Source organism: Hymenobacter sedentarius (assembly GCF_001507645.1).
Classification (GTDB): domain Bacteria; phylum Bacteroidota; class Bacteroidia; order Cytophagales; family Hymenobacteraceae; genus Hymenobacter; species Hymenobacter sedentarius.
This window is the reverse complement of sequence record NZ_CP013909.1, coordinates 1,031,583-1,088,094: the sequence shown is the minus strand read 5'-3', so window position 1 is coordinate 1,088,094 and position 56,512 is coordinate 1,031,583. Positions and strand designations below refer to the sequence as shown.

General features: G+C 61.4%; 52 protein-coding genes and 1 pseudogene (2 of these 53 only partly in view). 35 read left to right on the top strand and 18 right to left on the bottom strand.

Translation table 11 applies throughout. The features are described from left to right. The 11 genes and pseudogenes from ileS to AUC43_RS04575 form a co-directional block, all read left to right on the top strand. A protein-coding gene (gene ileS, locus AUC43_RS04615) for an isoleucine--tRNA ligase (protein ID WP_068190465.1) crosses the window boundary here: on the top strand, window positions 1–375 show its end. The gene continues 3,024 nt to the left of window position 1, outside the view; the window shows 375 of its 3,399 coding nt (coding positions 3,025–3,399); the start codon falls outside the window, past its left edge; it ends in the stop codon at window positions 373–375. Between the two features lie 167 nt (window positions 376–542). Beyond that, window positions 543–1,214, top strand: coding sequence for a lipoprotein signal peptidase (locus AUC43_RS04610; RefSeq protein ID WP_068190462.1), 672 nt, complete (start codon window positions 543–545; stop codon window positions 1,212–1,214). 91 nt (window positions 1,215–1,305) lie between these two features. Next, complete coding sequence (locus tag AUC43_RS20835) at window positions 1,306–1,548, top strand: hypothetical protein (protein ID WP_157780927.1); 243 nt, start codon at window positions 1,306–1,308, stop codon at window positions 1,546–1,548. 85 nt (window positions 1,549–1,633) lie between these two features. Next, entirely contained in the window at window positions 1,634–1,795 is a 162-nt protein-coding gene (locus AUC43_RS21425; protein ID WP_082684905.1) for a GIY-YIG nuclease family protein, read from the top strand. A 15-nt stretch (window positions 1,796–1,810) separates the two neighbouring features. Beyond that, a pseudogene (locus AUC43_RS21420) lies at window positions 1,811–2,580 on the top strand (IS5 family transposase). Window positions 2,581–2,608: 28 nt separating this feature from the next. Then, on the top strand, window positions 2,609–2,743 hold the full coding sequence (locus tag AUC43_RS21690) for a GIY-YIG nuclease family protein (RefSeq protein WP_257721714.1): 135 nt from the start codon (window positions 2,609–2,611) through the stop codon (window positions 2,741–2,743). Between the two features lie 128 nt (window positions 2,744–2,871). Beyond that, a complete protein-coding gene (locus AUC43_RS04595) occupies window positions 2,872–4,776 on the top strand; it encodes an ABC transporter ATP-binding protein (RefSeq protein ID WP_068190460.1) in 1,905 nt (634 codons plus the stop codon). Between the two features lie 240 nt (window positions 4,777–5,016). After that, complete coding sequence (rnr, locus tag AUC43_RS04590; RefSeq protein WP_068190458.1) at window positions 5,017–7,494, top strand: ribonuclease R; 2,478 nt, start codon at window positions 5,017–5,019, stop codon at window positions 7,492–7,494. 216 nt (window positions 7,495–7,710) lie between these two features. Beyond that, window positions 7,711–8,682: a polyprenyl synthetase family protein gene (locus AUC43_RS04585; protein ID WP_068190456.1), complete on the top strand. Its 972-nt coding sequence runs from the start codon at window positions 7,711–7,713 to the stop codon at window positions 8,680–8,682. Between the two features lie 6 nt (window positions 8,683–8,688). Beyond that, the gene (locus tag AUC43_RS04580) at window positions 8,689–9,339 is read left to right on the top strand and encodes a rhomboid family intramembrane serine protease (RefSeq protein WP_071885816.1); all 651 of its coding nucleotides are present in this window, start codon (window positions 8,689–8,691) and stop codon (window positions 9,337–9,339) included. A 100-nt stretch (window positions 9,340–9,439) separates the two neighbouring features. Then, entirely contained in the window at window positions 9,440–9,730 is a 291-nt protein-coding gene (locus AUC43_RS04575) for a PLD nuclease N-terminal domain-containing protein (protein WP_082684904.1), read from the top strand. A gap of 97 nt (window positions 9,731–9,827) precedes the next feature. Here the strand turns inward: AUC43_RS04575 and AUC43_RS04570 are convergent, their stop codons facing one another. After that, complete coding sequence (locus tag AUC43_RS04570; RefSeq protein ID WP_068190452.1) at window positions 9,828–10,451, bottom strand: hypothetical protein; 624 nt, start codon at window positions 10,449–10,451, stop codon at window positions 9,828–9,830. Window positions 10,452–10,618: 167 nt separating this feature from the next. Between AUC43_RS04570 and AUC43_RS04565 the strand changes: the two genes are divergently transcribed. Further along, on the top strand, window positions 10,619–11,494 hold the full coding sequence (locus AUC43_RS04565) for a glycerophosphodiester phosphodiesterase family protein (protein WP_068190443.1): 876 nt from the start codon (window positions 10,619–10,621) through the stop codon (window positions 11,492–11,494). Window positions 11,495–11,756: 262 nt separating this feature from the next. After that, on the top strand, window positions 11,757–12,143 hold the full coding sequence (locus AUC43_RS20830) for a helix-turn-helix domain-containing protein (protein WP_071885815.1): 387 nt from the start codon (window positions 11,757–11,759) through the stop codon (window positions 12,141–12,143). 365 nt (window positions 12,144–12,508) lie between these two features. On the opposite strand, the gene AUC43_RS04560 is transcribed toward AUC43_RS20830, so the two are convergent. Together AUC43_RS04560 and recF are read right to left on the bottom strand one after the other, a co-directional pair. After that, window positions 12,509–12,817: a DciA family protein gene (locus AUC43_RS04560; RefSeq protein ID WP_233254106.1), complete on the bottom strand. Its 309-nt coding sequence runs from the start codon at window positions 12,815–12,817 to the stop codon at window positions 12,509–12,511. Window positions 12,818–12,890: 73 nt separating this feature from the next. Next, window positions 12,891–14,006, bottom strand: coding sequence for a DNA replication/repair protein RecF (recF, locus tag AUC43_RS04555; RefSeq protein WP_068190441.1), 1,116 nt, complete (start codon window positions 14,004–14,006; stop codon window positions 12,891–12,893). Window positions 14,007–14,209: 203 nt separating this feature from the next. Here recF and pdhA point away from each other — a divergent pair, with 203 nt between their 5' ends. The 12 genes from pdhA to recJ all read left to right on the top strand — a co-directional run bounded on the left by pdhA (window position 14,210) and on the right by recJ (window position 29,086). Beyond that, window positions 14,210–15,241, top strand: coding sequence for a pyruvate dehydrogenase (acetyl-transferring) E1 component subunit alpha (gene pdhA, locus AUC43_RS04550; RefSeq protein ID WP_068198223.1), 1,032 nt, complete (start codon window positions 14,210–14,212; stop codon window positions 15,239–15,241). Window positions 15,242–15,304: 63 nt separating this feature from the next. Next, window positions 15,305–16,072, top strand: coding sequence for a tetratricopeptide repeat protein (locus AUC43_RS04545; protein ID WP_157780926.1), 768 nt, complete (start codon window positions 15,305–15,307; stop codon window positions 16,070–16,072). A gap of 172 nt (window positions 16,073–16,244) precedes the next feature. Next, window positions 16,245–16,721, top strand: a complete 477-nt coding sequence (gene ribH, locus AUC43_RS04540; protein WP_068190439.1) for a 6,7-dimethyl-8-ribityllumazine synthase — start codon at window positions 16,245–16,247, stop codon at window positions 16,719–16,721. Window positions 16,722–16,909: 188 nt separating this feature from the next. After that, on the top strand, window positions 16,910–17,293 hold the full coding sequence (locus tag AUC43_RS04535; RefSeq protein WP_068190433.1) for a TraR/DksA family transcriptional regulator: 384 nt from the start codon (window positions 16,910–16,912) through the stop codon (window positions 17,291–17,293). Between the two features lie 192 nt (window positions 17,294–17,485). After that, complete coding sequence (locus AUC43_RS19955) at window positions 17,486–19,495, top strand: pseudouridine synthase (RefSeq protein ID WP_082684903.1); 2,010 nt, start codon at window positions 17,486–17,488, stop codon at window positions 19,493–19,495. A 150-nt stretch (window positions 19,496–19,645) separates the two neighbouring features. Continuing rightward, window positions 19,646–20,386, top strand: a complete 741-nt coding sequence (locus AUC43_RS04525) for a type III pantothenate kinase (protein ID WP_068190431.1) — start codon at window positions 19,646–19,648, stop codon at window positions 20,384–20,386. Continuing rightward, complete coding sequence (locus AUC43_RS04520; protein ID WP_157780925.1) at window positions 20,373–21,710, top strand: BamG family beta-barrel-assembly machinery protein; 1,338 nt, start codon at window positions 20,373–20,375, stop codon at window positions 21,708–21,710. Before AUC43_RS04525 ends, AUC43_RS04520 begins: the two co-directional genes overlap by 14 nt. Window positions 21,711–21,737: 27 nt before the next feature. Next, the gene (gene lptC / locus AUC43_RS04515) at window positions 21,738–22,343 is read left to right on the top strand and encodes an LPS export ABC transporter periplasmic protein LptC (RefSeq protein WP_233254105.1); all 606 of its coding nucleotides are present in this window, start codon (window positions 21,738–21,740) and stop codon (window positions 22,341–22,343) included. A gap of 68 nt (window positions 22,344–22,411) precedes the next feature. Further along, a complete protein-coding gene (locus AUC43_RS04510) occupies window positions 22,412–22,675 on the top strand; it encodes a hypothetical protein (RefSeq protein ID WP_068190423.1) in 264 nt (87 codons plus the stop codon). Between the two features lie 177 nt (window positions 22,676–22,852). Beyond that, the gene (locus tag AUC43_RS04505) at window positions 22,853–24,979 is read left to right on the top strand and encodes a peptidylprolyl isomerase (RefSeq protein ID WP_068190421.1); all 2,127 of its coding nucleotides are present in this window, start codon (window positions 22,853–22,855) and stop codon (window positions 24,977–24,979) included. A gap of 176 nt (window positions 24,980–25,155) precedes the next feature. Then, window positions 25,156–26,982: a tetratricopeptide repeat protein gene (locus AUC43_RS04500; RefSeq protein ID WP_068190414.1), complete on the top strand. Its 1,827-nt coding sequence runs from the start codon at window positions 25,156–25,158 to the stop codon at window positions 26,980–26,982. A 364-nt stretch (window positions 26,983–27,346) separates the two neighbouring features. Then, window positions 27,347–29,086 (top strand): single-stranded-DNA-specific exonuclease RecJ, encoded by a 1,740-nt coding sequence (gene recJ / locus AUC43_RS04495; protein ID WP_082684902.1) that lies wholly within the window; start codon window positions 27,347–27,349, stop codon window positions 29,084–29,086. Between the two features lie 61 nt (window positions 29,087–29,147). On the opposite strand, the gene AUC43_RS04490 is transcribed toward recJ, so the two are convergent. Further along, window positions 29,148–29,510, bottom strand: a complete 363-nt coding sequence (locus tag AUC43_RS04490; RefSeq protein ID WP_068190412.1) for a DoxX family protein — start codon at window positions 29,508–29,510, stop codon at window positions 29,148–29,150. A 221-nt stretch (window positions 29,511–29,731) separates the two neighbouring features. On the opposite strand from AUC43_RS04490, the gene AUC43_RS04485 reads away from it, so the two are divergent. Further along, window positions 29,732–30,892, top strand: coding sequence for an acyl-CoA dehydrogenase (locus AUC43_RS04485; protein ID WP_068198213.1), 1,161 nt, complete (start codon window positions 29,732–29,734; stop codon window positions 30,890–30,892). Between the two features lie 159 nt (window positions 30,893–31,051). Then, window positions 31,052–31,978 carry a helix-turn-helix domain-containing protein gene (locus AUC43_RS04480; RefSeq protein ID WP_068190402.1) on the top strand — a complete coding sequence of 309 codons (927 nt, stop codon included), beginning with the start codon at window positions 31,052–31,054 and terminating at the stop codon, window positions 31,976–31,978. Between the two features lie 83 nt (window positions 31,979–32,061). Here AUC43_RS04480 and AUC43_RS04475 read toward each other — a convergent pair whose 3' ends face one another. Continuing rightward, window positions 32,062–32,985, bottom strand: coding sequence for a hypothetical protein (locus AUC43_RS04475; protein WP_068190395.1), 924 nt, complete (start codon window positions 32,983–32,985; stop codon window positions 32,062–32,064). 368 nt (window positions 32,986–33,353) lie between these two features. Further along, window positions 33,354–33,716, bottom strand: a complete 363-nt coding sequence (locus AUC43_RS04470) for an eCIS core domain-containing protein (protein ID WP_071885814.1) — start codon at window positions 33,714–33,716, stop codon at window positions 33,354–33,356. A 334-nt stretch (window positions 33,717–34,050) separates the two neighbouring features. On the opposite strand from AUC43_RS04470, the gene AUC43_RS04465 reads away from it, so the two are divergent. The 4 genes from AUC43_RS04465 to AUC43_RS04450 all read left to right on the top strand — a co-directional run bounded on the left by AUC43_RS04465 (window position 34,051) and on the right by AUC43_RS04450 (window position 38,847). Beyond that, window positions 34,051–34,746: a C40 family peptidase gene (locus AUC43_RS04465; RefSeq protein WP_068190388.1), complete on the top strand. Its 696-nt coding sequence runs from the start codon at window positions 34,051–34,053 to the stop codon at window positions 34,744–34,746. A gap of 217 nt (window positions 34,747–34,963) precedes the next feature. Next, window positions 34,964–36,700: a DUF1800 domain-containing protein gene (locus tag AUC43_RS04460; RefSeq protein WP_068190381.1), complete on the top strand. Its 1,737-nt coding sequence runs from the start codon at window positions 34,964–34,966 to the stop codon at window positions 36,698–36,700. A gap of 103 nt (window positions 36,701–36,803) precedes the next feature. After that, complete coding sequence (locus AUC43_RS04455; protein ID WP_068190380.1) at window positions 36,804–38,378, top strand: DUF1501 domain-containing protein; 1,575 nt, start codon at window positions 36,804–36,806, stop codon at window positions 38,376–38,378. A 121-nt stretch (window positions 38,379–38,499) separates the two neighbouring features. Next, window positions 38,500–38,847 (top strand): hypothetical protein, encoded by a 348-nt coding sequence (locus tag AUC43_RS04450; protein ID WP_068190378.1) that lies wholly within the window; start codon window positions 38,500–38,502, stop codon window positions 38,845–38,847. A 103-nt stretch (window positions 38,848–38,950) separates the two neighbouring features. Here AUC43_RS04450 and AUC43_RS04445 read toward each other — a convergent pair whose 3' ends face one another. From AUC43_RS04445 to AUC43_RS04435, 3 genes are all read right to left on the bottom strand, one after another. After that, a complete protein-coding gene (locus AUC43_RS04445) occupies window positions 38,951–39,427 on the bottom strand; it encodes an energy transducer TonB (protein ID WP_157780924.1) in 477 nt (158 codons plus the stop codon). 101 nt (window positions 39,428–39,528) lie between these two features. Then, window positions 39,529–41,979 carry a penicillin acylase family protein gene (locus AUC43_RS04440; RefSeq protein ID WP_068190374.1) on the bottom strand — a complete coding sequence of 817 codons (2,451 nt, stop codon included), beginning with the start codon at window positions 41,977–41,979 and terminating at the stop codon, window positions 39,529–39,531. Window positions 41,980–42,146: 167 nt separating this feature from the next. Next, window positions 42,147–42,944: a septal ring lytic transglycosylase RlpA family protein gene (locus AUC43_RS04435; RefSeq protein ID WP_068190372.1), complete on the bottom strand. Its 798-nt coding sequence runs from the start codon at window positions 42,942–42,944 to the stop codon at window positions 42,147–42,149. A 406-nt stretch (window positions 42,945–43,350) separates the two neighbouring features. On the opposite strand from AUC43_RS04435, the gene AUC43_RS04430 reads away from it, so the two are divergent. Then, complete coding sequence (locus AUC43_RS04430; RefSeq protein ID WP_068190369.1) at window positions 43,351–44,271, top strand: DUF72 domain-containing protein; 921 nt, start codon at window positions 43,351–43,353, stop codon at window positions 44,269–44,271. A gap of 176 nt (window positions 44,272–44,447) precedes the next feature. Here AUC43_RS04430 and AUC43_RS04425 read toward each other — a convergent pair whose 3' ends face one another. From AUC43_RS04425 to AUC43_RS04410, 4 genes are all read right to left on the bottom strand, one after another. Beyond that, window positions 44,448–45,038, bottom strand: a complete 591-nt coding sequence (locus AUC43_RS04425; protein WP_068190367.1) for an arylesterase — start codon at window positions 45,036–45,038, stop codon at window positions 44,448–44,450. A gap of 62 nt (window positions 45,039–45,100) precedes the next feature. Next, complete coding sequence (locus tag AUC43_RS04420) at window positions 45,101–45,403, bottom strand: DUF4286 family protein (protein WP_068190366.1); 303 nt, start codon at window positions 45,401–45,403, stop codon at window positions 45,101–45,103. A gap of 98 nt (window positions 45,404–45,501) precedes the next feature. Beyond that, window positions 45,502–45,948: a DUF6526 family protein gene (locus tag AUC43_RS04415; protein WP_068190363.1), complete on the bottom strand. Its 447-nt coding sequence runs from the start codon at window positions 45,946–45,948 to the stop codon at window positions 45,502–45,504. A gap of 105 nt (window positions 45,949–46,053) precedes the next feature. Next, window positions 46,054–46,491 carry a hypothetical protein gene (locus tag AUC43_RS04410; RefSeq protein WP_068190361.1) on the bottom strand — a complete coding sequence of 146 codons (438 nt, stop codon included), beginning with the start codon at window positions 46,489–46,491 and terminating at the stop codon, window positions 46,054–46,056. A gap of 138 nt (window positions 46,492–46,629) precedes the next feature. Between AUC43_RS04410 and AUC43_RS04405 the strand changes: the two genes are divergently transcribed. After that, entirely contained in the window at window positions 46,630–47,091 is a 462-nt protein-coding gene (locus tag AUC43_RS04405; RefSeq protein WP_068190358.1) for a GNAT family N-acetyltransferase, read from the top strand. A gap of 19 nt (window positions 47,092–47,110) precedes the next feature. On the opposite strand, the gene AUC43_RS04400 is transcribed toward AUC43_RS04405, so the two are convergent. The 5 genes from AUC43_RS04400 to AUC43_RS04380 all read right to left on the bottom strand — a co-directional run bounded on the left by AUC43_RS04400 (window position 47,111) and on the right by AUC43_RS04380 (window position 54,956). Further along, window positions 47,111–48,349 carry an MFS transporter gene (locus AUC43_RS04400; protein WP_068190356.1) on the bottom strand — a complete coding sequence of 413 codons (1,239 nt, stop codon included), beginning with the start codon at window positions 48,347–48,349 and terminating at the stop codon, window positions 47,111–47,113. 46 nt (window positions 48,350–48,395) lie between these two features. Next, window positions 48,396–49,367 carry a cation diffusion facilitator family transporter gene (locus AUC43_RS04395; protein ID WP_068190353.1) on the bottom strand — a complete coding sequence of 324 codons (972 nt, stop codon included), beginning with the start codon at window positions 49,365–49,367 and terminating at the stop codon, window positions 48,396–48,398. 91 nt (window positions 49,368–49,458) lie between these two features. Continuing rightward, entirely contained in the window at window positions 49,459–51,912 is a 2,454-nt protein-coding gene (locus tag AUC43_RS04390) for a TonB-dependent receptor (RefSeq protein ID WP_068190352.1), read from the bottom strand. Between the two features lie 106 nt (window positions 51,913–52,018). Beyond that, a complete protein-coding gene (locus AUC43_RS04385; protein WP_071885813.1) occupies window positions 52,019–54,508 on the bottom strand; it encodes a TonB-dependent receptor in 2,490 nt (829 codons plus the stop codon). Between the two features lie 100 nt (window positions 54,509–54,608). Beyond that, on the bottom strand, window positions 54,609–54,956 hold the full coding sequence (locus AUC43_RS04380; protein ID WP_068190348.1) for a hypothetical protein: 348 nt from the start codon (window positions 54,954–54,956) through the stop codon (window positions 54,609–54,611). A gap of 137 nt (window positions 54,957–55,093) precedes the next feature. Here AUC43_RS04380 and AUC43_RS04375 point away from each other — a divergent pair, with 137 nt between their 5' ends. After that, window positions 55,094–55,603: a hypothetical protein gene (locus AUC43_RS04375; RefSeq protein ID WP_068190346.1), complete on the top strand. Its 510-nt coding sequence runs from the start codon at window positions 55,094–55,096 to the stop codon at window positions 55,601–55,603. Window positions 55,604–55,739: 136 nt separating this feature from the next. Beyond that, window positions 55,740–56,512, top strand: partial view of a molecular chaperone HtpG gene (gene htpG, locus AUC43_RS04370; protein ID WP_068190343.1) — the 5' portion only. 1,051 nt of this gene lie beyond the right edge of the window; 773 of the gene's 1,824 nt are visible here — the first part of the coding sequence; it begins with the start codon at window positions 55,740–55,742; the stop codon falls past the right edge of the window.

Here is a 56,512-nt window from a genome sequence, read left to right as displayed (position 1 = left end):
ACGCTAGCCCCGGACGATGTGGAAATCCGCACCGACGACCTGCCCGGCTGGCTCGTGGCCACCGACGGCCCCCTCACCGTGGCCCTCGACGTGACCCTGACCGACGAGCTGCGCCAGGAAGGCCTCGCCCGCGAGCTGGTGAACCGCCTGCAGAATCTGCGCAAAGACTCGGGCCTGGAAGTGCAGGACAAAATCCGCGTCACTTTGGCAGACCAGCAGCCTGAGCTCACGGCCGCCGTGGCCGCGTTTGGCGAATACATCCGCACCGAAACGCAGGCCTTGGCGCTAACGTTTGCGGCCGACGTGAACGGCGGCTCCGTGCTCGAATTTGATGACTACTCCGTGCCCGTGCATTTGGAGGTTGCAACTGCTTGATGCTGAATGACTCACCGGGGCTATAAAACCCCGGCGAGTCCTCGGTCGCACAAACACTTAATAAGCTCGTCTTTATCGGCTCAAAAGCCCAGACAGTCAGTTATAAAAGGTATAAAAAGACGGTAATAAAACAGGCCGTCGCTCTCGCCACTTTTGGCACCGTCTGAATGCACCCAACCCTCACCAATCGCCAGCAATCCGCCGCTAAATTCTTCCTGCTGGCTCTGCTCATTATTGTCATCGACCAGCTCTCGAAGTGGGCCGTGCATACCTACATGCAGCCCGGCATGGCAGGGGAAATTCCGGTATTTGGCAACTGGTTTAAGCTTCATTACACGCTGAATCCGGGCATGGCTTTCGGGGCCGAACTGCCGGCGCCCTACGGCAAGCTGGCGCTCACTGCTTTTCGCTTGGTGGCCGTGTTTGGCTTGAGCTACTACATTATTCGCCTGTGCCGCCAGCGGGCTTCGGGCGGCTACATCGCTTGCATGGCCCTGATTCTGGGCGGCGCTGTAGGCAACCTGATAGACTCGGTTTTCTACGGCATCATCTACAACAACGCCCCCTTTGCCTCGCCCACGCGTTGGTTCTACGGCCAGGTTGTTGACATGCTGTACGTGGACATCTACGAAGGCTTTTTGCCCCAAAGCTGGCCGCTGCTAGGAGGGAAGTACGTGTCGCTCTGGCCCATCTTCAACATTGCTGATTCCTCCATTTTCGTAGGCGTGGCCTTGATTCTGCTCAATCAGAGCCGTTTTTTCCATCAGCAAGAGGAGAACCAAGCTGTTGCTAGGGAACGTGCTCCCTTGGTAGCTCCTGACTCTGAGAACCTGGCTTGATTTCAACAATCCGTTCGACGCTTCAACCAGAACGTCATGCTGAGCGCAGTCGAAGCATCTCTACTGCTTCGTTGCAAATCTTATCGAACTGATGACTGATAACGAAAAGAGCCGGCTTGTTAGAGGCTTATTTTTGACAACAGGTATAATTCTAGGGCTTCTGGTCAATGATGTAAATGACGGAACAGGCGGCATTCTTTTCGCTTTATTGAGCGCAGTTCTGTTTTTCTCGGCTTCTTTTGTCGCTAGTAAATCGATTGGAAGCAAATTTCAAGCATATTCTGGGGCTTTAGTAGTTTGGCTTTTGATGTACAAGCTTTTGCAGCTTCTATAGCAACCAGTAAAGCCTACGCTTATGATTCAATGAAGCGTTAGAGATGCTTCGACTGCGCTCAGCATGATGGCCTGAAACCTCTCATATGTACGTCTACATCCTGACGAATCAAACACAAACTGTTTTGTACATCGGCGTCACTAACGACCTCACGAGACGGCTTTATGAGCACAGCAGCGGTCGAGGGGATGCAGGGAAATTCACCGGGCGGTATCAGGCTGATTTGCTAGGGAGTGTTTACAGTTAAGGTCGACCTTTGAGCATGAATAAAGACCGGAGTTTATTGACCGATGCGCAGTGGGCGAAGCTTTCGCCGTTGCTGCCGGGCCAAGAAAGTTCGCCGGGCACGACGGCCAAAGACACGCGCTTGTTCGTGGAAGCCGTGCTCTGGCGGGCCCGTTGCGGCGTCTCGTGGCGTGATTTGCCGGCCGAGCGGTTTGGGCCCTGGCACACGGTGTACGCCCGGTTTCGCCGCTGGCGGCAAGCCGGGGTATGGCCCCGGGTGCTGGCCCAAGTGCAACAGGAAGCCGGCTTGCACCGCCTGCTGGTCGATTCCACCACCGTACGGGCGCACCAGGTAGCCGCCGGCGCGAAAAAAAAGACAGCCCTTGCGGGCAGGCGCTCGGCCGCAGCCGCGGCGGCTTCACGACCAAACTCCACCTGAGTTGCGACGCGCAGGGCCGCATTTGCGCCCTGGCCCTGACCGGGGGCCACGCGGGGGATTGCCCGCAAGCGCTCGGGTTGCTGGTGCAGCACTTGCGCCCGGGGCAGGCGGTGCTGGCCGACCGGGCCTACGACGCGGGCTACGTGCGCGCCCAAATCCAGCAGGCAGGGGCCACGGCCGTGATTCCCGGCAAGAAAAACCGCACGGTCCCGTTGGCGCATGACGCTGAAAGCTACAAAGAGCGCAACCACATCGAACGGGCTATTAATGGCTTAAAACGCTTTCGGGCCGTAGCTACCCGATTCGACAAACGCGCCGCCAACTACTTTGCTACTTGCTGCTTAGTTGCAGCTTTAACCTGGCTCTAACTGTAAACACTCCCTAGTTTATTTTGAAATGTCACCCGACGCCACGCAAGCCATAGCACGGGAAAAGCAGTTGAAAGGCTGGACCCGCCGCAAGAAAGACGCGCTGATTACAGCCTTTAATCCGACTTGGCAGGCCATTGATTTAGGAACTTGGAAAGGGTGACTCCAACGAAGCGGTAGAGATGCTTCGGCTGCGCTCAGCATGACGTTCTGGTGTATTGACGTTCTTGCGTATTCAAACTGTTTAAATCGGCTCAAAGCTGCCCTAACTCCTACCTATAATCCCCTCCTGTGCCCAACCCCCTCCTCACCGTTTCTAACCTCACCATTGACTTCTCCAGCCACCGCGGCGACGTGCGGGCCGTGGACAACGTGTCATTTGAGCTGAACCGTGGCGAAACGCTGGCCATTGTGGGGGAGTCGGGCTCGGGCAAATCAGTGACTTCGCTGGCTCTGCTTGGGCTGATTCCGATGCCGCCCGGCCGCATTTCCAGCGGCAGCACCGTATTTCTTTCCGAAAAACTCGGCAATACCGACCTGCTGAAAATCTCCGAAACCGACCTGCGCCAGGTGCGCGGCAACGACATTGGGATGATTTTCCAGGAGCCGATGACCTCGCTGAACCCCGTGTATACCTGCGGCAGCCAGGTGGTGGAAGCTCTGCTGCTGCACACCGACTGCACGCCCAAGGCCGCCAAGCAGCGCACCATTGAGCTGTTTGCCGAAGCCCAACTGCCGCGGCCCGAAGCCATCTTCAACAGCTACCCGCACGAGATTTCGGGCGGCCAGAAGCAGCGCGTGATGATTGCCATGGCCATGGCCTGCCGCCCGGCCTTACTCATTGCTGACGAGCCCACGACCGCCCTCGACGTGACGGTGCAGGCCCGGATGCTACGCCTGATTGACGACCTGCGCCGTCAGCACAACACCGCCGTGCTCTTCATCACCCACGACCTCGGCGTAGTGGCCGAAATCGCCGACCGCATCTTGGTGATGTACCGGGGCAAGGTCGTGGAGCAGGGGAGGGTGCTGGATATTTTTTCAAATCCCCAACATCCGTACACAAAAGGGCTTTTGGCGTGCCGTCCGCGCCTCTCGGTGGGCAAAAAACGCCTGCCCGTGGTGGCCGATTTCATGCGGGAAGACGCCAGCGGGCAGCTTTTGGCCCAGCCCGCGCCCGTGCTTCCGCTGCCAGATGAGGCACTTGTGGAATCTTCGCCTGAAGTGGAGCAACAGCAGTTACGGGATAAAATCGAAACCGCCAAAACGTTCCCCGTGGAACATAGCCCAGTTAGGGATGTTCCACGCCCCGTTGAGCTTACTTCGGTGCCTTTCAACGAGCCCCTCGTGGCCTCAACAACCAGCTCAACCGAACCGCTTCTCCAGGTTCAAAACCTCCAGGTGTACTTCCCGCTTCGCAAGGGCTTTTTCCGGCGGGCTACCGACTACGTGCGGGCCGTGGACGATGTCAGCTTCACGCTCTACCCCGGCGAGACCATTGGGCTGGTAGGGGAGTCGGGCTGCGGCAAAACCACCCTGGGCCGGGCGCTGCTCCGCCTCACGGAACCAACGGCGGGCAGCATCCTGTTCGAAGGAACCGATTTGGCGAAGCTGTCGAGCGGTGACTTGCGCCGCCGTCGGCGCGATTTGCAGCTGGTATTCCAGGACCCGTACGCCGCCCTCAATCCCATGTTGACGGTGGGCGAGGCCATTTGGGAGCCGATGCGCGTGCACAACGTGGGCGGCACCCGCCAGCAGCAAAAGGCGAAAGTGATGGAGCTGCTGCGCACCGTGGGGCTGCGCGAGGAGCATTTCCAGCGCTACCCGCACGAGTTCAGCGGTGGGCAGCGGCAGCGCATCTGCATTGCCCGGGCGCTGGCTTTGCAGCCCAAGCTTATTGTTTGCGACGAGTCGGTTTCGGCCCTCGACGTCTCGGTGCAGGCGCAGGTCCTCAACCTGCTCAACGACCTCAAACGCGAGTTCGGCATCACCTATTTGTTCATCACGCACGACCTATCCGTGGCCCGGTTTATGAGCGACCGGCTGCTGGTCATGCACCAGGGCCGCATCGTGGAGAGCGGCCCGGCGGCGGCCATCTATGCTGCGCCGCAGCACGAATACACCCAAGGCCTGCTGGCCGCCATCCCGAAGGATAGTTTGGCGGACATCGAAGCCGCCGTGGCCAGCCGGGCGTAATTGTAGCGCGGACTTTTAGTCCGCGCCCGACCAAATACCTTGCGGCGCCACACCACAGAGTCTGCTGTGGGCAGCCCGTGTTCAAACGGCTTGTTGCGATATCCTGCGCGGACTAAAAGTCCGCGCTACAACCTAGCGGCCCCGGCCGCGTTTTACTTACCGTGCCGATTACTTCGGCCAACCATTTTTCCGCTCTCGCCGCCTGCGACCAATCAACTTTTCGGCGGCCAACTCTTTTACATGAATACCCCCGAAACTCCCCGGGCTCCCCGCGCCAAGCGCGAAAAGCCCGAACCCGCGCCCATCACGCAAGCCCAAGTGCTTAGTGCTTTTACCGACAACCCCACCAAAGTCCTTGCCTACCGGCAGCTGTCGCGCCGCCTCGGCGTCACGACCAAGGGCCAGCGCGAAGAAATCTTTGCCCACATCAAGGTGCTGCGCAAAAACGGGCTCATTACGCTGCTTCAGAACGACGAATACCGCCTGGCCGATACGGAAGCCGTGGCAGCCGCGCTGATGCCGTCTAATGCCCGCAAATCGACTAAAAAAGCCCAGCCGCCGACAAGCCCGGACGTAGAGCGTTTTGCCGCTGCCGAGTTTGGCCAGAACCCCGTGGTGCACCGCCGCCGCGGGGCTGGCTTCGACTACGTGGGCGACGACTCCCGCCCGAAGCGCGATACCAACACGGTTATCGGCACCGTGGATTTGGCCACGCCCAACTTCGCCTTTGTGGTACCCGAAGGCACCGGCAACGCCGACGACATCCGCGTCTTCACCGACCAGCTCAAGTTTGCGCTGCAGGGCGACGTGGTGCGGGTGCGCCTGCGCAGCTCCCGCGACGGCCGCCCGGTGGGCGACGTGGTAGAAGTGCTCAAGCGCGTGCGTCCCGAAATCGTGGGGCGCCTGCAGGTGCAGGGCACGCTCGGCTTCGTGAAGGCCGACAACCGCAAGGTGTACTTCGACGTGTTTGTGCCCCCGCACTTGCTGCACGACGCCCGCGACGGCGACAAGGTGCTGGTGCGCATCAACGAGTTTCCGGAAGACAGCGGCCGCCAGCCGGTGGGCGAGGTCGTCCGCAACTTCGGCGCCGCCGGCGGCAACGAAGCCGAGATTAACGCCATCATGGCCGAGTTCGGCTTGCCCTTCGAATTCCCCGAAGAAGTAGAAACCGAATCGGAAGGCATCAGCGAGTTTATCTCCGAAGAGGAAATTGCCCGCCGCCGCGACTTCCGCAACATCACCACCTTCACCATCGACCCGGCCGACGCCAAGGACTTCGACGATGCCCTGAGCATTCAGAAGCTGGAGAACGGCCACTGGGAAGTAGGCGTGCACATCGCCGACGTGACCCACTACGTGCGCCCCGGCACCGAGCTGGAGCGCGAGGGCAAGCACCGCGCCACCTCGGTGTACCTGGTGGACCGCGTGATTCCCATGCTGCCCGAGCGCCTGAGCAACGGCCTCTGCTCGCTGCGCCCGCATGAGGACAAGCTGACTTTTTCGGCTGTCTTTGAGCTGGACGAAAACGGCAAGCTCTACGAGTCGTGGTTCGGCAAAACTATCATTCACTCCGACCGCCGCTTCTCCTACGAGGAGGCCCAGGAGCGCATCGAGAGCAAAGCCGGCGACCACGCCGAGGAGATAAATGTGCTCAACGACATGGCGCATAAAATCTGCGCCCAGCGCTTCAAGCAAGGTGCCATTACCTTCGAAACCCAGGAAGTGAAGTTCCGTCTCGACGAGCAAGGCAAGCCCCTCGGCGTGTATGTGAAGGAGCGCAAGGACGCGCACAAGATGATTGAGGAGTTCATGCTGCTCGCTAACCGCAAGGTGGCCGAGTTCGTGTTCAACCTCAAAAAGACCAAGCCGCGCTTCACCATGGTGTACCGCACCCACGACGCCCCCGAACCCGAACGCCTGCAAACCTTCGCCCTCTTCGCCCAGAAGTTCGGCTACCAGCTCAAGCTCGACAACCCCAAAAAGGTGAGCACCGAGCTCAACAACCTGAGCTCGGAAGTGGTGGGCAAGCCCGAACAGAACGTGCTCCAAGGTTTGGCCATCCGGACCATGGCCAAGGCCATCTACAGCACCGAGCCGCTGGGTCACTTCGGCCTGGCCTTCGACCACTACTCGCACTTCACCTCGCCCATCCGCCGCTACCCCGACATGATGGCCCACCGCCTGCTCGAGCACTACCTGCTCGGCGGTAAGAACGTGGCCGTCGACCCCGTGGAAGAAGAGTGCAAGCACTCCTCGGCCCGCGAAAAACTAGCGGCCAACGCCGAGCGCGCCAGCATCAAGTTCAAGCAGGTGGAGTTCATGGCCGACGAAATTGGCAACACCTTCAAAGGCGTCGTATCGGGCCTCACCGAGCGGGGCATGTACATCGAAATTGAGGAGAACAAGTGCGAAGGCATGGTTCGCCTGAGCGACATTCCCGGCGACTTCTTCGAACTCGACAAGGATAACTACCGCATCGTGGGCCAGAAGACCAAGCGCATCATCCAGTTCGGCGACGTGATGGAAGTGGTGGTAAAATCCGCCAACCTGCTCGACCGCACCATTGACTTTGAACTAGTCGATAACCGCCCCGACCACGTAAAAAAGCGCGAAGCTGAGGAGCGCAAGACCCGTGGCGGCGGAGCCCCCCGCGGTTACCGTGACCATAGCAGCGGCGGCATGGCCAAAGGTGCCCACAAAGGCAACAAGCGCCGGTAGTACCTTAAAGCATCTGCCCCCACCTGTCATCCTGAACGCAGCGAAGCGGAGTGAAGGACCTTTTGGAAGCTGAACGGTTAGCAGTATTCATCTACTGCCAGCTGTTCTTCTCTCCTTAGGTCCTTCACTCCGCTTCGCTGCGTTCAGGATGACAGGCGTAGGGGCAGATGCCAATGACCAAGAAGATGCCAGCCGCCCCCGTTCTTTGCACGCAATATGACCCCTGCTGACTTCCCCGCTCAAATCACTGCTGCCCTCGCTCAGCTCAATTATGGCGAGCAGCCCGATACGCTGTACGCCCCCATCCGCTACATCATGGGCTTGGGCGGCAAGCGCATTCGGCCGCTGCTCACACTGCTCGGTGCCCACCTTTTCACCGACGAGCTGACGCCCATCCTCAAGCCCGCGCTGGCCACCGAAGTCTTCCACAACTTCACCCTGCTCCACGACGACCTCATGGACCAGGCTCCGCTGCGCCGCGGCCAGGCCACAGTGCACGAAAAGTGGAACCCGAACGTGGCCATCCTCTCCGGCGACGTAATGCTGGTACGGGCCTACGAGCTGTTTCTAGACGTGCCCGCTGAGCAACTCCCCACCATCCTGCGGCGCTTCGGCCAGACGGCCGCCGAGGTCTGCGAAGGCCAGCAGTGGGACATGAACTTCGAGACCGAGCCCCAGGTGAGCATTGCCCAATACCTGGACATGATTCGGCTGAAAACGGCCGTACTCCTGGGCTTCTGCCTGGAGCTGGGCGCCCGCCTCAGCGGTGCCACCGAAGAAGATGCCGACCACCTCCGCCAGTTCGGCACCGACATTGGGCTAGCCTTCCAACTGCGCGACGACCTGCTCGACGTGTACGGGGACGCCGCCACCTTCGGCAAGCGGGTAGGGGGCGACATCGTTTCCGACAAGAAGACCTTCCTGCTACTGACCGCCCTGGCCCAAGCCAACGATTCCCAGCAAACCATCCTGCGCCAGCTCATCGCCCAGCCCGTGACCGACGCCGACGCCAAGGTACTGGCCGTGCGCAGCATCTACGACGAGCTCGAAATTCGCCCCCAGACGGAAGCTCTCATCAATACCTACTTCCAGGACGCCCTCCAGCATTTGGAGCGCGTAGCGGCCCCCGCTGTGCGCAAGGAGCCCCTGCATCACCTCGCGCTCCAGCTCATGGACCGCGAAAACTAACCCGCCGTGTTCAATCCCATTCTGATTCTCATCGGCCTCACGGTCGCCATCTCCGCCTACGCCTGGTCGAAGGACGAACTGATGAACGCCTGGATAATGGAGCCGTACCGCATGGCCCGCTCCGGCGGGCAGTGGTACCGCCTGCTCACTTCCGGCTTTCTGCACGCCGACTGGGCCCACCTTTTGTTCAACATGTTTGCCTTCTACTCCTTCGGCCCGGTAGTGCTCCGGACGCTGGTAGAAGGGTACGGCCCAGGTCCCGGTATCGGCTTGTTTCTTCTCTTGTACCTGGGTGGCATCATTCTCTCCGACCTGCCCACGTACTTCCAGCACCGCGACAACCGGGGCTACCGCAGCCTGGGCGCCTCGGGCGGGGTGTCGTCGGTGCTGTTTGCCAGCATCCTGCTTTTTCCGGTGAACAACAACGGGGGCGGCATCATCATTTTCCCCATTCCTTTCCCCATTCAGCCTTTCGTCTTCGGTGTCCTTTACCTGGCTTACTCCTGGTACATGGGCCGGCGCCGGGCCGACAACATCAACCACGACGCCCACTTCTATGGCGCGCTCTACGGCGTGGTCCTCCTGCTGGCCCTGATGCCATTCGCGGGGCCAGCTTTCATTAGCCAGATAAGCTTGTTTATTCAATCAAAATTCTGATAATCAACAATTTATAATTGAAAGTAAATCTGGTATAATCTATTTAGCAAGCATTGCGTAAAGGGAGCATAGTTTATTCTTTCACTTTCCTTTCTTTTCCATGCACACCCTTCGCCATTTCGCTTCCCGTTTGCCTTTTGCGGCCTTAGCGCTTCCCCTGATGATGCTTGCCACCTCGTGCAGCCGCTTCGATGCTAATGGCAGCTTGAGCACCTGGGGCTACGTCCTTCTTGCGCTCGATCTTTTTGCCATGTTTGATGTGTTCCGCCAGCCCTGGACCATCGGCAAGAAGCTTCTGTGGGCCGCGGTGATTTTCTTTTTCCCCTTCATCGGCCTCATCATCTACTTCATGTTTGCCGGTCGTGGCAAGTCCAATACCGGGGTGGTATAGCCTTCCCAGCAGCCCATCTAACGGAAAAGGCCCGTCGCAAATCTGCGACGGGCCTTTTCTTTTTTTGACGTTTATCACCCCCTATCGGCGAGGGACCTTATGGGTTCAGCAGCCGCTTCTTTTCCAACTGTGCGGCGCCGCGTAGCAGCTCCCCGCTGTTCGTGATTTGCGTCATCTGCCAGTGGTCGCCTTGGCGGCGCAGCTTCACTTCTACCACCATGGTGGTATCGTACCTAGGCTGCGTCACCTCCAGCCCAACGAAGGCATTATCGCCTTCTTCGCGGGTGTACTTGATGCCTTTGAACTCACTATCCGGGCTCACAACCCTACTGGCCAATCCGGTCAATGACAGGTTCACCAAGCGCTTAGGAGCAGCTGCGGCGGCTGCCTCCAGCGAGCCCGTTTCCACATAGCGCTGCACTTCCTGATGCGCCGCACTGGCCAAGGCCGGCTTAATCATGCGCAAGGCTCCCCCCATGAGCAAGCCCCCGCCGGGTACCAGCGAAGCCAGCATAGAGCCTTGTTGGGCTACATCATCCACCAGATGGGTGGTCACACTGTTCACGTCTACGTACTTCTCGAATGTTGCCATGTCGTGGGTCTGTACGGCAGCTGCCGCGGATACCAGTGCTCCTTTGGGGCCATTCTTAAGGCTCCGGTAGAAATAGTACCCGCCAGCGCCCAGGGCCAGCAGCAATACAAGTAACAGCAGTTTTTTCATGAAGCGTAAGCAATAGTGATGAGCCGCAAAAGTACCCTAAACCTGCCGTTCAGCTTTGGCCTGCGCTACGGGGCTTCTAAGCCCTGCTCACCACCAAGCTTTCAATTGAGCCACTACCATCCGGCTCAACCTTCTTTCCCATTCACCTCTTTCGCATCTGCTGGCATATGCCTACTCTACTTTCAACGCCTCCTTTCACCGCTCGCGGCCCGGAGGTACACGGGCATCGGGGCTGTCGTGGGCTACGGCCCGAGAACACACTGGGTGCCTTTCTTCACGCATTGTCGCTGGGCGTCGACGTTATTGAGCTGGACGTTGTCATCTCCGCCGATAGGCAGGTAGTGGTATCGCACGAGCCCTGGCTCAACTCCCAGATTTGCCTCGACCCCAATGGCGAGCGCATCTGCTCAAACGATAGGGAGCAGTTCAATATATATCAAATGTCCTATGTCGAAATCCGCCGTTGTGACTGCGGCCTGCTCCGGCACCCGGGCTTTCCTGAGCAAGTTTCGTCGCCCGCATACAAACCCCTGCTAAGCGAAGCGCTTGCCACTCTGGAAGCCGCTTCACAGCAGCTAGAGCATCCACCGCTTGGCTACTCCGTTGAAATTAAAAGCAGTCCCGAGGGAGACAATATCTTTCATCCCGAGCCAGCCGAATTCCTGTCCTTGGTCCTGGCCGAGCTCAGCGCGGCGCAGGTGTTGGCACGCACTACGTTGCTCAGCTTTGACGTGCGCATTCTCCAATTGGCCCACCAACTTCAGCCCAATTTGGCTACCTGCCTTTTGGTTGAGGAGAACCTGCCGTGGTCTTCCAGCATTGACAACTTAGGGTTTACACCTACCACGTTTGGACCCGATTTTCATTCTGTCACGGAAAAGGCTGTCCGGGCTTTGCGAACAGATTTCCCCGGCCTGCGCTTGGTGCCTTGGACTGTAAATGAACCGGCGGACATGCAACGGCTCCTAGCACTTGGCGTCGACGGCATGACCACGGATTATCCCGACCGGCTGCTCTCTATTCTTTCACGGGAGGTCTGGTAGTACAAGCGGTATGCGGGCAAGGCAATATGTGGGCTAGGCAACGTCATGGCCACTTTTATGCCGGATGCCATTGTGTTACATCTGTGTTACAGTAAGGCATTGTAACACGTTGTTGATACAGTGTTTAATTGTAATTGTTACGAAATGTGTTCTTTTGTATCCTGTATTGCTACACGTAAATTGTAATTTTATTGTTCGAACATATTTGTATTATCCACCTTCTTATAACATATTTGCATAAGCGTTACGTAACACTCTAATTATGCCACATCAAGGCGAAATCCTGCAAGAAGCTATCAAAAACAGCGGTATTTCCATCACCCGTATCGTGGACGAACTGGGTATTACACGTCCTACTATTTACCGTAAATTCAAAGAAGACACTATTGATTACAACTTCGTAAAGAAGGTGGGTGAAATTATCAATCATGACTTTTCAATTGACTTTACAGCTGTACAACAATCGTCTTTACCATTTGTAACATCTGCGCCTCGTCCTGTTGTAACACCTGTTGTTACACCTCGTGTAACACAGTCGCAAAGCCCTGACGTTGACCCTTCCCGGCAGCTTTTAATACTCCAGTCTAAGTACATTGCCCTTTTGGAGGCCTACAATGAGCTATTGCTAAAAGTGTATGGGCCGAAGTGACAAAAATGTTCCACGTGAAACATTTTTGTCCGCGAAGGGGTAGGGGAGCGGCTGTAACAGAATGCTGACATGGGCCCGCTTTAATGAAAGGTCGGGCGTGATTTACAGGCAGAGGCTGGCCTTGGTTTGGGGCCAAGAGTAAGCGTAGCGCCAGACCCGATATGTCTGCTCCTCCTTACTGTTGAATGCCTAAATAGCTTGCCGATTATCAAGGCATGCGTGGCACTATAGCTCCTCCTAAGTCCCAGAAATCAACTGTCGATGTTGGGCCATAGAGACACCCTCAGCAGAGACAAACTGTGAGCTTTAGCCAGACTCAAATCCGGCGAGTATCGGTGACCGAGAAGGAGGGCTGGGAAAAGTGGCTACAGGAAAATGACTTCCGTGACGACGGTTTCTCCCACTTCGGCATTGATGAGCTCGGCAACCCGGGTCTTCGCCATAAGCAGCTCATGCTTGAGGGGGGCGGAGCTAAGACGGACAAAGAGGCGGCCTTTGTTGACGTACACCTCCTGGGTCTTCAGCGCTACGGCTTTTCCCATGACCCGCTCCCAGCTCGATACCACCGTTACCTCGTTGAGCTTGCCCTGGAGGCGGTACGCCCGAACTAATGCCTCGAGGCCTTCCTTGAGGGAGATGTCACCGAAGCGAGAAGGGGATGAGTGCTTTTTCACAAGGCAAGGCAGGCAAACAAAAAGGGCAACGCTGCTCCTGTTTTGGGGCCACAAAGGTAGCGCTTAACCGGCTCTAAACGGGCGCTACCGTACCGTCATGCACCCGAAAGCGGAGGATGGGAATAGAGACCCGAGCAAGGGCTTGGTCGGTCCGTTCCAGGTTGGTGTCGGTCAGAAAAACCTGGCCAAAAGTCTCGTCGGCTACCAGCTCAAGTAGGCGGGCAATGCGTTTGTCGTCGAGGCGGTCGAAGATGTCGTCGAGGAGAAGCAGGGGCTTGTGGTGCTGCCTGGCCGCGAGCATTTCAAATTGAGCCAGCTTAAGAGCAATGGCAAAGGACTTCTGCTGCCCTTGCGACGCGTGGCTTTTCACCGCCAGTTCGTCCATAAGAAAGACGAAGTCGTCGCGGTGCGAGCCGGTGGTACTGCGCTGCAGGGCAAAGTCGCGCCGCTCGTTGCTTCGCAGCAATTGGGCAAAGTCAGCGCCGAGTAATTGGCTCTTATAGGTTAGGGTCACAACTTCGCGGCCATCGGCAAGCTGCCGATAGTGGCGCTGAAAGATGGGCACGTACTCGGCCAGGAACGCCTCGCGGAGGGAGGTGAGCTGCTGCCCAATCGGGGCCAGCTGCTCATCCAATGCCAGCAGGTAGTCGCGGTCGAAACCGTGCGAGGGACGGTCGCCGCCTTGCTTGAGCACCGCATTGCGTTGGCGGAGCAAGGCATTGTAAGCAATGAGTAGCTCCAGAAACTCGTGGTCGAGTTGAGCCATCAAGCTATCGAAATACTTGCGGCGGTCTTCGCTGCCCTGCCGAATGAGGTCGGTGTCGTAGGGGGAGATAAGCACGGCGGGGTACCGACCGATGTGGTCGGCCATGCGTTCATAAGGCTGCTTGTTGTGGGTGAGGGTCTTTTTTTGACCTGCCCGCAGGCTAACCTGGATGGTTTCGTGTTCGGGAGCCCTTTCGGAAGAAAAATTCCCCTTAACTACAAAGAAATCAGCGCCTTGCTTTATGCAAAGGGCGTCTGATGCCGTAATAGCACTCTTGGTGAGCGACAAATAGTGAATGGCATCCAGCAAATTGGTTTTTCCACTGCCGTTATCGCCAATAAAGCAGTTGAGGCCGGGGGATAAACGCAGGGAAGCGTCGTCGTAATTTTTAAAAAAAAGCAGCTGGAGGGAGTCGAGGGTCATAAGGTTCGGTATTGCCAGCACTTTTACGTAATTTCGCCCTCCCAACGCGAAATTTTCCTTAAACTGCTATGGCGGATACGAAAGTAAAAGCTGCTTCTAATAAATCGACGGCAACCAATGGCTCAGTAGCCAAAGGAAAAGGCAAAGCCGCGTCCACCAGTATCCAACCAGACCCCGTAATGCCTGGTACCGATGCGCCCACCATGGCCGCCTCCGGGACGGACCTTTCCAGAGAAGCAAACGCTGCCGCTTCCTTCCCCAAGGAGACGTATCTGCGCTGGTACGAGCAAATGCAGCTCATGCGCAAGTTTGAGGACAAGGCCGGGCAGCTCTACGGCCAGCAAAAGATTAAAGGGTTCTGCCACCTCTACATTGGCCAGGAGGCTTGCGTAGCCGGGGCAGTATCGGCGTTGGAGGTAGGCGATAAGTACATCACGGCGTACCGTGACCACGCCCACCCCCTGGCGCTGGGTACCTCGCCCAATGCCATCATGGCCGAGCTATTTGCCAAAGCCACCGGGTGCTCAAAAGGCAAAGGCGGCTCAATGCACATGTTCGACAAAGCGGTTGGTTTCATGGGCGGCCACGGCATCGTGGGCGGGCAGGTGCCCATGGGCGCCGGCATTGCCTTTGCCGAGAAATACAACAAGACGGGCAAGCTTTGCATCTGCTACATGGGCGACGGCGCCGTGCGCCAGGGCGCCCTGCACGAGGCCTTCAACATGGCCATGCTGTGGAAGCTGCCGGTCATCTTCGTGATTGAGAACAATGGCTACGCCATGGGTACCTCGGTGGCCCGGACGTCGAACGTGACCGACCTCTACAAGATTGGCCTGAGCTACGACATGCCGTCGGAGCCGGTGAACGGCATGCGCGTGGAGGATATTCACGAAGCCGTAGCCCGCGCCGCCGAGCGCGCCCGCAAAGGCGATGGCCCCACCTTGCTGGAGTTTAAAACCTACCGCTACAAAGGTCACTCCATGAGTGACCCGGCCAAGTACCGCACCAAAGAGGAGCTGGAAGACTACCGACACCGCGACGCCATCGAAAGCGTGCGCCACACCATCCTCACGAACAACATGGCAACAGAGGCCGACCTCGAAGCCATTGATGAGCGCATCAAGGCCAAGGTGGCCGAGTCGGTAGAATTTGCCGAGACCTCGCCTTACCCCACGCCCGACGAATTGTACAAGGACGTGTACGTACAGGCCGACTACCCCTATATTCACGACTAATCAAACCGGCCCACCCGGCCATCCGGCTTGCTTGCAGGCCTTGTTGTTGAAACTCTCTCCGTAATGTCGAAGATTCCTTACACTGGCAAGAGCCAGCAGGCCCGTCAGGGGCAAACCACCCAGAACGTTCCGGCCGACCCGTTGGCGCCCGCCGAAAACCTGCCGTCTGAGAATCCGCTGCTGGAAGACCCGGACGCGTTGGCCGCCCGACTGGTAGAGTCGGAGAATTTCGTGCGCAACAACCGCAACCTGTTGTTGGGCTTGCTGGCGCTGGTGGTGCTGGCCGTGGTAGGAGCTTTTGGCTTTTACACCTGGCGCAATTCGCAGGATGCAAAGGCCCAGGCCAGCATGTTCCGCGCCGTGAACTACTGGGAGGCTGACTCGCTGAACAAAGCCGTGAAGGGCGACGGCAAAGCCCCCGGCCTGACCACTGTGGCCAATGAGTATGGCAACACCAAAGCCGGCAACCTCGCCAACTTCTACGCCGGGGTAGCAGCCCTGAAGCAAAGCAAGTACAAGGAAGCCCTCGACTATTTGGAGGACTTCAGCTCGGACGACTACCTGGTGCAGAGCCGCGCCTACGCGCTGATGGGCGATGCCCAGATGGAGATGAACAAGCCCAAGGAAGCGGCCGACCTCTACGCCAAAGCCGCCGTCCACAACGCCAACGAATACTTCTCGCCCGGCTATCTGCTGAAGGAAGCCACGGCCCGCGAAGTCGCCGGCGATACCGAAGGCGCCATCAAGGCCTATGACCGCATCATCAACGAGTACCCCACGGCCCAGGAAGTAGCCGAAGCCCGCCAGTACAAAGCCAAACTGGAGAAGTAATCCACAAGGCGCTTTGACCGAATGTTGTTGCGCTTCCTCAGCAGTGGGGAAGCGCAATTTTTTTAGCTCGCAGCGCAAACCTTATTCCCAGCTTCCTCTTAAGGAGGCTGCCCACCGAAACCGCCGTTGGCTCAACCTCGATTTTTATTTCTAACCCTGACTACCCCCTGACATGGCTACTGCTTTGCAAAACCTCAGCGACTATGACGCTTCCAATTTTACCGATATCAGCGAAAAGCGCTTTGGGCTGGTGGTGGCCGAGTGGAACCGCGAAATCACCGACGTGCTCAGCGCCGGGGCGTACGATACCTTGCTCAAGCACGGGGCCAAAGCGGAAAATATCTACCGCAACACCGTGCCGGGCAGCTTCGAGCTCACGCTAGGCGCGCAGTTTCTGGCCCAACACGACGAGATGGACGCCGTCATTTGCCTGGGGGTGGTGATTCGGGGCGAAACCAAGCACGACGACTACATCTGCCACGCCGTAGCCCAAGGCATCACCCAGGTGGGCCTGAAGTTCAACAAGCCGGTCATTTTTGGCCTAGTCACGACCAATACGTTGGAGCAGGCCTGGGACCGGGCCAGCGGCAAGCACGGCAATAAGGGCGTGGAAGCCGCTGTGGCTGCTATCCAAATGTTAGGTTTTTAGCAGAACAAGAGGAAAGCTCGCCGCGCTACGTAACTTTGAGCCCGCAAAATCAAGCATTCAACCGCTTCAGCTTGTGGCAATAAGTCCACTTAGACTCGGGCAAACCATTTAGTATCCGGTGGTGTTGCCGGAGAGTTGCCTAGCGGTGACGACCCAACCTCTCCCATATTTCTTTTTTACCACCTTCGATGAACGACGACAACATTCGCTATTCCCGGGAAGACTTGAATGAGTTCGACCAGATTATTCAGGAAAAACTGACGGCGGCCCGTAAGGAGTTGTCATTCATTAAAGAAACCCTGAACCGGAGCAACGACACCGGCACCGATACCACTGCTTCTTCGGCCAAGGTCCTGGAAGACGGCGCCGAAACGGCCGAGAAAGAAAGCATGAACCAGCTGGCTTCGCGCCAGATGAAGTTCATCCAACAGCTCGAAAACGCCCAGGTTCGTATCAAAAACGGCACCTACGGCGTGTGCATCGGCACGGGCAAACTGATTCCGAAGGAGCGCCTGCGGGCCGTACCGCACACCCAGCACTCCATCGAAGCCAAAATGGCGCGCCGCGACTAGTTCGCACAATGGCCCGAGGCCCGAACCTGTGGGCCGGCGCTGCGGCGGCCGGCTGGCAGGTTCGGGCTTTTGCTTTTACCTTAAGTGAATCATTTCGGACGCCGGGCGCTTAGTAGGTCGGTAGCCAGGAACTGAGCACTGACCACCACGTTTTTTATCATACCGTAGCGATACGGCAAGCAACTTTTCCCCATGGGCAAAAAACATTTTTCAGACGATAAAGCGGACCGTCGCGGCGGCCGCAATGCAGGGGGCCCGGGCGGTTTCGGCGGTGGCAAGAGCGAGCGTTCGAACGCCGGTGGGCCGGCCGGCCGCGGCGGCGACCGTGACCGTGGCGGCGACCGCGGCGGCTACTCTTCGGCCCGGCCTGGCAATGGCCGGCCTGCTACCAATGGCGCATTTGGGCGCCCAGCTACCAACGGTGCCTTTGGCCGCCCTTCCAATGGGGCCTTTGGTGGCGGCCGTAGCTTTGGCGATGGCGAGAAGCGCACCTACGGCGCCGGTGGCGGCAACCGTGAGGGTGGCTTTAACAAAGGCTTTGGCGGCAAGAGCTTCGGTAACAAAGAATACGGCCAGCGCGAGCAAGGCGGCTTCCGCCCCGGCGGCGACCGGTCCGAGCGCAGCGAGCGTCCTCGCTTAGGCAAGGAGCAGCGCACTGGCACCAGCTACGGCCGTACCGCCGAGCCGCGTCCCGAGCGCAGTGAGCGCGGCAGCTTCGGCAGCGACCGCGGCGAGCAGCATGGCCCGGCTTCGGCCCCGGCGCGTCCCATCCGCGAGTATCAGCCCAAGGAGAACTGGAACGGCCAGCCCTACCGCCGCGAAGGCGAGAAGGCCGTGCCCCGTGGCTTGCCCGGCGAGCGTAACCGCAAGTTCCAGAAGCAAAACCCCAACGAGCCAAACGAATCCAGCGCACCCCGCAGCGGCGGCAGCTTTGGCCGCAGCACGCCCCGCGAGCCGGAAGATTTCCAGCGCAGCGAGGAGCGCGGACCCAACCGGCCCATTCGGTCGGCGCGGCCGTTCGAAGCCAACCCGCCGCAGGCCCGCGAGGAGCGTGGCCCGCGGGGTGACTTCGCCGGCGGCAGCGATGCCGACCGTCGGGGTGATGAAGCTGCCTTCGGCCGGAAGTTCACGCCCGGTGCTTTTGGCAAGCGGGAGAACGCCACCTTCGGCGCCAGCCGCAGCACGGGGGAGCGCCCCGGCGGCTACGAGAAGCGCAGCACGGAGAAGTGGACGCCCGCGCCCGGCAGCTTTGCCGAGCGCCGCGAGGCCCTGAAAGCGCAGGAGCGCAGCGTGCGCCGCTCGGGTACCGGCTACGGTGCCAGCATCGACAAGCCCCGTGCTGCCCGCCCGGTGGTGCAGGACAACCGCGCCGACAAGCCCCGCTACGGCGAGCGGCCCGGCGAGGCGCCCGACTACAAGAACCTCAAGCACTACGAAAACGACAAAACCCGCGGCAACAAGCGCCGCCGGGAAGAGGACGAAGACTTCGGCACCGACGAGCTGCGCCTGAACCGCTACATCGCCAACGCCGGCATCTGCTCGCGCCGCGAGGCCGACGCGCTGATTGCCGCCGGCGAAATCAAGGTGAACGGCGAAGTGGTAACGGAGATGGGCTACAAAGTGCAGCCCACCGACACCGTGCAGTATGGCAAGACTAACCTCAACCGCGAGAAGTCGGTGTACGTGCTGCTCAACAAGCCCAAGGACTTTATCACGACCACGGAGGACCCCGAAGGCCGCCGCACGGTGATGGAGCTGGTGGCCAGCGCCTCGAAAGAGCGGATTTTCCCGGTGGGCCGGCTCGACCGCAACACCACGGGCCTGCTACTCTTCACCAACGACGGCGAAGTAGCCCAGAAGCTGTCGCACCCCTCGCACAAAAACAAGAAAATTTACCAGGTTGAGCTAAGCCAGCCCCTGGCCGAAGACGACCTGCGCAAGATTGCCGAAGGCGTGGAGCTGGAAGACGGCAAAGCCGTAGTGGACGACGTGGCCGTAGTGGCCGGCAACCCGCACTTTGTAGGCATCGAAATCCACATTGGGCGGAATCGCATTGTGCGCCGCATCTTCGAGCACCTCGGCTACGAAGTGGTAGCCCTGGACCGCGTGCAGTACGCCGGCCTCACAAAGAAGGACCTGCCCCGCGGCAAGTGGCGCTTCCTGAGCGAGCAGGAAGTTATTCGCTTGAAGTACTTCTTGTAATCAGCGAACAGGCTTTTTGACTGGAACTAGAACGTCATGCTGAGCTGGCCGAGGCATCTTTACCGGGGAAGTAATTTGATTACTACCGCGGGCAAGATGCTTCGGCCAGCTCAACATGACGTTCTGTTTTGTAGTAGCTCAATTTATTAAATGCATACCCTCGCGCTCGACATTGGCAATACCGCGGTGAAAGCCGGCTGCTTTGATGGCTCAACTTTGCGGGAAATGGCTACTGGTCTCACGGCGGGGCAGGTGCGGGAAATGGTAACGCAGTGGCAGCCGCAGCACGTCATTGTCGCCTCCGTGGCCGAAGATGCGGCGCTGCGGACCGACGAGCTGCGGGCGCTGGTGCCGGGCGAACTGCTGACTTTTTCGCCGGCCACCACGGCCATACCGTTGCGCAACGCTTATGCCACCCCGCACACGCTGGGCGCCGACCGGCTGGCGGCGGCAGTGGGCGCGGCCGGGCTGCGGCCGGGGCAGCCCACGCTTATCGTCGATGCGGGCACGGCCCTGAAATGCGACCTGGTAACGGCCGATGGCACCTACCACGGCGGCAGCATTGGGCCGGGCTTGGGCATGCGGTTTCGGGCCTTGCACGCATTCACGGGACGGCTGCCGCTGCTGGAGCTGCCGGTGCCCGATGCAACGATTCCGCTCACGGGCGACTCCACTACAGGGAGCCTGCTGAGTGGCGTGGTGAACGGCACCGTGGCCGAAATCATGGGCTTCGTGGCTCAGTATCAGCAGCGCTACCCGGGGCTGGGGGTGCTGCTCACGGGGGGCGACGCGGCTTTTCTGGCGGCCCGGCTCCCGGCTCGTATCTTTGTTGTGCCTGAGCTGGTGCTGCTCGGCCTTAATCGGATTTTAGCTTATCATGTTGTCAAATAAAGAGATGGTGCGCCTGCGTTTGGGTCTGGTGCTGGCCGGCGTGGCGGTGTTGGGAGCTGGAAGCGCGCAAGCGCAGGGCCTGGGCAACTCGCCGTACTCCCGCATCGGACTGGGCGAGTTCAACGCCAACACCGGCGGCGTACGCCAGATGGGCATGGGCGGCGCAGGACTGGCAGCGCCTAATGCCGTCAATGTGAATGAATTGAATCCGGCCTTGCTGTACTACACGGGCCGTACCACGTTTGAGGCAGGCTACAACGGGCAGTACAAGACCGTGAAAAACGCCAGTTCCTCCAGCCGCAGCGGCAGCGCCAACCTGGGCTACTTTGCCTTATCGGTGCCCCTAAGCAGCAAGTGGGGCGCGGCCGTGGGCCTGAAGCCGGTAAGCGCCGTCGATTACGAGTCGAACACCATCCAGGAAGTAGCGGGCACGCCGGTGCTTACCCAGGTGCTGAAGCAGTACAAGGGAAAGGGCGGGGTCTCGGAGGCCTATTTCGGCCAGGGTTTCCGCATCACCAAGGCATTTACGGTGGGCCTGACGGCTTCCTACATGTTTGGCGTGGTGGACGAGACCACCGGCACCACCATCCAGATTGCCAATAGCACTGACCAGCTGGTGAATTCGGTGAGCCGGACCCATACTCGCTACTCGGACTTCGCTTTCCGAGCCGGGGCGCACTACCGCCAGAAGGTGGGCAAAGACCTGAGCATGAACCTGGCCGGCGTGTACAGCTTCGGGCACAACCTGAACGGACAACAAGTGAAAACCCAGGAGCAGGAAAACCTCGACGGAACGCTTATTGGCACGGCAACGCCCGTAAGCGACGTGCGCGGCAGCACCTACGTGCCCACCCTGGCGCAGGTAGGTATCAGCTTCGACAACGACAAGAACTGGAGCATCAACGCCGATGCGTCGCAGCAGCAGTGGTCGAAGTTTACCAGCTTCGGCGACAAAGGCACGCCCCTGAACAACACGGTGCGCGTGGGCCTCGGCGGTGAGCTGACGCCGGAGCCGGCGTCGGTTGACCATTACTTCCGCCGCGTAACGTACCGCGCCGGCCTGAGCATGGCGCAGCTTCCGTACCAGCCGGGCGGCAAGATGCTGTATGACCGCGCCGTGAGCTGGGGTTTTGCGTTCCCGCTGCCCACGGCCACGCCGCTGGAAGCCACTACGTTCAGCCTGGGCTTCACGTACGGCGTGCGCGGCAACACCGACATTCTCAACGCGAGCGCAGGCACCAGCAACGTGCAGGAAAGCTACATCCGCGGGCAGTTGGGCATCACGCTCAACAACCGCTGGTTTATCAAGCGGCGCTTGCAATAACTCACGGCTATTAACGGTTTCATCGAATTGTACGGACTCAGGCACGCGGCGGGAAGCGCGATACTGCTCGCCCTGTTGGGCTTGGTGGGTTGCGACAAGAAGGCTGCCACGGGCCCCCGGCTGGTGTACACCGGCCCGCTGATGGAAACCACCAACGTGCTGACACTGGTCAGCGACTCGGCCAAGCTCAAGTTTCAGCTCACCGCGCCGCTGGAGCAGCAATTTGAGAACGGCGACATTCTCTACCCCAAGGGAATGACGGTCACGTTTTATTCATCCGATGGCCTGAAGCGGGTGATAAACACCCTAACGGCCAAGTACGGCAAAGTTGACAAGGCCAAGAACCTCTACATCATGCGCGGCGCCGTGGAGGTCGTGAACGTGCCGCAAGAACAGCGCATGAACACGGAGGAGCTGTTTTATGATAAAAACAAGGCGCTGATTTACACCGACTCCACCATGTTTGTGAAGGTAACCACGCCCACGGAATACCTGACGGGCTACGGCCTGACGGCAAACCAGAACTTCTCCCGATACCGGATTCTGCGGCCGGAAGGCGTGTTTGCGGCGCCCGCGGTGGCGCCGGCTCCGGCCGTTACGGCCCCTCCGCAAGCTAACTCGGCCCCGCAGTAGGGCCCCGCGTCGGCACCCAAGGCCTAGGATTTGGGTTTGCCAGGTAGCCCACCTTTACCATTTCTCCCATGACTTTCGACAAATCCCTTCTGCGCACCGTCCTTTTCGCCGTGGGCGTGGTGGCGCTGGTTATCGGCATCTACCAGACGATACTGTTCAACGACCTGGCGGCCAACTACTGGATTTTCATGGTGTCGATGCTCTGCTGGATGCCCCTGCTCTATTGGCGGCAGCAGGAGCGGGTGGCGGCCAAAGTAGCCGAGGAAGAAGCCCGGCTGGCCAAGCAAGCCCGGGCCAAAACCCCCGCCAAATCGACCAAAAAACGCCGGTAGCGCCGGCGCCCCCTTGGCACTGGCCGCGGGCCTAGCGTTGGGCTAATTCACAACCGGGAGGTTTTAACCGCGGCGCTTCGGGACTTAAAATCAGGTAAAACTTTGATAGCCGGCCAAATTCTGGTTATTTTGCGCCTCTTTTGACCCACTCAAGACTTCGATTCTTTTGACAAGTAAATGGCTTTAATTAACACGATTCGAGAAAAATCAGGCGTAGCGGTAGGCCTTGTGGCCGTCGGCATGCTGCTCTTTATTGTGGGCGGCGACCTGGTAGGCGGCAAAAACCGGCTTTTCAACCGCAACGACCAAGTAGTAGGCGAGGTGGCTGGCCAAAAAGTGGAGCTGGCCGATTACAACAACGCCCTCGAGCAAGCCAAGCAAGCGTTTATCGCACAGCAGCAGCGCCAGCCCGACGAGCAAGCCCTCGGCTACCTGCGCGACCAGGCCTGGAACCAGACCATTTACCGCCTGGCTTTCCAGCCCGAGTGGGAGAAATTGGGCCTGACCGTATCGGACGACGAACTGGTGGACATGGTGCAGGGCGACAACATCAACAACGGCATCAAGCAGGCCTTTACCGACCAGAAAACGGGTCAGTTCGACAAAGCCCGCCTGATTGAGTACCTGAAAAACCTCGATAAGCTGCCTCCCGAAAACCAGGCCGCTTGGCACAACTTCGAAGCCAACCTCCCCGCCGAGCGCCTGGCCAACAAGTACAACGCCCTGCTGAAAAACTCGGTGTACGTGACCACCGCCGAAGCCAAGCGCTACGACACTTCGCAAGGCACCAAGGCCATGGTGAAGTACCTGTTCGTGCCCTACGCCAGCATTTCCGACTCGGCCGTGAAAGTGACCGACGCTCAGCTCCAGGCTTACCTCGACAAGAACCAGAGCAAGTACAAAGTAGAAGACGGCCGCTCGGTGGAGTACATCACCATCCCGGTGGTGCCCTCGAAAGAGGACAGCGCTTCCGTAAAGACTTCGATTGCGGAGTTGGCCACGCAGTTTGCCTCGGCCCCGGTCGACTCGCTGTTTGTGATGCAGAATTCGGAGCAGCCCTACAACAAGGCGTTCCGCAGCCCCGCCGACCTGCCCGAGCAACTGCGCAAGCAGCTGCCCCTGGCCCAAGGCAAAGTGTATGGCCCTTACGCTGAAAACGGCACGTACTCGCTGTATAAGGTAACCGGGGTGGGCACCGGCAAGCAGGCCGCGGCCCGCGCCAGCCACATCCTCATCAAGCCCGAAGGCACCACGCCCGAAGCCAAAGCCGCCGCGAAAGCCAAGGCCCAGGACATCCTCAAGAAAATCAAAGCCGGCGCCGACTTCGCCGCCATGGCCCGTCAGTTCGGAACCGACGGCACCAAGGAGCAGGGCGGCGACTTGGGCTGGTTTGGCCAGGGCCGCATGGTGCCCGAGTTCGAAAAAGCTATTTTCGGCGCCACCGCTCCCGGCCTGCTCCCCAACGTGGTGGAAACCTCGTTTGGCTACCACGTAATCAAAATCACGGCGGCTCCCACCAAGCAAACCTATCAGGTGGCTGAGGTGAAGAAGAGCATTACCCCCAGCGATGCCACCCGCGAAGCCGCTTACGCCAAGGCGCAGCAGCTGAAAGGCGAAGCCACCGACCTGGAGAGCTTCCGCAAGCTCGTGACCAAGGACAAGACCCTGGTAAAGCAGGAGGCCAAAAACCTGGACCGCAGCGCCCGCACCGTCAACAACCTGCAGAACGCGCGTGAGCTGGTGCGTTGGGCCTTCGGCTTCAACCAGAACGGCGCCGAAACCAAAGTGGGCGACATCTCGGAAGTATACGAGATGGGCGACCAGTACGTGATTGCCGCCCTCACCGACGAGCGCGCCAAAGGCACCGCCACGGTAACCAACCTGAAGCCCGAGCTTTCGGCGCTGGTGCGCAACGAAGAGAAGGCCAAGCAAATCATGGCCAAGCTGCCGAAGGCGGGTACGCTGGAGGAAATGGCCTCCAAGTACGGCCCCACGGCCCAGGTCGGCACCGCCGCCGACGTAGTGCTGGGCCAGGGCAACCTTACCAACGTGGGCTTCGAGCCCTTGGCGGTGGGCAAAGCGTTTGCCTTGAAGCCCGGCCAGAAGTCGGCCCCCATCCAGGGCGAGCAGGGCGTGCTGGTAGTTGAGCCGGTGAGCGTGACCCCACCCGCCACGCCCAACACCAACCTGAAAGCCGTGCAGCAGCAGCTGGCGCAGCAGCGTGCCCAGCAGCAGGACGGCAAGATTTACGAGGCCATCAAGGCCCACGCCAACGTGAAAGACAGCCGCACGAAGTTTTTCTAGGACGTCAATCCACAAATTTGAAAAGGGCCGTACCTTCGGGAGCGGCCCTTTTTGTTTTTTGGGGCCCGCTGCAAATGCCCTGCAACCAAACGCACCATCCCCTGAGGTTTTGCGTTGACACGAAGCGTCCCAAACCGGGCCTTCTGCCACTTCTGCGTGAAACTGCTCCTGAACTCATGCGTCCGCATTCTCTCGTTGTAGCCGCCGCTTTCCTTCTGGCCATTCCGGCGCTGGCCCAAGAGCCCTCCAAGCCGTGGGCGCCGGTGAGCGGGGCCGCGCTAGCCGAGGACTACGCCCGCCGTGGCGAGCACGAAAAGGTGGTGTTTCTGTATGAGAAGCTCTCGGCTGAGGAGCAAACCAGCCCCGCCGTATTCCCGGTGTACCTGGCTTCCTTGCAGGCACTGAAGCGCTATAAAGAAGCCGAAAAGCTGGCCCGCAAAGCTGTGAAGCTGCACCCCGAAGACGCTACCACGGGCGTGGCACTGGGGGCGGTGTACGCCGCGGCCGGCGATGCGCCCGCGGCCGAGAAGCAGTGGCAAAAGGTGCTCAGCCAGCTCACGCCGGCGCAGGTGCTGGCCGTGGCCACGGAGTTTGGCCGCCGGGAACTACCCGAGTGGGCCGAGCGTACCTACCTGCGCGGCCGGTCGCTGGCCAAAAACGACACCGAATACGCCCCGCAGCTTATCCAGCTGTATACCCAAAGCCAGAACCAGCCCCAGGTGCTGGCCGAGACGCTGCGCCTGGTAGCCCAGGACGAAAAGCAGCTGCCCTTTGTGCGCAACATGCTGCAAAACGCCCTGCACGAAGAAAAAGACTTTGATGCGCTGGAAAAGCTCCTGCTGGCGGCCACGCAGGAGCACCCCGAGCAGGCGGCCTACAGCGAGCTGCTGCTGTGGCTGCAGGTGCAGCGCCACGATTTTACGGGGGCGCTGGTGCAGGCCCGGGCCCTCGACCGGCGCGCCCGCACCGAAGGCAGCCGCGTAATGGAGCTGGCGGCCATTGCCCAGCAAAACAAAGACTACGAAAGCGCCATCGACGGCTATGCCTACGTGGCCAAGGAGTACCGCAGCGGCCCGTATGGCAACGTGGCCCGGCAGCGGCTGCTGCAGGCCCGCGAGGCCCAGGTGCGCGACACCTACCCCGTAGATGAGGCGAAAGTGCGTGCCCTCGTCGGCGACTACGAGCAACTGCTGGCCGAGTTGGGCCGCACGCCCGACACAGCCCCCGTGCTGCGCAACCTGGCTAACTTGTATGCCTTTCAGCTCAACGACCGCGCCAAGGCCATGAGCCTGCTGCAGGAGGTGATAGACATGCCCCGCGCGAGCGACGAGGTAGTGGACGAAGCCAAAGTGACCCAGGGCGACTTGTATTTGCTGAAGGGCGAGCCCTGGGAAGCCACGCTGCTGTATTCGCAGGTGGAGAAATCACACAAGGACTCGCCGTTGGGCTACGAAGCCAAGCTGCGCAATGCCCGCCTGAGCTACTACGCCGGCGACTTCAAGCTCGCGCAAAGCCACCTCGACATTCTGAAGGAAGCTACCACCCGCGAAATTGCCAACGACGCCATGCAGCTCTCGCTGCTGATTCAGGACAACACCGTGGAGGACACGCTAGACCTAGGCCTGAAGGCCTACGCTGCGGTGGAGCAACTGGTGTTCCAGAATAAGCTGAAGGAGGCTATTGCGGGCCTGGATATGCTGCTGGAGAAGTTCCCCGGCCATTCCCTTTCCGACGATACCTACTACCTAAAGGCCCAGCTGCAGCGCCGCACCGGCGACTTTGCCGGGGCCATTGCCACGCTGGAGCGCATCACCAACAATCCCAAGTACGACGTGCTCAGCGACGATGCGTTGTTCCTGCTGGCCCGCATTCAGGAGGAAGACGTGAAGGACAAAGCCAAGGCCCAGGAGCTGTACAACCAGGTTATCACCAAATACCCCGGCAGCATCTACGTGGCCGAGGCCCGCAAGCGGTTCCGCAAGCTCCGGGGCGACGGGGTATAGTTAATGGGGTGTAGTTAAATGAAAACGCCTGTCATGCAGAGCGCAGCGAAGCATCTTATCAGGCTAGAACAAATCGTTCCATAGGGATAAGATGCTTCGCTGCGCTCTGCATGACAGACGGCGTGTTCTAGGCCATCAAAGGCTCCGCATACTTTACCCGAAAAACACGAACATTAGCGCCAGCGCCAAAATCATGGCCCCATACATGAGCACATCCGTGCCGATGTACTGGCGGTATTGGCGGTAAAAATCTTGCAGCTTACGCATAGGGCACGGCAGTAGCGAAGCCGGGCGCCAAAGATAAGCCGGCGGGTGCGGGGAGGGGTTTGGTCGTACTTTTGAGGCCATTTCTACGACGTATCAAATGCCCATATCCGCTAGTAAGCGCTGGAATTATATCCCCGAACCGGATGGCTATAAGGCCCACAGCCTCACCGAGGCCTTATTTATTGCCGCCGAAGTAGCGGCTCTGCTGGTGCAGCGGGGCATCGACACGCCCGAGGCCGCCGCGGCCTTTTTCCACCCCGACCTGCGCCAGCTGCCCAACCCGCTGCTGATGCGTGACATGGACCGCGCCGTGGCCCGCCTCACGCAGGCCTACCACGCCGGCGAAAAGGTGCTGGTATTGGGCGATTACGACGTGGACGGCATTACCTCCGTGGCCACGGTGGTGAGCTACCTCACGCCGTTATTTGGCGCGGAGCGGCTGCGCGACTACATCCCGGACCGCTATACCGAAGGCTACGGCATCTCCGAAAAGGCCATTGATTTTGCCGCGGCCAACGGCTTCCAGCTCATCGTTGCGCTGGACTGCGGCATCAAAGCCGTCGCGCAGGTAGCCTACGCTACCAGCCAAGGCGTTGACTTCATCATTTGCGACCACCACCTGCCCGGCGAAGAACTGCCCGCAGCCGTGGCCGTGCTCGACCCCAAGCGGGCCGACTGTGAATATCCGTACAAGGAGCTGTCGGGCTGTGGGGTGGGCTTCAAGCTGATGCAGGCGTTGGGCGAACGCCTGGGCTTGCCCGAGGCGCGGCTGCACGACCTGCTGGATTTGGTGACGGTGAGCATTGCGGCCGACATCGTGCCCATCACCGGCGAAAACCGCATCCTGGCCGCCCACGGCCTGCGGCGCTTCAACGAAGACGCCCACTTGCTGCGGCCAGGGCTGGCGGCCCTGCGCGAGCTGGCCACGCTGCGCGAGGGCCCGCTGGGCATCAGCAGCCTGATATTCGGCTTTGCGCCGCGCATTAATGCGGCCGGCCGCATGGGCGATGCGCGCCGCGCCGTGGCCATGCTGCTCGCCCCCGACCAGCAGGAGGCCCGCTACACCGCCGAAGTGGTGGACCAGATGAACCAGCAGCGCCGCGGCTCCGACCAGCACACCACCCAGGAGGCGCTGGACATGATTGCCGGCAGCCCCACGCTGCAAAACGCCCGCGCCACCGTGCTTTACAAGTCCGACTGGCACCAGGGCGTGTTGGGCATCGTGGCCTCGCGCTGCCTCGACCAATACTACCGTCCCACCGTCATCCTCACCCAGCGCGATGGCAAGGCCACGGGCTCGGCCCGCTCCGTGGCGGGGTTCGACGTACACGAAGCCCTGGAGGCCTGCGCCCCGCTGCTCGACCAGTTCGGTGGGCACCGCGCCGCGGCCGGCCTCACGTTGAAGGTGGAAAACGTGCCGGCTTTCCAGCGGCGGTTTGAGGAAGTGGTGGCCGATACCCTCACCACCGAACACCTCGTGCGGCCGGTGGAAGTGGCGGCGGCGCTGCCCCTGAGCCGCATCAACGAAGAGTTTTTTTCGGAGCTGCGCCGCATGGAGCCGTTCGGGCCGGGCAACCCCAATCCCGTGTTTGCGTCGCGGCGGCTGGTGGCCGTGCCCAATAGCGCCCGGGTGGTGGGGCAGGGGCACCTCAAGCTACGCCTGGCCTCGGCCGATACGTCGGGGCCGGCCGTGGACGCCATCGGTTTCGGCCTGGCCGACTACCTGACGGAAATTGAGCTAGGCCAGCCGTTCAGCGCGTGCTATACCGTTGAGCTAAACGAGTACCGCGGCCAGCGCAGCGTGCAGCTGCGGCTGCTGGACGTGCGCTGGGAGTAGGGCCAGTAGTACCTGTTCAGCTCAGATTTTCCGGCTATTCAATCGCGGGGCGAAAATTCCGCTACCGTTGGCGGCTTACCCGCCAAACCCACCACATCAGCGGAAGCTGCAGGGGCAGCCGGCCCCAGGCCACCCAACTCGAAATGCCGAGCTGCTCGTGAATCAGGGCCATGTAGAGGTTGGCCGGAAACACGGCTACCAGCAGCGCCAGCAGGCCCCAGCCCGCCAGGCGTCGGGTGCGGTGGAGCAGCAGGCCTACCCCGCCCAGGACTTCGAAAATGCCGCTCACGTACACCAGCGCTAGCGAATGGGGCAGCTGCGGCGGCATAATGGCCAGATACGTAGCGGGGTGCACAAAATGCCAGGTGCCGGCCAGCACAAAAAGCAGGGCCAGCGCGTAGCAGCTGAGGAGGCGTAGCGTCATGAAGTAATAAAAGTCGTGCTTGGCGCGGCATTATCGAGCTAAAGCATCCAAACCGCCGCGGCGGGCAGGCCGCGTTTTTCTTTTCCCAGCAGGGCGACGGTGAGTAAGGGTTTTAGCTTTCAGATTGTTGGGTAGTGCAAGAATGCCAGAATGGTGCACCTTGTCCGCCCCGCGCTATGGGCGTACTTTTGTTCTTTCAACGCCATATTCCCACCCCGTACATGCAAACCGCTACTTCCACCAACATTTACCAGCTGACCGAAGAGCAGCTGGCCGTGCGCGACGCCGCCCGTGATTTTGCCCAAAGCGAGCTGTGGGCCGGGGTCATTGAGCGCGACGAGCACCAGAAATTTCCCACTGAGCAAATCAAGAAAATGGGCGAGCTGGGGTTCATGGGCATGATGGTAAGCCCCGACTACGGCGGCAGCGGCCTCGACACCGTGAGCTACGTGCTGGCCATGGAAGAAATCAGCAAGGTGGATGCTTCCTGCTCGGTTATCATGAGCGTGAACAACTCGCTGGTGTGCTGGGGCCTGGAAAAGTACGGCACCGAAGAGCAGAAGCAGAAGTACCTGCCGCGCCTGTGCTCGGGCGAAATCATCGGCGCCTTCGCCCTGAGCGAGCCCGAAGCCGGCTCCGATGCCACCAGCCAGCGCACCACCGCCGAAGACAAAGGCGACCACTACCTGCTCAACGGCACCAAGAACTGGATTACCAACGGCACCACCGCCTCGGTGTACTTGGTTATCGCCCAAACCAACCCCGAGCTGAAGTCGCGCGGCATCAACGTGCTGATTGTCGACAAGGACATGCCCGGCTTCATCCAGGGCCCCAAGGAGAATAAACTCGGCATCCGGGGCTCCGACACCTGCTCGCTAATGTTCACCGACGTGAAGGTGCCCAAGGAGAACCGCATCGGCGCCGACGGCTTCGGCTTCAAGTTTGCCATGCAGGTGCTGGCCGGTGGCCGCATTGGCATTGCGGCGCAGGCCCTGGGCATTGCCTCCGGCTCGCTGGAGCTGAGCCTGAAGTACGCCAAGGAGCGCAAGGCCTTCGGGGTCGAAATTGCCAAGCACCAGGCCATTCAGTTCAAGCTGGCCGACATGGCCACCAACGTCGACGCGGCGCGGCTGCTGTGCCTGCAGGCCGCGGCCGACAAGGACAGCGGGGCCGACTACGCCAAGTCGGGCGCCATGGCCAAGCTCTTTGCTTCCAAGGTGGCGATGGACTCGGCAGTAGAAGCCGTGCAGATTCATGGTGGCTACGGCTTTGTGAAAGAATACCACGTGGAGCGCTTCATGCGCGACGCCAAGATTACCCAGATTTACGAGGGGACTTCCGAAATTCAGAAAATTGTGATTTCGCGGGAAATCCTCAAGTAAGGGCCGAATTGCCTAAAATTCAGATTCATTGCACAAAACCCAGCCACTATTTGGCTGGGTTTTTAGTTTTTGTGAATTTCAACCTGTTATATTGCACTGCGGTAGCCACCCAGTTACCCAACCCGCACCCTCCAACAGGCCCTTTCGGCAGTTCGAATTATGGAAGATTACAATAAAGTCATTGAGTCGCTAGGCGTCCGCTACATCAAGGCCAAAAATCTGGTTTTGCACCAGCCCTTCACGGTAAAGAATTCCTATGACGTCGGCAACAACCTTATTCTCTTGCACAAGGGCCACATCACCTTTGGCGACGAGGAAACGGTAGTGGAGGAAGGCGAAATGCTCTTCATCCCCGGCGGCCGCCCCACCCGCGTGAGCTACGGCGTCGACCAGAAGAACCGGGTTATCACCAACGACGACCTCATCACCAACAAGGATAAGTTCTTCCATTCCAACGACAACCTCGACCTGATTGGCGACGCCGACGAAAGTCACAGCTTTGTAAGCTTCGAAGCCAAGGTGTTTGACTCGGTGAACTTCTTCGCCTCGCTCGACGTGCCGGCCTTCCTCATCAGCGGCCAGCCCAAGCTCGCCAACCTGGTGATTAAGGTGGTAGAGGAAAGCATGCAGGATCTGCCCGGCCGCGAGCGCCTCATCAACATCTACACCGAGAACATCGTGGTGGAAGTGGTGCGCTACGTGCTGCGCAACAACATGTTTGTGGAGCAGCTGGCCACCAACAGCACCTACTTCAAGGACCCGCGCCTCATCGACCTGTTCAACTACATCAAGGAGAACCTGGGCGGCGACCTGAGCAATAAGGTGCTGAGCGGCGTGGCCAACGTGAGCGAAGACTATGTGGGCCAGTACTTCAAGATGCTGACCAACATCAACCCGCAGGACTACATCGAATACCAGCGCATGGAGCGCGCCGTGTTCCTGCTGCGCACCACCAAAAAGAGCATCCGCGACATCGGCAAGGAAGTGGGCTACAAAGACACCGCGTACTTCTGCCGCCGCTTTAAGATGATGTTCGGCATTCCGGCCGGCAAGATGCGCCGCCGCGAGTCGGCCATGAACATCTAGCACACCACTGTTGCCTAAACAAAAAGCCCCGCTTCAAGCTGAAGCGGGGCTTTTTGATGGACCTCGTGCCTTAGGCACTGGGCCTATTCGATGCTGCGGAAGTCTTCGTGTTTGGTACGGTAGCTGCTTTCGGAAGTGCGCGAGCCAAAGTCGCCGCCCGAAGACGAGGAGCCAAAGCCGGCACCGCTGCTTGCGCCACTGCTGCCCGTGGTGCTGCCACTGGAGCTGTAGTTGTTGCCACGGTCGCTATTAGAGCCGAGGTTACCACCACGGTCGCTGCTGGAGCCGTAGCTGCTGCCGTGGTCGCTGTTTGAGCCGTAGTTGCTGCTGCCGCGGTCGCTGCTGCTGGAGCTAGCCCCCGAACCGTAGCTGCTGCTGCTGTTGTAGTTGCCGCTGCTGCCATAGCCCGCGCCGCTGTTGCCATAAGCCGAGCCGCTATCGGAACGGCCGCTGCCCACCGTGGTGCGGCGGCTGTTGGACGCATCGGGCGCCTGGTAGCCGTAGCTGGAGCGGCGGCCGTAGCTGCCGCTGCTCTGGCGGTCGTAGCGCGATTCCGAGGTGCCGGATTTGCCTTTGCGCGTGGCCAAGTACCCAAGGCCCACGGCCAGCAGGGCCCCGCCCACAATTTTCTGGGTCGTGGTCAGGTCGCCGACGCGGGTGGCGGCCCGCGAGCCCCATTCTTTTACGCTCTGAGGAAGCTGGTTCACGCTGTTGAGCACGCCCGAATCCTCAATCCATTTTTTGCCGCTTTCCAGCACCGAGTTGAGCATTTTATCGCCCTGCTGGCCTTCGCCCTGGGCACCGCTTTCTTGGTTGCGCTGGTCGCCGGCCTGACCGCCCGTGCTGCCTTGGGCCGAGGCGCCGCGGGCCGAACTCGATTTGCGCGAACCGCTGGCGCCGGTTCCGGTAGCATCGGCGCCTGCGCTACCTGTCGTATTACCTGCGTTTTGGTTTCGAACGTCGTCACCAGGCATGGGGGAGCCCGATTGGTTTTGTTGGTTATCCATAGTGAAAGTAACTAAATAATAGGTGAAAAGGAAGGAGAAAATGGGTGCGCCGCAGAAGGGCGGCGCGGGCTTTTATTCGTAAGTTTTCTGGCTTATGTTGCACTAGTACTCAATAATTTAAAACTTAACCATAATTCTATACTTGGCTGCTTTGCAGGCGGAAGCTCGTTGCTTCTTGGGCTTAACGCCCTTGTCTCCATAGCCCCGTTGGCCCGCGCGGGCGGCTATGTTGGGCCGGCGTAGGGCCGCGGCGAGCAGCTTCCTGCCGCCACTTCCGGGGCTGTATAAGGGCTCTGAAATTTCGGGTGCTATAAGCAAACGGCCCGCCTCGGTAGGGAGGCGGGCCGTTTGCGGGGCAGGGCACTGGGCTAGCTCTGGGCGGGCCTGGGCTGCGAATGCTTGGGCAGCGGGCGTAGGGTATGGAGTGGGTCGGCCAGCACCACGCGCCGGGCTTCTTCGCGGGCTTCCACCTCGTACTTGTTGTGGTAGTAGCCCACGCGGGCCGACTCGACCAGGTATTTCCAAAGAAAGCGCACCAGGCCATGTTCCCGGTATTGGCGCACGTGCACCAGCTCGTGGGCAACCCATTCGGCGTCGGCGAGGAACTGCTCGCGGTTGGCGCCGCTCAGGTGCACCGTCTGGCCAATGACCATGGCCACGCGCTGGCTGCGCAGCACGGCGCGGGCAATCCGGGCAAGGGGGGAGTTAGTCCAGGTTCGGATGGGCTGCATGGGGGCAAGGTACAGAAATATTGCGGGCAGGCTGATACGAGGGTAGGGGCAATACGGTTGTCATAGAATAAGCTATTTTACTATGATTAAATTGGTTTTAAAGAAGAATATTTGGTTTTTTCCGCGCAAAAATGCTGAGTTTACCAGAAGTTAGGGCTAGCTTTACCCAACGTCGGAATTCATAAGAAATATGAATTACCAGATACCAAGTCTTTTCTCTCACTTATCACTCGGCTACCCCCAGCCTTGCCTATCGCCTAAGAAACCCCTTAGCCCGGCTTTTCCTCCCCTGAACAGGAACCCGGAATTTTTGCCCAACCCCTAACGACGGACAATGAAAAATAGCATTCTGTATTGCCTCGCCGCTGGCTCGCTAGCTCTCTCCTTCTTCTTCGAACGCGCCCCCGATGCTTCGATTACGGTTCGTGCCACTGCGGCACCAGCCGTAGCCGAAGCATCGCTGTTTCCGGCCCTGACGATGAACGAGCGGGTTTCGGAAGTTTCCGAGCCAGCTGCTGCGCCGGCCAATACGCCCGCTACCAAGCCCGCCACGGCCGCCGAGTTGGCCGCCTCGCGCGACTCGCTGGCCTACCACTACTATGCGCAGACCCTGGGCCTGCGCCTGGCCTTCGACGAAAACAAGGACCTGCTGCGCACCGTGACCGACTGGATAGGGACGCCCTACCGCTACGGCAACAACACGCGCCGCGGCACCGATTGCTCGGGCTTTGTGACCCGCGTGTTTCGCGAGGTGTACGGCGTGACGCTGCAGCGCTCGTCGCGCTCCATGTTCACGACCACCAAGCACGTGGCCAAAAGCGAGATGAAAACCGGCGACCTGGTGTTTTTTCGCCGGGGCAGCGGACCCATCTACCACGTAGGCATCTACTTGAAAGACGGCAAGTTTGCGCATTCTGCCTGCAACGGCGGCGTGATGGTGAGCTCCTTGAACCAGCCCTACTACCACCGTAATTTCTACGCCGCCGGCCGCGTGCGCGCCGCCGAAGAGGCCAACGAGACGGCCGACTAAGCCCCGTAGCTCAATAGAACCAGGCAAAGCGCCCGGCCCCTGCGGCCGGGCGCTTTTTTCTTGCCCGGCACCCGGCAGCGTGCGGCAAAAACTTTCAGGCGTGCATTAAACCCCAGTCGAAGTCCAAGGTCCTTGCTAAGGAACTGAAACATAGTGCGGATGATGCTTGGATTTAAGTATATTTAGAGCTGCTTAGGGTCTTTTGTCGTGCTTGTTTATGAACCGTAGACTTTTCCTTCAACGAAACACTGCTGCGATTCGCTCTTCGGCCGGGGCCAGGGCCGCACAACTGGGCGCGGCGGCCATTCTGCCCGCCGAAACCGGGCCACCCGAAACCATCAGTCGCTACGCCAACAAAGCGCTGCCCACCGGACTGGCGCGGAGCACGAGCGCGCTCACGGCTTACGCCGGGCCGTGGGGCTATGCCCAGGCCGCCCACCTGCTGCGCCGCTGCCTGTTTGGCCCCACTCGCCCCGAGATACTGGCGGCGGCCGGCTCCAGCCTCACGGCCGTGCTCAACGGGCTGCTCACGGCCCCGGGCGCGCCGGCGCCGCCCCTGAACGTTTCGGCCACCGACACCAGCGTACCCATCGGCCAGACCTGGACCGCGCAGGCGTTCGACCAGAACATTGAGGGCGTCCGCCGGGCGTCGCTGCGCGACTGGTGGCTGGGGCAGGTGCTGGGCCAGGGCACGTCGCTGGCCGAGAAGATGACGCTGTTCTGGCACAATCACTTTGTAATCGCGCTGGGTACTATCAACGATGCCCGCATGGGCTATGAGTACTGCCGGCTGCTGCGCCAGCACGCGTTGGGTAATGTGAAGCAGCTGGCCAAGGATGTGACCGTGACGCCCGCCATGCTGCGCTACCTCAACGGCAACCAGAGCACGGCCGGCAACCCCAATGAGAACTACGGCCGCGAGCTGCTGGAGCTCTTCACCGTGGGCAAGGGCCCGCTCATTGGGCCGGGCAACTACACCAACTACACCGAGGCCGATGTGCAAGCCGCCGCCCGCGTGCTCACCGGCTGGCGCGACCAGAGTACGCCGGTGGGCAGCTACTTCACGGCCAGCCGGCACGACGCCACCACCAAGGTCTTTTCGGCCGCGTTTGGCAACGCCCGCATCGCGGCCAATGGCGCGGCCGAGTACCAGGACCTCATCAACCTCATTTTTCAGCAGGCCGAAACGGCGCGCTTCGTGGTGCGCAAGCTGTACCGCTGGTTTGTGTATTATGTGATTGATGCGCAAACCGAAGCGAACATCATTCAGCCGTTGGCGACGCTGCTGGTGCAAAGCAACTTTGAGGTGGCGCCGGTGCTGCGGACCCTGCTCAGCTCCGAGCATTTCTTTGACGCGGCCAACCAAGGGTGCCTTATCAAAAGCCCCCTGGATTTCTCGGTGGGCCTGTGCCGGCAGATGCAGGTGGCGTTTCCGCCCGCTACCAACGTGGTGGCCCAATACGGGATGTGGAACTACCTCAACGGGGTGGTCAGCCTGCAGCAGCAAACCCTCGGCGACCCGCCGAACGTGGCGGGCTGGGCTGCCTACTACCAGACGCCGCAGTACCACGAGCTGTGGATAAACGCCGTGACCCTGCCGCGCCGCAACCAGGTAACGGACCTGTTTATTGCTGGCGGCTACACGCGCAACAGCACCAAAATCGTGATTGACCCGGTGGCGCTGGTGCAGTCGTTTCCGGCCACCACGGCGTCGGACTGCAACCTGCTCATTGCCGAGTTTGTGGCGCTGATGGTGCCCATTCCGCTTACGGCCAACCAAGTGGCCTTCTTAAAATCGGCGCTGCTGCCGGGCCTGCCCGACTTTGAGTGGACCGTGGAGTGGCAGCAATTTCTGGCCGCGCCCACCAACACGGCCAAAAAAGCGGCGGTGGCCACCAAGCTGCAGGCCATGCTGCGCGCCCTGATGGGGCTGGCCGAGTACCATTTGTCTTAATGTAAAGCGGTTAGTCATCGGTGGCTCGGGCCGTGCCCCTTGGGCTGAAGCCGGCGGTACGAACGGACGCTAACAGCAGTAGCTCACAGCCAACAGCTCAATTATGAAACGTCGCGAATTTCTACACACTACGGCGGCGGCCACGGCGGGAGCCGCGCTGCTGAGCGGGCTGCCCATCGGCGCCTACGGGTACTCGCCCGCGCTGGCCGCGCTCACGAACGCCACCACGCAGTCGGACAAGGTATTGGTTATCATTCAGCTGCAGGGCGGCAACGATGGCCTGAACATGATTATCCCCCTCGACCAGTACCCGGCCCTGATGGCGGCGCGGCCCACTATTGCCCTGCCCCAGAACGCCGTGTTGCCGCTCACGGCGGCCACGGGCATTCACCCGGCCATGGCGGCGCTGCACAACCTCTACCAGAACGGCCAGGTGGGCGTGGTGCAAAGCGTGGGCTACCCCAACCCGAACTTCTCGCACTTCCGGGCCACCGACATCTGGACGTCGGGCTCGGATTCGAACGTGACCCTGACCACGGGCTGGGCCGGGCGCTACCTCGACGGCGAGTTTCCCGGCTACCCCACGGGCTACCCCAGCCCCCAGAGCCCCGACCCGCTGGCCATCAGCATCGGCTCGGTGGTGAGCAACTGCGTGCAGGGGCCCAGCGTGAACATGGGCATGGCCATTGCCAATACCTCGTCGTTCTACCAGCTGCTGAGCGGCGGCGTGGACGCCGCCCCCAACACCCCGGCCGGGCACGAGCTCACGTTTATCCGCCAAGTGGTGAGCCAGACGCAGGTTTACACCACCACCATTCAGGCTGCGGCCCGGCGCGCCCAGAACCTCTCGCCGCTGTACCCCACGGCGGGCCAAAACACGCTGGCCGACCAGCTCAAAATTGTGGCGCAGCTGGTGGCCGGCGGCCTGAGCACCCGCATTTACGTGTGCACGCTCGGGGGCTTCGATACCCACACACTGCAAGTGCCCGCCACGGGCAGCACCAGCACCGGCACCCACGCCGCGCTGCTGGGCAAAATCGCGGAGGCCGTGAATGCGTTTCAGGACGACTTGCGCCGCTTATCGGTGCAAGACCGGGTGGTGGGGCTGACGTTCTCGGAATTCGGCCGCCGCATCCGGGCCAATGCCGGCTACGGCACCGACCACGGCGCGGCGGCCCCGCTGCTGGTGTTTGGCACCAAGGTGAACCCCATCGTGCACGGGCCCAACCCCACGCTGCCCGCCAACGCCGGCGTGAACGACAACATCGCCATGCAGTACGACTTTCGCAGCGTCTACACCAGCATCCTGCAAGACTGGTTCCAGGTGGCCCCGGCCACCCTCAGGCAGCTGTTTGGGCAAAGCTTTCCCTACGTGCCGGTACTGCGGGCCGGCGCCCTGGCCACCACCCCGGCCGCAGAAGCCGCCGAATTCACCGTATACCCCAACCCCGCCACGCGCGACGGCACAGCCACCGTGGCCTACGAAAGCACCGGCGCCCACGTGCAAATTGTGCTGCTCGATACGCTGGGCCGGGAGGTACGCCGCGCCGTGGACCGCGTGCTGCCCCGGGGCTCCCAGCAGCTACCCGTGGACCTGCATGGGCTGCCGGCCGGCGCCTATTACTGCCAGGTGCGCGAAGCCGAGCACAGCGGCTCGCGAATACTTGTGGTTCAGTAGCGCAGTGCTATTTCAAAGGAAAGTGAGGTAAAAAGGCAGCCCATCGGCAAACTTTTGCGTACAGCAGTTTTCGAGGCCAACGCCTTGTCTTCTTTCACCTCCTCCTTTCAATACCTTCTTTATGGAATCCCAAATCGAACAGCAGCTCGAAAAAATCATGCCCGAAGACCTCGCGCGTACTTTCGAAAGTGCTTACTACGTACTGTTCCAGGGCCAGCACGAGCATATGGATGACCTGCTGAAGCACGGCGGCACGTTGCTGCGCAAGGCAGCTCAACGCTTCACGCCGACCCAAATGGTGCTGGGCATTGCCGCCCTGGCCACGGTGGCCGTCGTTATCATCAGCCGCACCATGGACGATGACCACGAGGGCGAAGCCCACGACGTGAGCTCGCGGGGCGAAAAGCGCCAGCTTGCCGCCAGCAAAGACGCTAACCGGGACAAAGGCACTGACAACGGCAATAAATAGCCGGCAATTATACGCATACAAAAAGCCGCTTCCTTGGGAGCGGCTTTTTTGCTTTTAAGCTTTAGTAGCTGGTGCAGCCGCTAGTAACAAAGGCTGGGAGAAGTTATTCCGCTTTCGAAACCGGGGTCGCCGGCAAGGGAAAGGGCACGGGCAGCGAAAGGGCCACGGCTACGGGCTGCCCCGCTTGCCGGCCGGGCACGAGGCGGGGCAGCTTTTTCACGGCGGCCAGTACGGCCTCATCGCAGCCGCCGCCCAGGGCTCTGACGATTCGGGCATCGCGCAGCTGCCCGTCCGACCCCACAGTAACGGTGGCGTAAACCGTACCCTTGGCCGTTTTGTCGAACCGCATCCCCGACTTGGCCACGCTGTTTTGGATGGTCTGAATGATGGCCTCGTTGCCACCCCCGGTGGGCAGCTGAGGCATCTGCTCTACCGAGAGGTACACCCGGCCAATGGTTTTTACGGGGATTTCCTGCGGGGAAGCAGTTTGAGCGACGGCCGGGCCAGCAAGCGCAACGGCCACCAGCAGTGCAGCCCGGCTGGCCAGCTTGGGCAAACGAACGAACGGGGAGCTTTTCATTTTCATAAGAAAGGAAAGGTGCGACGGGAAGCGCTAGGCCTGTAGCAAATTAACCAATTAACGAATAGAAGGCTACATATTATAAGCAGCCGAAATCCCGGCTATCTGCCTTGCAGCGTCCAGGCCGTGGGCACCCGCGGGTGCTGCTCCTGGGCCGAGCGCAGGAACACCAGCTCGTCGAGCTGGCCCACGCGCCAGGTTTCGAGCAGGTTGTTGTAGTACGGCGAGCCGGGGTTGCCGCTTTGGCCGCCGGGGTACACGCCGTAGGCCCGCACCTGCGGGCCCAGCGCCACCACCATGCGCCAGGAGGGGCCGTTGCGCTCGGAGGTGGCGTTCACGATGCCGGCGCCTCCGCCGCAGTCCACGTCCATCTGCCCGAAGCCCGGGAGCTGCAGCAGGTGCAGCACGTCGGTGCTTTTCTGGTTGGCCCAGCGCCACTTGGGGCCCAGGGGGCCGAACTTGCGGGTGAGCGAATCGGTGGCGAAGCGCAGGCTTTGCAGGGCCAGCTGGGGCAGGGTTTCGTGGGTGGCGGTGCGGCGGTCGTCTATCCACGGCGAGTTGGGCTCGTTTAGAATCAGGTTATTGGTGCGGTCGCGGGCCGGGTAGCGCATTTCCAGGCCGGTGGCCTTGGGGCCGAAGTCATCGTCCCAGAGGCGCTTCACCAGGTCGTTGTACCAGAGGTTGAACACGCTGGGGCCGATGGCATCGGCAGTGTACTGGTAGGGCCAGCGGCGCATTTCGGCCAGCACTTTTCCCTCGGGCGAATCGGCGGCGGGCAGTGCGCTACCGGTGGCTTCGTTAGCAAGGGTCAGCATTCGGGGGAGCATGAGCTGGGCGTTGAGGTCGAGCACGTCGTTTTGGAGCTGGCGCAGGCTGTCGGGCGTGACCTGGCGCATGGCGGCGAGGCGCTGATTGATGCGGTGGCCGCGCTCGTAGTTGGCGAAGGTCCAGTTCAGGTAATACGGGTAGTCGGGGCCAGCTGAAAACTGGTTGGCCGAGCTCACGAAGCCGCGGGCCGGGTTCTTCACGTGCGGGTTCTGGGCCTGCGGTATCCAGCCCTGCCAGTCGTAGGCCGGGTCGGTGCCGTCGAGCAGGAACTTGCCCTGGTCGTGCCATTTCAGCGGGAAGCGGCCGTTGGGCCAGATGGCAATGTCCTTCTCGTTGTCGGCAAAAATGAAGTTCTGGGCCGGCGAGCCCCAGGTGGCCAGGGCGGCGGTGTAGTCGGCGTAGCTGCGGGCCCGGTTGAGCCGATATAAGGTCATTATCTCGTCGGCGCCGTCGTGGGCGGTCCAGCGCATGGCGTGGCCGATGGGCGTCTGGGGCAGGAAAGGTTTTTCGGCCTTGTCGTACACCACGGGGCCGTGGTGGGTGTAGAGCACGGTATCGAGCCGGTCGGGTTGGCCGCGCACCTTGATATGCTCCACCACCCGGCGCACGGGTTTCCAGCGGCCGTCGTGCCAGTACTCGCGGCGGGTGTTGTCCTTGAACTTGAGCTGGTAGAAGTCGAGCACGTCGGCGGCTACGTTGGTTACGCCCCAGGCCGCGTTCTCATTAAAGCCGATGATGACCGTGGGCGCACCCGGAATGGTGACGCCGTACACGTTCACGCCGGGCGCGTTGAGCTGAATCTGGTACCAGATGCTGGGCAGGTTGAGCTGCAGGTGCGGGTCGTTGGCCAGCAGTGGGTAGCCCGAGGCCGACTTGGCCCCACTCACTGCGAAGTTGTTGGAGCCCAGCTCGGCATCGGGCTCGGTGCGCAGCGGGTTGGCCGCGTAGGCTGCCTCAAACGACCGGGGCACGGGCGGTGCGGCCAGGGGCTTGAAATCCAGCGGCGTGCCTACCGGCACGATGGGGTCTTCCCGCGTGGGGTAGTCCGGAAACAGGTCTTTGGTGACGGCCGGGCCGTACTTGCGCAGGATGTTGCTCATGCGCAGGTCGTCGGTGCGGCCGCTCAGGTCCCAGGCCATGAACTTGAGCAGCAGCGCGCACTTCAGCGGCTGCCAGGGCTCGGGGCGGTAGTCGAGCAGCTTGTACTCGAAGGGCAGCGTGGCCGGCGTGAGCTGGCCGATGTAGGCATTCACCCCGGCCGAATACGACTCCAGCACGGTGCGCGTGGTGGGGTTGGCCATCATCACTTTCAGGGAGTTGGCGGCGCCAAAGGGCAGGCCCATGCGCCGGAAAAACCGGTCGGTTTCCAGCCGGGCGGGGCCTACTATTTCGGCCAGGCGCCCGGCGGCCACGTGCGTCTGAAACTCCATCTGCCAGAGCCGGTCGCGGGCCGTGAGGTAGCCCTGGGCAAAGTACAGGTCGTGGTCGTTTTGGGCAAACACGTGCGGCACCCGGCGGTCGTCGTAGCGCACCGTCACGGGCTGCTGCAGCCCGGCCAACGCCAGGGTTTGCTGGGCCGGAAAATCGTGCGCGGCCTCCCCGTTTTGCCAGAAGCCGCGGTAGGGGCTCAGCAGCTTGCCAAACGGCGGAACGTCCCCTTGTTTGGAGTTCAGCGTCCACACCAGGGTGAGGCCGACGGCCAGCGCCAACAGGGCTTTAATCATTGTAGTTGACCGTTGATAGTGGTTTGTTGTCTGGCCTCCGCGCAAAAGCAAAGGCCAAATAACGACAACGCCGTCAATTGGCCTTTAAGGAACCCATGCTATCAAGCGAAAGGCTGCTTGCTTAAGACGCAGCCTAACAACAAACAACTAAAAACGAGCCACTACGCTCACCGCAGGGCCACCTCGCGCACGAGCCCGCCAATGCCCCAGACCATGAGCTGCTGGCGCACGGCTTCGGCCTCGGGGCGTTCGCCGAAGTTGCCCACGAGCACGCGGCTGCGCTGGCGGCCGTCGAGCAGGTACTGCGACACTTCCACTTTCACCTCCGGCAGCAGGGACTTGATGCGGGCCTGCACGCTCCGGGCATTGGCCACGTCGGTGAAGGAGCCGGCCTGGATGAGGAAGCCGGCGGGGCAGTTAACCGATTCGGTGGTGGTAATTACCGCGGTCTTGGTTACGGTAGAGGCCGCAATCAGGGCCGGTGTCTCGGTGTCGGTGGCGGTTGGCACCGAGTAGGTCGTGAAGGCCGCGTCGGGGTTGGGGTCGGCGGCGTAGAGCGCGGCCAAGTTGTCGGGGGTGCTGGCCGGGCCCAGGGGCGTATCGGCGGCTACTACTTCGGCTACTACCGTGGCGGCGCCACAGTCCGTGATGCCCAGGGGGCGGGCCGCAATTTCCGAAAGGTCCAGAATCCGCTCGTGGCGGAACGGGCCGCGGTCGCTCACGCGTACCACCACCGACTTGCCGTTTTTCACGTTCGTGACCCGCAGGCGGGTGCCGAAGGGCAGGGTTTTGTGCGCGCAGGTGTACTTAAACCGGTTGTACCGCTCGCCGCTGGTGGTCCGTTTGCCCTGAAAATAACTGCCGTACCAGGAAGCCCGGCCCCGCAGCACGGTAGTGGCGGCAGTGTTCGGGGCAGACGCTGATTTGGTGGTGCCAGTGGTGGCGTGCGCCGGAGCGCTCAGCAAAGTCAGCAGGAAGAAAAGAAAGCTGGAAAGGACAGGTAATCTCGAGGGATGGAATAAAATCATGCGTTTTGCAGATGGTGAGCAAAACAAACATAGGCCTACCGCCCGCCCAATGCTAAAAATCTACCGCCATCTGCTAACGCGCTTAGGCGAAAAATTGTCCTTTATCCAGAAAACTTGCATTTAATTAATTCAAGAAGCTTCTGAAAAAGTAGCCGTGAGGCGCCGCAAACTATATTTTGCGGTTTGGAGCCAAAGCCATTGCGCGGGCGCAAAAATTAGATTATATGGCCCGTATAAAATTCGGGCATCGGTCCCTCCGCTACCTCCGAAACCAGGTTGCAGAAGTCGGCCATTTTTCGTAAGCAAGGTAGAGCTCGCCCCGCCCGGGCGCTACCTTTGCCCCATGGATTTCGGCCGCCTGCCCGACCTGCGCTACGTTGATTTTCGGCTGCCGCCCGACCACCCCGAAACGGCCCGGGTGCTGGCCCGGGCCCGCGCGGCCCAGCCCACGCCGGCCGGCCTGCACGTGGGCTGCCCCATCTGGACCAACAAGGAGTGGCTGGGTACTTACTTCCCGGCCGGCATCAAAGAGCCCGACTACCTGCACTACTACGCGCAGCAGTTCAATAGCATTGAACTGAACACCACCCACTACCGCATCCCCGATGCGGCCACCGTGCGGCGATGGCGCGAGGCCGTGGGGCCGGGCTTCAAGTTTTGCCCCAAGCTGCCGCGCAGCATCAGCCACGAGCGGGAGCTGTTTCAGGCCGACGACCTGGTGGTGCCCATGGCGCGGGCCTTCGAAAGCCTGGAGGACAACTTGGGCTGGGCGTTTCTGCAGCTGCCGCCGCACTTCGGCCCCGAGCACCTGCCGCGCCTCGAGCGGTTCCTGCTCGATTTTCCGGAGGCCGTGCCGCTGGCCGTGGAGCTGCGCCACCCCCGCTGGTTTGCCGACCGCGGGCTGGCCGATGCCGTGTTTGCCACCTTCGAAGCCCTTAACAAGACACTGGTGATAACTGACGTGGCCGGCCGGCGCGACGTGCTGGCCATGCGCCTGACCACGCCCGTGGCCTTTATCCGCTTCAACGGCCACGGCCTGCACAGCACCGACTACCAGCGCGCCGACGCCTGGGCCGAGCGCTTGGCCGCCTGGGTAGCCCAGGGCGTGCACGACATCTACTTCTTTATCCACCAGAAAGACGTGCGGCACGCGCCTATACTAGCCACGTACTTCCTGGAAAAAATGCGCGCGCTCACCGGCATCGCCGTGCCCCCGCCGTTCGTCATTCCGCAGCCGGTGCAGGGAAATCTGTTCGACTTCTAGAGACAGTAGACGGTTTCTATAAGCGGCATAAGCGGTGCTTCAACTGAAACGGTCATGCTGAGCGCAGCCGAAGCATCTCTCCCGCGGAAGTAATCTATTTACTATTGCAGTAGAGATGCTTCGGCTGCGCTCAGCATGACCGTCCCAGTTAGTTCTTAATTAACGAAGCTAGAAGCTTACGAGCTGACCGGTTGCTGCAGCAGCGGGCCCAAGACCTGCCACACGTTCTCGGCCAGGATTTTCTGGCCCGCCGCGTTGGGGTGCACGCCGTCGGCGAGGTTCAGGTCGTGGCGGCCCAGCACGCCCTGCAGCAGAAACGGCACAAAGGGCAGGCTGTTTTTCTCGGCCAGGGTCCGGAACAGGGCTTTGAACTCGGTGGCGTAGTGGGCCAGGCGGTGGCCGCCCAGCGGGCCCAGGTCGAACGGGAATTCGAGCCCGGCCAGCACCAGCTGCGCCTCGGGGTAGTGCAGCTTCACGGCGTCGATGATGAACTGCAGGTTGTGGGTGGTTTCGCGCACCGGAATGCCCCGGATGCCGTCGTTGGCCCCCAGGGCCAGCACAAACACGTCGACCGGGTGCCGGGCCAGCACCGCCGCCAGGCGCTGGCGCCCGCCGGCGCTGGTATCGCCGCTCACGCCGTAGTTGTAGGCTCTATAAGGAAGCGGGTGCTCGTCGAGCCGCCGCTGAATAAGGGCAGGAAAGCTGGCGGCGGCCGGCAGGCCGTGGCCCGCCGTTAGGCTGTCGCCGAAGAAAATAATGTTTTTCATAGGGTGCTTTTTTAACAGCACCACGGCCGTTTTCGTGCCCTGCCCGGGGCGGCGGAGCCAGCTTATTCTACTACTTCCAGCACCGTGCGGAAGGAAACGTATTGACCCGCAAAATGAGCTTCCATGTCGGCGCGCAAGGCGGGAGCGCACAGGCGCTGGTATTCTTCCAGCTGCTCCACACTGAGGCAGTAGTACTGGGCGGCGTAGGTGATGCCGTCGTCTTCTTCGTTGAGCAGGCGGCAGAGCTGGCTTTTCAGGAAAAACCCGGTTTCCATCACCTCGGGCATGTGGGTGGTGCGCATGTAGTCCAGCCACTGGTCGGCTACGGCCGGCTCAATGCTGCTGGTCACGTTGTAAAGAATCATGGGAAGAGAAAATTAGGGGCGCGGAGCCGGTGGGGGGCCTGTGGTCGTCGGGTAGCGCGGGCCACATTAGCCCAACCATCCGCCGGCCACGAACGGTCTTAAACGCGCAAAGTATCAAACTGAAAATTGGTAATACGGGCCTGAATGTCTTTGGGCGAAAGCCGGGAAGCCGCCGCGGCCTGGGCCAGGGCGGGAAGCTCGGCGTCGCCGGCCAGGCGCAGGCTCAGAATCTGGGCCAGGCTGAGCTGTTGCTCGAGCGGGGCGAAGCGCTGGCCGCTGAGCTCAAAGTAGCGTTGGCGCACTTCGAGCCGGCACATCCGGTCCTGCAACTGCAGGGCGTAGTGCTGCCGCAGCATGATGAGCACCCCCAGGCCGATACTGGCCAGGGCTGCTACGCTAAACCAGAGGCGGGCAATCTGGTCGTCATCGCCGGCCACTTTCGTGTAGCGCAGGATGGTGTAGCCCGCCAGCAGCAGCGCCAGGGGCACCAGCACAAAATGGTGCCACGCATAGTACATGGGAGTGTTTTTGGTAGGAGTGGCCATGGGCTAGGTAAAGCGGGGGAGGCGAAAGGTAAAGCGAGTGGCTGGAACGCGGCAAAAAAAAGCCCCGGCCTGGGCCGGAGCTTTTTTAAGGTAAAGGCAGGGGAATTACTTGGCCTTTCCCATCTCTTTGGAGCGGCGCTTTTCGGTTTTGGCTTGCTCACGTGCGGCCCGCTCCTGGGCTTTAGCGGCTTTGGCGGCTTTGCGCTGGTCGTTGAGCTGGGCCTTCTGGGCCTTCTGCTGGTCGCGCTGCTCGCGGAGCTGCTTTTTCAGGTCTTTCTCGTTGTTGGCCTGCTCCTTGAGCCGGTTCCTGCTTTCGCGCACCGACTGGTCGGTGGCGTTGGATTGCTGCTTCTGCGTCTCGTAAGCGGCTTTGGCTTCGTCGGCGCGCTGCTTCTGCTGCTCGGGGGTGAGCGGCGCGGCAGTGGGGTCGGGGGTAGTCGTGGGGGTAGGAGTTGGCGCAGGGGTCGGCGTGGTTTGGGCCGAGGCGGCGGTGGCGGTGAACAAGGCGACCAAGAGGACGCCGCTGAGGATGAGGGTTTTCATAATGGGATTTAAAAATCAATCAACGAAGGATTACCTCCTCAAACGGGACCGGGGACTGGAAGTTGGCCGGGGGTACGTATCCGGCCGTAAGCAGGTCGTATTTTGCTCGCTCATCCGCTCCTTATTCTTCTGTACTGTATGGCCGAGGTTCGCATTCGCCCCGCCACGCTCGACGACCTGGAAATCCTGCTGCGCTTTGAGCAAGGGGTTGTCGAAGCCGAAAGACCGTTCGACCCCACGCTCCGCGAAGAACCTATCCACTATTATCAGCTGCCTGAGTTGATTGCCAGCCCCCAGGCGCTGGTACTGGTAGCCGAAGTGGAGCAACAGGTGGTGGGTTCCGGCTACGCCCGGATACTAGCGGCCAAGCCGTACCTAAAACACGAGCAATACGCCTACCTGGGCTTTATGTACGTGGCGCCGGCCTACCGCGGCCAGGGCATCAACGGTCTTATTCTGCAGCAGCTTACCCAGTGGGCCGCCGCCCAGGGGCTAACCGAAATGCGCCTCGAGGTATACGCCCACAACCAGCCCGCAGTGCGGGCCTACGAGAAGGCCGGCTTTGCGGCGCATATGCTCGAAATGCGACGGGCCATCTAATAAAGGGCCAGGGCTGGGGCTACTCCTCTACGTAGTCCAGGTCTTTGCCGTAGCTCTCGGGCAGGGTGCTCACGGCCCAGAAGGCCACCAGCAGCGACGCGCCGCCCAGCACCGCCGCGCCCGGAATGAAGCCCAGCGCCCCGCTCAAGTACTTAAAGGCCGGCACCAGCAACACTACCGAGCCGCGGGCAAAGTTGGGCGCCGTGGTGGCCACCGTGGCCCGCAGGTTGGTGCCGAACTGCTCGGCGGCCACCGTCACAAACAGCGCCCAGAAGCCCACCGATACGCCCAGCACAAAGCACACGGCGTAAAACATGGTGGGCGTAGCCCCCTTTATCCCAAATAGATATACCCACACCATGGCGAAGCAAAAACCCAGAAACACCTTCAGCGCCTTGTTGCGGCTGTGCCACAATTGGCTGAGCGCCCCGCTGATAAAGTCGCCGAACACCAACCCGAAGTAGCACCAGAACACCGCCAGCCCCGCCGTGACCTCGCCGGTGAGGCCCAGCACCCGCCCAAACTCCGGTGCCAGCGTGATGAGAATGCCGATAACAAACCACAGCGGCACCCCAATCAGGAGCACCCGCAGGTACTTGCCCAGGCGCTCGGGGTGGGTAAACAAGCTCAGGAAGTTGCCGCGCACCACCTCGGTCTGGGCCTGCACCTGCTGAAACATGCCCGACTCGAACACGCTCACGCGCAGCACCAGCAGCGCTAGGCCCAGCCCGCCGCCCACGAAGTAGGCGTTGCGCCAGCCCAGCTGCTCGCCCACCCAGTAGCCCAGCATGGCGCCGCTCACGCCCACGGTGGCCACTATCATGGTGCCGTAGCCGCGCTTTTCCTTAGGCAGGCTCTCGCTTACCAGCGTGATGCCCGCGCCCAGCTCGCCAGCCAGCCCCACGCCCGCAATAAGCCGCAGCCAGGCGTATTGGTCGATGCTCGTGACGAAGCCGTTGGCGATGTTGGCCAGGGAATAAAGCAGAATGGAGCCAAACAGCACCGACAGCCGCCCGCGCTTATCGCCCAGGATTCCCCACAAAATGCCCCCGAGCAGCATGCCGCCCATCTGCATGTTGATGAGGAACAGGCCTTGGTTGGTGACCTCGGTTTTGTCGATGATGCCCAGCTCGTTAAGGCTTTTGACCCGCACGATGCTGAACAATATTAGGTCGTAGATATCAACAAAATAGCCCAGCGCCGCCACAATGACAGCGGCCGTGAAGACGGTGGTTTTGGTGGATTGAGTGGCTTGCATGGCGAAATGTAGCACCAACTTTTGCCTCCACCGTTATGTACGCGCCTCAGTGGCTGGCCGTGGCCGCCGTGGCTTCGGCCGTAGCGCAGCCGCTGGCGCAGCCGCCGGGCGTGGGGCCGTCCTCCACCTGTACCGTGCTGTGGTGGATATGGAACTCGTTTTCCAGCCCCTTGGCCAAGCAGGCCAGCCAGGCGGCATCGGCGCCGCCGGGGCGCACGAGGTGGGCGGTGAGGGCGGTGTCGTGGTCGCCGCTGCTCAGGCTCCAGATGTGCAGGTCGTGCACGCTCAGCACGTTGGGCTGCTCGAGCAAGAAGCTGCGCACGGCTGCCAGGTCAATGCCTTCGGGCACGGCCTGCAGGCCCAGGCGCACGGTATCGCGCAGCAGGCCCCAGGAGCTCACCGCAATCAGGGCCAGGATGCCGAAGCTGATGATGGGGTCCAGCCAGGTCCAGCCGGTCCACATCACGAGGCCGCCGCCCAGCACCACGCCCACGCTCACCAGGGCATCGGTGAGCATGTGCAGGTAGGCGCCGCGCACGTTTACGTCACTCTTCTGCCCGTGCCGAAACAGCCAGGCCGTGAGGCCGTTGATGGCGATGCCCAGGCCCGCCAGCAGCATCACCGTCTGGCCGTTCACGGGGGCAGGGTGGCGCAGGTGGTCAATGGTTTCCCACAGAATAAAGCCCAGCGCCGCGTACAGCAGCGCCGCGTTCAGCAGCGCCGCCTGAATGGTGGCGCCCTTGTAGCCGTACGTGTAGCGGGTCGACGACTGGCGCCCGCCCAGCCAGGCCGCGCCCCAGGCCAGCGCCAGACTCAGCACGTCGCTCAGGTTGTGGCCGGCATCGGCGAGCAGCGCGGCCGAATGGGCCGCGAGCCCGCCAATGGTTTCGGCGATAACAAAGGCGAGGTTGAGGGCAATGCCGGTGGCAAAGGCCGCGCTGAAGGCCCCGCCGGGGGGCGGCGCGGCGTGAACGTGTCCGGCGTGGCCGTGCGAATGAGAAGCGTGGTCGTGGGCCATAACGAAAGGAAAAGCAATGCTCTAAACGTAAAGCCGCGCCGCCGGGTGCCGTAAATAGCTCAACGATTAGCTAAACCGTCGAACCCCGAAGTTACTTAAATGCCAACGGCACCACCAGCCGCAGGCTCACGTTGCGGCCCTGGTTGAACACGCCGCGCCGGCCGCTGGCGTAGTTGTAGTCGGCGTACTTGAGCCGGCTCAGGTGGCTTTGGTAGCCCACGTCGAAGAGGTTGTTGGCGGTGATGAACAGCGAGAACAAGGTTTTGCCCTGCGCGTTGGCCAGGTCGGTGCCCAGGCCGGCGTTGACGAGGGTGTAGCCGGGCGTGGCCGTTTCGGTGTCGAAGGCCGAGAAGAAGCGGTTTTGGGCAAAGGTGTGCTCGAGCTGCACCCGGGCGTAGGGGTTGGTAATGCGCTTGCCCTGGCGCCGGAAGTTGGCCCGCAGCTCCGACTGCAGCCGGTCGGCCGGGATGAAGGGGAGGTATTTCTGGTTTTCTGCCGGGACATTTAGCTGCTCGGCGCGCACCATGGAGAACGAGTTTTCGAAGTGCAGCCAGGGCAGTAGGTGCAAGTAGAGGGTGGCCTCGCCGCCGTAGAGGGCCGCGTTGCCCTGGGCATACTTGAAAATCCGGTCCTGGGCGGCGTTGGTCGAGTCGGCGGTGCCGGCGCGGTTGAGCAGGCGGCGGGCGAAAATGTAGTGGTCGATGTGGTTGAGGAAGGCATCGACGCCCACACTCAGCACCGGGCCGGCGTAGCTCAGGCCGGCGTCTACTTGCAGGCTGGTTTCAGCCTTCAGGGTGTTGTCGCCCAGTTCGTAGCGCGTGGTGCCCTCGTGCTGGCCGTTGGAGGCCAGCTCGGCAATGTTGGGCGCCCGGAAGCCGCGGGCCAGGTTAGCCTTGAGCACCAAGGCGTCGCTCAGGCGAAAGGCCGCGCCCAGGCTGCCGGCTACGTTGCGGTAGCTGCTGCTGAAGCCCACAAATTTCTGGTCGGTGCCGGGCCCGGCATGCGCCGGGCGGGGCTTGGCCTGGCGGTCGAGGTAGAGGGCATCGCCGCTGAGGTGGCGGCCGTCGAGGCGCAAGCCGCCGCTGAGGTCGAGCTTGCCCAGCGTTTTGCGGGTCACGGCGTAGAGGCCGCCATCGAGGAGGCGGTATTCCGGAATCAGAAATTCCTCGCCGGCGATGCTATTGTGCTGCTGCATGCCGCTCAGGCCGAGGGTGGTATTCCAGCCGTTGCGCTCGGGCAGGTAGTAGCGCACGGTATAGTCGAGGGTGCGCAGCAGGAAGTACAAGGCGGCCTCGCTCAGTTCAAACTCGCCGGGATTGCCGGCCTCGCTGTCCGCAAACTCGCGGCGCTGGTTGAGCTGCCAGCCCACGTTCACGGCCAGCCGGCCGCCGTTGCGCAGCACAAAGCTGTTGTCCAGGCCAATGCGATGGTGCTCAACCAGCTGGCTGGGGGCCAGGAGGTTGTCGTAGCCGCTCAGGTCGGCGGCGGTAGCGGGCGCACGCACTAGCGTGGCACCATCGCCCGACACGCGCTTGAGGAACTGGCCCGTGGCGGGGTCGCGCACGCCCTCCACAATGCCCAGCTGCTGGTTGAACGAGGTGAGGGTGAGGTGGGCATAGCCCCAGCGGCGGTTCAGGCCCACGTAGCCGTTCACGTTCACCTCGCGGTAGCCGGAGTTCTGCACGCGGCCGTCGTAGCGGTTTTCGTAGTTGCCGGCGGCCTTGCCGGTGGCGCGGGCCATCCAGTTGAGGCCGCTGGCGCGGTGGCCGCCGTAGGTGAGGCCCAGGCCCAGCAGGTTGTTGTTCGACTGGTAGTTGCTCATCACCGAGCCCACGGTATGGCCCACGCCCACGGGCTCGGGCGTGAGAAAGTTGACGACGCCGCCCAAGCCATCGGAGCCGTAGAGCAGGCTGCCGGGGCCTTTCACAATTTCGGCCCGGCCCACCGAGTATTCGTCGGTTTCCACGCCCTGCAGGTCGTCCCACTTCTGGCCTTCCTGCCGGGCGCCGTCGTTGAGCTGAATCACGCGGCTGCCCGTGAGCCCCCGAATCACGACCTTGCTGATGGCCGGGCCGGCCGTGAGCTGGCTCACGCCCGGCGTGCGGGCCAGGGCGTCCACGGCATTGGTGGCGGCCAGGGAGCGGAGGCCGGCGCGCTCTACCACCGTGGTGGGCAGCGGCGAGCGTCGCGCTTCCGTCGAGCCCGACACACCCGTGACCACCACCTGGCCCAGCTCGGTGGCGGCGGTGCTCAGCCCAATTTCCAGGGTCGTACCCTCGGCCGTGTTCACTTCTTGAGTAACCGTGCGGTAGCCCAGGCTGCGGATTTCGAGCAAGAACCGGCCCTTGGGCAGGTTGCTGAGCTGAAACGTGCCGTCAGGCGCTGTGGCCGTGGCCTGCTGCAAATCGGGCAGCACTACCGCCGCGCCGGGGATGCCCTGTTGGGAACTTTGGTCGAGCACCCGGCCCGTGAGCGGCGGCACGGCCTGGGCAGACGCGTGGGTGACGCTCCATAAAAAAATCAGCGTGAGAAAAAGTCGGGCCATTGAGGGGGCCTTGTGGTCAGCGAGCAAAGCCGGTTTAAAGATAAAGCAAGGCCCCACCAAACATAGTCGGTGGGGCCCTGCCAGCCGTTCGGAGCCCTCGCTCGTGCTACTTAAACGCCAGCGGCACCACCAGCCGCACGCTCACGTTGCGGCCCTGGTTGAACACGCCGCGCCGGCCGTTGGCGGAGTTGTAGTCGGCGTACTTGAGCCGGCTCAGGTGGCTCTGGTAGCCCACGTCGAAGAGGTTGTTGGCCGTGATGAACAGCGAAAACAGCGTTTTGCCCTGCGCATTGGCCAGGTCGGTGCCCAGGCCGGCGTTGACGAGGGTGTAGCCGGGCGTGGCCGTTTCGGTGTCGAAGGCCGAGAAGAAGCGGTTTTGGGCAAAGGTGTGCTCGAGCTGCACCCGGGCGTAGGGGTTGGTGAGGCGCTTGCCTTGGCGCCGGAAGTTGGCCCGCAGCTCCGACTGCAGCCGGTCGGCGGGGATAAAGGGGAGGTACCGCTCGCTCTCGGGTCGGTTGAGCTGCTCGGCCCGCACCATGGAAAAGGCGTTCTCAAAGTGCAGCCAGTCCAGCGGGTGGGGGTGGAAGTCGAGGCTGACCTCGCCGCCGTAGAGGCGGGCCCGGCCCTGCTCGTAGCGGAACACGCCGTCGCCGTTGTTGAGCGAGTCGGCCCCGGAGGCGGTGAGCAGCCGGCGCGTAAAAATGTAGTTGCTGATGCTGTTCTCAAACGCATCGACGCTGAAGCGCACGTGGTCGGTCACGTAGCTCAGGCCGGCGTCGACCTGCAGGCTGGTTTCGGCTTGCAGCCGGTCGTTGCCCACTTCGTAGCGGATGGTGCCCTCGTGCTTGCCATTCGAGCCCAGCTCGGCAATGTTGGGCGCCCGGAAGCCACGCGACAGGTTGCCCTTGGCCGTCAGCCGCTCGTTTACACTGTAGGCCGCGCCCAGGCTGCCGCTGTAGTTGCCGAAGGTGCTCACAAAGCCCGGAAACTTGGTTTCGGCGCCGGTGGTGCTGCCGGGCGTGGGCCGCTCGTTGGCATCCAGGTACAGCGCATCGGCCGTGATGCGGCGCACGTCGTAGCGCAGGCCCCCGCTGATGTCGAGCGCGCCGATGGTCTTTTTGGCCACGGCAAAGACCCCACCTTCGTTGGTGCGGTAGGCTGGAATGAGGAATTCCAGGCCCAGGTTGCGGTTTTGCTGGTGCAGGCCGCTGGTGCCCACGGTCAGGTGCCAGCCGTTTAGCTCGGGCAGGAAGTAGCGCAGGGTGTAGTCCAGGGTGCGCAGCTGGAAGTAAAGCGACGTCTCGTTTGGGTCGAACACGTTGCCGAATTCGCGCCGCAGGTTCTGCTGGTAGCTCACTTGCAGTGTGAGCCGGCCGCCTTTGTCGCCCATGATGATGTTGTTGTCGAGACCAACGCGCAGGTGGTTGACCTGCTGCCGGGGTACGGCCAGGCCGTAGCCGCGCAGGTCGGCGTCAGTCACGGGCACGGCGGTGGTGCTGTCGGCGCCGGCCCGGTCGTGGCCGGCGGGCACGTCCTTTGTAAAGCGGCCGTACGCGTCGCGCGCACCTGTGGTGAGCCCAAGGTTCTGGTTGAAGGAGCTGAAAGTGAGGTGCGAATAACCCCAGACTTTGTTGACGCCCACGTAGCCGTTGGCGTCGTTTTCGTTGAAGCCGGAGTTGTACACCCGGCCATCGTAGCGGTTGCGGTAGTCGCCGGCCAGCTTGTGGGTGCCACGCACCAGCCAGTTGAAGCCGTTCAGGTTGCCGGCGTTCTGGAAGGAGTAGCCCTGCTGGTGGTTGTTGGCTTGGTAGTTGGCCGTGGCCACGCCCGTGATGCGGCCTTCCCCCACCGGGTCGGGCGCCACGAAGTTGATGACGCCGGCCATGGCATCGGAGCCGTAGAGCAGCGAGCCCGGCCCTTTGATAATCTCGGCCCGCTCGATGCTGAACTCGTCAATCTCCACGCCGTGCTCATCGCCCCACTGCTGGCCTTCCTGCTTGGCGCCGTTGTTTAGGGTGATGACGCGGTTGTAGCCCAACCCGCGCACCACGGGCTTGCTGATGGCCGCGCCGGTGGTAATCTGGCTCACGCCGGGCGTGTGGGCAATGGCGTCGACGATGTTGCCGGCCGCCGTCTGGTTGAGCCGGGTGCGGTCCACCACGGACGTGGGCACCGGCGAGCGGCGCAGTTCCGTGGCCTGCGACACACCCGTCACCACCACCTGCCCGATTTCGGTGGCGGCCACCACCAGCTTCACTTCCAAGGGCTGGCCGCTGCCGGTGTCCACGGTCTGGGTCAATGTATTGTAGCCCAGCGAGCGAATCTGGACCGTGAAGCGGCCCCGGGGTAGGTTGTTAAAGCTGAAGCTGCCGTCGGGCCCGGTGGCCGTGCCCTGCTTGAGGTCTTCGAAAATGACGTTGGCGCCGGGCAGACCCTCGCCGGTGGCAGCGTCGACGACGCGGCCCGTAAACGGCGGAGCCGCAGTGCGCCCGCGCGCCGCGGCTGGCGCGGCCGGTGCCATTTGCTGGGCCGCCAGCAGCATCGGAGATACCGCCAATGCCACAAATAAGAGAAAGCGAGTGAAAGAAGGAAGCATAGGAAAAAGCCAGTCCCGCGCCAGCCGGCAGCTCGTGCCAGGGCACGGCCGCGGCCGCGGTAAGGGGATTATCAATTAGAAAGACTGTACGGTGCCGGTGCTAGGCGCGGCTAGGTGGCCCGCGCAGGGCCGACGACCGAAGCAGCCGCCCGGCTACCACGCGCACGGCCCCGGCCGCACCCACCGCGGCATAGCGGGGCGCTACCCGCGGCCGGGGAAGCGGCAGCGGCAGCGCGGGCTGGAAGGCGGCGTTATAAAACTGCTCCACCTCGCAATGCTGGTGCTTGGCCCCGAGCAACGCCTTGCCCTTGTGCTCGACAACCGCCGTTTGGGCCGGTTCTGCGGTGTGGGCGTGCGGGTGCAGCGCCAGAATCCACGCCTCGGGCAGCAGCGTCCGCGTGAGGCAGAGCAGCAGCAGCAGGGCGATATGGGAACGCAGGGCGTGCATAGTGTAAAGATGGGCGGAAGCCCGGAAGCTTGGGGGCGAAGCTATTGCATTTTTATCATTCGGCCTTGGCCGTGCGGATGAGCTTTTCCGTATCCGGCTAGTATATTTGTGTCATCCGGCTTAGCCCGGCTTTTTTTGTGATAGATAACACCATTCCCGACCTTTCTGTGCAGCACGACGAAGCCTTGAGCTTGTTGCGCGTAGAATGGGCCTCGGGCGAAGACATTCGCACGTTCCGCAAGAGCGCGGAGCAATTGCTGGAGCTGGCTCGCCGGCTGGAAGTGCGGCACATGTTGCTGGACATGAACAGCTTTCCCGATATCTCGGTGTACGACCAAGTGTGGCTGGGAATAAACTGGATGCCGGGGCTGGTGAAGCTGCCGCTCGAGCGCGTGGTACTGGCCATCAACCGCCGCCGGGTGCACAACCAATTGGCCATTGACTCGCTCATTGCCATGTCGCGCCCGTTTATCAAGTTCGACATCCAGTATTTCCTGACGGCGACGCCCGGCTTGCACTGGCTCTGCGACTTCTCGGACCGGCTCCCGGCCCTGCTCGCCGAATGGCGCGCCGTGTACGGCCCCGAACTGCCCGACACGTCCCATCTGCTGTCGGAGCCCGAAGCGTTGTACCTGCCCGGCTTGTAGAGCTGCGGCCCCGCCCGCTGTCAATCTGACAGCCCTGCCTCCCTTGGAACGCCCTTTGAAAGCCGCTCGGACTGCGGCCCGCGGCCCTGTGCCCGGCCATTCCGTCTGCAATCCACCGTTTCCCTATTTCCATACCATGCAAGAAACCGGCTCCATCTCCATCCACACCGAGAACATCTTCCCCATCATCAAGAAGTTCTTGTATTCCGACCACGAGATTTTCCTGCGGGAATTGGTCAGCAACGCCGTCGACGCCACCCAAAAGCTAAAGAGCCTGGCCCAGCTCGGCGAATACAAAGGCGACCTGGGCGAGTTGAAAGTGCGCGTGACCTTGGACAAAGAGGCCCGCAAAATCACGATTTCTGACCAGGGCCTGGGCATGACGGCCGAGGAAATTAAGAAGTACATCAACCAGATTGCCTTCTCCGGGGCCACCGAGTTTGTGGAGAAGTACAAGGACAAGGACGCCGCCACCAAAGACCAAATTATCGGGCAGTTCGGCCTGGGCTTCTACTCGGCCTTTATGGTGGCCGACAACGTGGAAATCTACTCGAAGAGCTTCCAGGAAGGCACCGAAGCCGCGCACTGGATATGCGACGGCAGCACCTCCTTCACGCTGGAAACCACCGACAAAGCCGAGCGCGGCACTGACGTGGTGCTGCATGTAGCCGACGACTCGGACGAGTTTTTGGAGCCGGCCCGTCTGCGCACCATCCTCACCAAGTACTGCAAGTTCCTGCCCATTCCGATTGAGTTCGAGGGCGAGGTCATCAACCAAACCACGCCCATCTGGACCAAGCAGCCCTCGGAGCTGACCGACGAGGACTACAAGAAATTCTACCAGGAGCTCTACCCGATGAGCCTGGACGAACCCCTGTTCTGGATTCACCTGAACGTGGACTACCCCTT

What these genes read in the sequence shown, in the direction of transcription:
- AUC43_RS04610 (WP_068190462.1), top strand. Translation starts at nt 543, where the DNA reads ATGCACCCAACCCTCACCAATCGCCAGCAATCCGCCGCTAAATTCTTC.
- AUC43_RS20835 (WP_157780927.1), top strand. Translation starts at nt 1,306, where the DNA reads ATGACTGATAACGAAAAGAGCCGGCTTGTTAGAGGCTTATTTTTGACA.
- AUC43_RS21425 (WP_082684905.1), top strand. Translation starts at nt 1,634, where the DNA reads ATGTACGTCTACATCCTGACGAATCAAACACAAACTGTTTTGTACATC.
- AUC43_RS21690 (WP_257721714.1), top strand. Translation starts at nt 2,609, where the DNA reads ATGTCACCCGACGCCACGCAAGCCATAGCACGGGAAAAGCAGTTGAAA.
- rnr (WP_068190458.1), top strand. Translation starts at nt 5,017, where the DNA reads ATGAATACCCCCGAAACTCCCCGGGCTCCCCGCGCCAAGCGCGAAAAG.
- AUC43_RS04585 (WP_068190456.1), top strand. Translation starts at nt 7,711, where the DNA reads ATGACCCCTGCTGACTTCCCCGCTCAAATCACTGCTGCCCTCGCTCAG.
- AUC43_RS04575 (WP_082684904.1), top strand. Translation starts at nt 9,440, where the DNA reads ATGCACACCCTTCGCCATTTCGCTTCCCGTTTGCCTTTTGCGGCCTTA.
- AUC43_RS04570 (WP_068190452.1), bottom strand. Translation starts at nt 10,451, where the DNA reads ATGAAAAAACTGCTGTTACTTGTATTGCTGCTGGCCCTGGGCGCTGGC.
- AUC43_RS04565 (WP_068190443.1), top strand. Translation starts at nt 10,619, where the DNA reads ATGCCTACTCTACTTTCAACGCCTCCTTTCACCGCTCGCGGCCCGGAG.
- AUC43_RS20830 (WP_071885815.1), top strand. Translation starts at nt 11,757, where the DNA reads ATGCCACATCAAGGCGAAATCCTGCAAGAAGCTATCAAAAACAGCGGT.
- recF (WP_068190441.1), bottom strand. Translation starts at nt 14,006, where the DNA reads ATGACCCTCGACTCCCTCCAGCTGCTTTTTTTTAAAAATTACGACGAC.
- pdhA (WP_068198223.1), top strand. Translation starts at nt 14,210, where the DNA reads ATGGCCGCCTCCGGGACGGACCTTTCCAGAGAAGCAAACGCTGCCGCT.
- AUC43_RS04545 (WP_157780926.1), top strand. Translation starts at nt 15,305, where the DNA reads ATGTCGAAGATTCCTTACACTGGCAAGAGCCAGCAGGCCCGTCAGGGG.
- ribH (WP_068190439.1), top strand. Translation starts at nt 16,245, where the DNA reads ATGGCTACTGCTTTGCAAAACCTCAGCGACTATGACGCTTCCAATTTT.
- AUC43_RS04535 (WP_068190433.1), top strand. Translation starts at nt 16,910, where the DNA reads ATGAACGACGACAACATTCGCTATTCCCGGGAAGACTTGAATGAGTTC.
- AUC43_RS19955 (WP_082684903.1), top strand. Translation starts at nt 17,486, where the DNA reads ATGGGCAAAAAACATTTTTCAGACGATAAAGCGGACCGTCGCGGCGGC.
- AUC43_RS04525 (WP_068190431.1), top strand. Translation starts at nt 19,646, where the DNA reads ATGCATACCCTCGCGCTCGACATTGGCAATACCGCGGTGAAAGCCGGC.
- AUC43_RS04520 (WP_157780925.1), top strand. Translation starts at nt 20,373, where the DNA reads ATGTTGTCAAATAAAGAGATGGTGCGCCTGCGTTTGGGTCTGGTGCTG.
- AUC43_RS04510 (WP_068190423.1), top strand. Translation starts at nt 22,412, where the DNA reads ATGACTTTCGACAAATCCCTTCTGCGCACCGTCCTTTTCGCCGTGGGC.
- AUC43_RS04505 (WP_068190421.1), top strand. Translation starts at nt 22,853, where the DNA reads ATGGCTTTAATTAACACGATTCGAGAAAAATCAGGCGTAGCGGTAGGC.
- AUC43_RS04500 (WP_068190414.1), top strand. Translation starts at nt 25,156, where the DNA reads ATGCGTCCGCATTCTCTCGTTGTAGCCGCCGCTTTCCTTCTGGCCATT.
- recJ (WP_082684902.1), top strand. Translation starts at nt 27,347, where the DNA reads ATGCCCATATCCGCTAGTAAGCGCTGGAATTATATCCCCGAACCGGAT.
- AUC43_RS04490 (WP_068190412.1), bottom strand. Translation starts at nt 29,510, where the DNA reads ATGACGCTACGCCTCCTCAGCTGCTACGCGCTGGCCCTGCTTTTTGTG.
- AUC43_RS04485 (WP_068198213.1), top strand. Translation starts at nt 29,732, where the DNA reads ATGCAAACCGCTACTTCCACCAACATTTACCAGCTGACCGAAGAGCAG.
- AUC43_RS04480 (WP_068190402.1), top strand. Translation starts at nt 31,052, where the DNA reads ATGGAAGATTACAATAAAGTCATTGAGTCGCTAGGCGTCCGCTACATC.
- AUC43_RS04475 (WP_068190395.1), bottom strand. Translation starts at nt 32,985, where the DNA reads ATGGATAACCAACAAAACCAATCGGGCTCCCCCATGCCTGGTGACGAC.
- AUC43_RS04470 (WP_071885814.1), bottom strand. Translation starts at nt 33,716, where the DNA reads ATGCAGCCCATCCGAACCTGGACTAACTCCCCCCTTGCCCGGATTGCC.
- AUC43_RS04465 (WP_068190388.1), top strand. Translation starts at nt 34,051, where the DNA reads ATGAAAAATAGCATTCTGTATTGCCTCGCCGCTGGCTCGCTAGCTCTC.
- AUC43_RS04460 (WP_068190381.1), top strand. Translation starts at nt 34,964, where the DNA reads ATGAACCGTAGACTTTTCCTTCAACGAAACACTGCTGCGATTCGCTCT.
- AUC43_RS04455 (WP_068190380.1), top strand. Translation starts at nt 36,804, where the DNA reads ATGAAACGTCGCGAATTTCTACACACTACGGCGGCGGCCACGGCGGGA.
- AUC43_RS04450 (WP_068190378.1), top strand. Translation starts at nt 38,500, where the DNA reads ATGGAATCCCAAATCGAACAGCAGCTCGAAAAAATCATGCCCGAAGAC.
- AUC43_RS04445 (WP_157780924.1), bottom strand. Translation starts at nt 39,427, where the DNA reads ATGAAAAGCTCCCCGTTCGTTCGTTTGCCCAAGCTGGCCAGCCGGGCT.
- AUC43_RS04440 (WP_068190374.1), bottom strand. Translation starts at nt 41,979, where the DNA reads ATGATTAAAGCCCTGTTGGCGCTGGCCGTCGGCCTCACCCTGGTGTGG.
- AUC43_RS04430 (WP_068190369.1), top strand. Translation starts at nt 43,351, where the DNA reads ATGGATTTCGGCCGCCTGCCCGACCTGCGCTACGTTGATTTTCGGCTG.
- AUC43_RS04425 (WP_068190367.1), bottom strand. Translation starts at nt 45,038, where the DNA reads ATGAAAAACATTATTTTCTTCGGCGACAGCCTAACGGCGGGCCACGGC.
- AUC43_RS04420 (WP_068190366.1), bottom strand. Translation starts at nt 45,403, where the DNA reads ATGATTCTTTACAACGTGACCAGCAGCATTGAGCCGGCCGTAGCCGAC.
- AUC43_RS04415 (WP_068190363.1), bottom strand. Translation starts at nt 45,948, where the DNA reads ATGGCCACTCCTACCAAAAACACTCCCATGTACTATGCGTGGCACCAT.
- AUC43_RS04410 (WP_068190361.1), bottom strand. Translation starts at nt 46,491, where the DNA reads ATGAAAACCCTCATCCTCAGCGGCGTCCTCTTGGTCGCCTTGTTCACC.
- AUC43_RS04405 (WP_068190358.1), top strand. Translation starts at nt 46,630, where the DNA reads ATGGCCGAGGTTCGCATTCGCCCCGCCACGCTCGACGACCTGGAAATC.
- AUC43_RS04400 (WP_068190356.1), bottom strand. Translation starts at nt 48,349, where the DNA reads ATGCAAGCCACTCAATCCACCAAAACCACCGTCTTCACGGCCGCTGTC.
- AUC43_RS04395 (WP_068190353.1), bottom strand. Translation starts at nt 49,367, where the DNA reads ATGGCCCACGACCACGCTTCTCATTCGCACGGCCACGCCGGACACGTT.
- AUC43_RS04390 (WP_068190352.1), bottom strand. Translation starts at nt 51,912, where the DNA reads ATGGCCCGACTTTTTCTCACGCTGATTTTTTTATGGAGCGTCACCCAC.
- AUC43_RS04385 (WP_071885813.1), bottom strand. Translation starts at nt 54,508, where the DNA reads ATGCTTCCTTCTTTCACTCGCTTTCTCTTATTTGTGGCATTGGCGGTA.
- AUC43_RS04380 (WP_068190348.1), bottom strand. Translation starts at nt 54,956, where the DNA reads ATGCACGCCCTGCGTTCCCATATCGCCCTGCTGCTGCTGCTCTGCCTC.